47 protein-coding genes and 1 pseudogene (2 of these 48 running past the window's edge) are annotated in these 57,671 nt (G+C 68.0%); 17 read left to right on the forward strand and 31 right to left on the reverse strand.

Annotation, left to right across the window (positions count from 1 at the left end; genetic code table 11):
* Positions 1–508, reverse strand: partial view of an ATP-dependent chaperone ClpB gene (gene clpB, locus H5U26_RS08750; protein WP_366055922.1) — the 5' portion only. Its footprint begins 2,087 nt before the window's first position; only the first 508 of its 2,595 coding nucleotides appear in the window; its start codon is at positions 506–508; the stop codon falls past the left edge of the window.
* 249 nt (positions 509–757) lie between these two features.
* Here clpB and H5U26_RS08755 point away from each other — a divergent pair, with 249 nt between their 5' ends.
* Together H5U26_RS08755 and nadC are read left to right on the forward strand one after the other, a co-directional pair.
* A complete protein-coding gene (locus tag H5U26_RS08755) occupies positions 758–2,860 on the forward strand; it encodes a PhoX family phosphatase (RefSeq protein ID WP_290618726.1) in 2,103 nt (700 codons plus the stop codon).
* 172 nt (positions 2,861–3,032) lie between these two features.
* On the forward strand, positions 3,033–3,893 hold the full coding sequence (nadC, locus tag H5U26_RS08760) for a carboxylating nicotinate-nucleotide diphosphorylase (RefSeq protein ID WP_290618728.1): 861 nt from the start codon (positions 3,033–3,035) through the stop codon (positions 3,891–3,893).
* A 25-nt stretch (positions 3,894–3,918) separates the two neighbouring features.
* On the opposite strand, the gene H5U26_RS08765 is transcribed toward nadC, so the two are convergent.
* Positions 3,919–5,133 (reverse strand): aromatic ring-hydroxylating dioxygenase subunit alpha, encoded by a 1,215-nt coding sequence (locus H5U26_RS08765; RefSeq protein ID WP_290618730.1) that lies wholly within the window; start codon positions 5,131–5,133, stop codon positions 3,919–3,921.
* A 21-nt stretch (positions 5,134–5,154) separates the two neighbouring features.
* On the reverse strand, positions 5,155–5,478 hold the full coding sequence (locus H5U26_RS08770; protein ID WP_290618732.1) for a hypothetical protein: 324 nt from the start codon (positions 5,476–5,478) through the stop codon (positions 5,155–5,157).
* Positions 5,479–5,584: 106 nt separating this feature from the next.
* Between H5U26_RS08770 and abc-f the strand changes: the two genes are divergently transcribed.
* The 7 genes from abc-f (at position 5,585) to H5U26_RS08805 (ending at position 18,463) form a co-directional block, all read left to right on the forward strand.
* Positions 5,585–7,471, forward strand: a complete 1,887-nt coding sequence (abc-f, locus tag H5U26_RS08775) for a ribosomal protection-like ABC-F family protein (RefSeq protein ID WP_290618734.1) — start codon at positions 5,585–5,587, stop codon at positions 7,469–7,471.
* 207 nt (positions 7,472–7,678) lie between these two features.
* Positions 7,679–9,583: a thiamine pyrophosphate-binding protein gene (locus tag H5U26_RS08780; protein ID WP_290618736.1), complete on the forward strand. Its 1,905-nt coding sequence runs from the start codon at positions 7,679–7,681 to the stop codon at positions 9,581–9,583.
* Positions 9,580–10,386, forward strand: coding sequence for a citrate/2-methylcitrate synthase (locus H5U26_RS08785; protein ID WP_290618738.1), 807 nt, complete (start codon positions 9,580–9,582; stop codon positions 10,384–10,386). The genes H5U26_RS08780 and H5U26_RS08785 overlap by 4 nt, the downstream gene beginning before the upstream one ends.
* Before the next feature lie 75 nt (positions 10,387–10,461).
* On the forward strand, positions 10,462–11,199 hold the full coding sequence (locus H5U26_RS08790) for a hypothetical protein (protein WP_290618740.1): 738 nt from the start codon (positions 10,462–10,464) through the stop codon (positions 11,197–11,199).
* A 32-nt stretch (positions 11,200–11,231) separates the two neighbouring features.
* Positions 11,232–13,361 carry a TonB-dependent receptor gene (locus H5U26_RS08795; RefSeq protein WP_290618742.1) on the forward strand — a complete coding sequence of 710 codons (2,130 nt, stop codon included), beginning with the start codon at positions 11,232–11,234 and terminating at the stop codon, positions 13,359–13,361.
* Between the two features lie 152 nt (positions 13,362–13,513).
* Entirely contained in the window at positions 13,514–14,341 is an 828-nt protein-coding gene (locus H5U26_RS08800) for an ABC transporter substrate binding protein (protein WP_290618744.1), read from the forward strand.
* Between the two features lie 27 nt (positions 14,342–14,368).
* A complete protein-coding gene (locus tag H5U26_RS08805; RefSeq protein WP_290618746.1) occupies positions 14,369–18,463 on the forward strand; it encodes an EAL domain-containing protein in 4,095 nt (1,364 codons plus the stop codon).
* Between the two features lie 34 nt (positions 18,464–18,497).
* Here H5U26_RS08805 and H5U26_RS08810 read toward each other — a convergent pair whose 3' ends face one another.
* The 22 genes and pseudogenes from H5U26_RS08810 to H5U26_RS08915 form a co-directional block, all read right to left on the reverse strand.
* Entirely contained in the window at positions 18,498–18,830 is a 333-nt protein-coding gene (locus tag H5U26_RS08810; RefSeq protein WP_290618748.1) for a hypothetical protein, read from the reverse strand.
* Positions 18,827–20,023, reverse strand: a complete 1,197-nt coding sequence (locus H5U26_RS08815) for an aromatic ring-hydroxylating dioxygenase subunit alpha (protein ID WP_290618750.1) — start codon at positions 20,021–20,023, stop codon at positions 18,827–18,829. The genes H5U26_RS08810 and H5U26_RS08815 overlap by 4 nt, the downstream gene beginning before the upstream one ends.
* Before the next feature lie 70 nt (positions 20,024–20,093).
* A complete protein-coding gene (locus H5U26_RS08820; protein WP_290618752.1) occupies positions 20,094–20,759 on the reverse strand; it encodes an alpha-ketoglutarate-dependent dioxygenase AlkB in 666 nt (221 codons plus the stop codon).
* Between the two features lie 35 nt (positions 20,760–20,794).
* Positions 20,795–21,280, reverse strand: a complete 486-nt coding sequence (locus H5U26_RS08825) for a cell wall hydrolase (RefSeq protein ID WP_290618754.1) — start codon at positions 21,278–21,280, stop codon at positions 20,795–20,797.
* Positions 21,281–21,537: 257 nt separating this feature from the next.
* Positions 21,538–21,702, reverse strand: a pseudogene (locus H5U26_RS08830) (dehydrogenase); the annotation flags it as partial.
* 110 nt (positions 21,703–21,812) lie between these two features.
* Positions 21,813–23,204 carry an NAD-dependent malic enzyme gene (locus H5U26_RS08835; protein WP_290618758.1) on the reverse strand — a complete coding sequence of 464 codons (1,392 nt, stop codon included), beginning with the start codon at positions 23,202–23,204 and terminating at the stop codon, positions 21,813–21,815.
* A 24-nt stretch (positions 23,205–23,228) separates the two neighbouring features.
* The gene (locus H5U26_RS08840) at positions 23,229–24,206 is read right to left on the reverse strand and encodes a LysR substrate-binding domain-containing protein (RefSeq protein ID WP_290618760.1); all 978 of its coding nucleotides are present in this window, start codon (positions 24,204–24,206) and stop codon (positions 23,229–23,231) included.
* Between the two features lie 140 nt (positions 24,207–24,346).
* A complete protein-coding gene (gene glmS, locus H5U26_RS08845; RefSeq protein WP_290618762.1) occupies positions 24,347–26,179 on the reverse strand; it encodes a glutamine--fructose-6-phosphate transaminase (isomerizing) in 1,833 nt (610 codons plus the stop codon).
* 5 nt (positions 26,180–26,184) lie between these two features.
* Positions 26,185–27,576 carry a bifunctional UDP-N-acetylglucosamine diphosphorylase/glucosamine-1-phosphate N-acetyltransferase GlmU gene (gene glmU / locus H5U26_RS08850; protein WP_290618764.1) on the reverse strand — a complete coding sequence of 464 codons (1,392 nt, stop codon included), beginning with the start codon at positions 27,574–27,576 and terminating at the stop codon, positions 26,185–26,187.
* A gap of 40 nt (positions 27,577–27,616) precedes the next feature.
* Positions 27,617–28,051, reverse strand: coding sequence for a F0F1 ATP synthase subunit epsilon (locus H5U26_RS08855; RefSeq protein ID WP_290618766.1), 435 nt, complete (start codon positions 28,049–28,051; stop codon positions 27,617–27,619).
* 12 nt (positions 28,052–28,063) lie between these two features.
* Complete coding sequence (gene atpD, locus H5U26_RS08860; protein WP_290618768.1) at positions 28,064–29,464, reverse strand: F0F1 ATP synthase subunit beta; 1,401 nt, start codon at positions 29,462–29,464, stop codon at positions 28,064–28,066.
* Between the two features lie 26 nt (positions 29,465–29,490).
* Complete coding sequence (gene atpG / locus H5U26_RS08865; RefSeq protein ID WP_290618770.1) at positions 29,491–30,369, reverse strand: F0F1 ATP synthase subunit gamma; 879 nt, start codon at positions 30,367–30,369, stop codon at positions 29,491–29,493.
* A 26-nt stretch (positions 30,370–30,395) separates the two neighbouring features.
* Positions 30,396–31,949, reverse strand: a complete 1,554-nt coding sequence (gene atpA / locus H5U26_RS08870; RefSeq protein WP_290618772.1) for a F0F1 ATP synthase subunit alpha — start codon at positions 31,947–31,949, stop codon at positions 30,396–30,398.
* A gap of 61 nt (positions 31,950–32,010) precedes the next feature.
* A complete protein-coding gene (locus H5U26_RS08875) occupies positions 32,011–32,544 on the reverse strand; it encodes a F0F1 ATP synthase subunit delta (protein WP_290618774.1) in 534 nt (177 codons plus the stop codon).
* A gap of 3 nt (positions 32,545–32,547) precedes the next feature.
* Complete coding sequence (locus H5U26_RS08880; RefSeq protein WP_290618776.1) at positions 32,548–33,018, reverse strand: F0F1 ATP synthase subunit B; 471 nt, start codon at positions 33,016–33,018, stop codon at positions 32,548–32,550.
* A gap of 35 nt (positions 33,019–33,053) precedes the next feature.
* Complete coding sequence (atpE, locus tag H5U26_RS08885) at positions 33,054–33,302, reverse strand: F0F1 ATP synthase subunit C (RefSeq protein WP_290618778.1); 249 nt, start codon at positions 33,300–33,302, stop codon at positions 33,054–33,056.
* A gap of 50 nt (positions 33,303–33,352) precedes the next feature.
* Entirely contained in the window at positions 33,353–34,213 is an 861-nt protein-coding gene (gene atpB, locus H5U26_RS08890) for a F0F1 ATP synthase subunit A (RefSeq protein WP_290618780.1), read from the reverse strand.
* A 37-nt stretch (positions 34,214–34,250) separates the two neighbouring features.
* Positions 34,251–34,721, reverse strand: coding sequence for an ATP synthase subunit I (locus H5U26_RS08895; RefSeq protein ID WP_290618783.1), 471 nt, complete (start codon positions 34,719–34,721; stop codon positions 34,251–34,253).
* A gap of 235 nt (positions 34,722–34,956) precedes the next feature.
* Positions 34,957–36,081: a DUF4340 domain-containing protein gene (locus H5U26_RS08900; RefSeq protein WP_290618785.1), complete on the reverse strand. Its 1,125-nt coding sequence runs from the start codon at positions 36,079–36,081 to the stop codon at positions 34,957–34,959.
* Entirely contained in the window at positions 36,068–37,951 is a 1,884-nt protein-coding gene (locus tag H5U26_RS08905) for a Gldg family protein (protein WP_290618787.1), read from the reverse strand. The genes H5U26_RS08900 and H5U26_RS08905 overlap by 14 nt, the downstream gene beginning before the upstream one ends.
* A 21-nt stretch (positions 37,952–37,972) precedes the next feature.
* Positions 37,973–38,710 carry an ABC transporter permease subunit gene (locus H5U26_RS08910; RefSeq protein WP_290618789.1) on the reverse strand — a complete coding sequence of 246 codons (738 nt, stop codon included), beginning with the start codon at positions 38,708–38,710 and terminating at the stop codon, positions 37,973–37,975.
* On the reverse strand, positions 38,707–39,669 hold the full coding sequence (locus H5U26_RS08915) for an ABC transporter ATP-binding protein (RefSeq protein ID WP_290618791.1): 963 nt from the start codon (positions 39,667–39,669) through the stop codon (positions 38,707–38,709). Before H5U26_RS08915 ends, H5U26_RS08910 begins: the two co-directional genes overlap by 4 nt.
* 214 nt (positions 39,670–39,883) lie before the next feature.
* Here H5U26_RS08915 and H5U26_RS08920 point away from each other — a divergent pair, with 214 nt between their 5' ends.
* The 5 genes from H5U26_RS08920 to H5U26_RS08940 all read left to right on the forward strand — a co-directional run bounded on the left by H5U26_RS08920 (position 39,884) and on the right by H5U26_RS08940 (position 46,216).
* A complete protein-coding gene (locus tag H5U26_RS08920; protein WP_290618793.1) occupies positions 39,884–40,711 on the forward strand; it encodes a carbon-nitrogen hydrolase family protein in 828 nt (275 codons plus the stop codon).
* Positions 40,712–41,006: 295 nt separating this feature from the next.
* On the forward strand, positions 41,007–42,431 hold the full coding sequence (locus H5U26_RS08925; RefSeq protein WP_290618795.1) for a mannose-1-phosphate guanylyltransferase/mannose-6-phosphate isomerase: 1,425 nt from the start codon (positions 41,007–41,009) through the stop codon (positions 42,429–42,431).
* Complete coding sequence (locus H5U26_RS08930; RefSeq protein ID WP_290618839.1) at positions 42,431–43,549, forward strand: glycosyltransferase family 4 protein; 1,119 nt, start codon at positions 42,431–42,433, stop codon at positions 43,547–43,549. Before H5U26_RS08925 ends, H5U26_RS08930 begins: the two co-directional genes overlap by 1 nt.
* Entirely contained in the window at positions 43,546–44,784 is a 1,239-nt protein-coding gene (locus H5U26_RS08935; protein ID WP_290618796.1) for an O-antigen ligase family protein, read from the forward strand. The genes H5U26_RS08930 and H5U26_RS08935 overlap by 4 nt, the downstream gene beginning before the upstream one ends.
* A gap of 277 nt (positions 44,785–45,061) precedes the next feature.
* A complete protein-coding gene (locus H5U26_RS08940) occupies positions 45,062–46,216 on the forward strand; it encodes an inositol-3-phosphate synthase (protein ID WP_290618797.1) in 1,155 nt (384 codons plus the stop codon).
* Positions 46,217–46,403: 187 nt separating this feature from the next.
* Here the strand turns inward: H5U26_RS08940 and H5U26_RS08945 are convergent, their stop codons facing one another.
* The 5 genes from H5U26_RS08945 to H5U26_RS08965 all read right to left on the reverse strand — a co-directional run bounded on the left by H5U26_RS08945 (position 46,404) and on the right by H5U26_RS08965 (position 54,169).
* Complete coding sequence (locus H5U26_RS08945; RefSeq protein WP_290618799.1) at positions 46,404–46,796, reverse strand: RidA family protein; 393 nt, start codon at positions 46,794–46,796, stop codon at positions 46,404–46,406.
* 4 nt (positions 46,797–46,800) lie between these two features.
* Complete coding sequence (gene alr, locus H5U26_RS08950) at positions 46,801–47,919, reverse strand: alanine racemase (RefSeq protein ID WP_290618801.1); 1,119 nt, start codon at positions 47,917–47,919, stop codon at positions 46,801–46,803.
* Between the two features lie 203 nt (positions 47,920–48,122).
* Complete coding sequence (locus H5U26_RS08955; protein ID WP_290618803.1) at positions 48,123–48,542, reverse strand: VOC family protein; 420 nt, start codon at positions 48,540–48,542, stop codon at positions 48,123–48,125.
* A gap of 195 nt (positions 48,543–48,737) precedes the next feature.
* A complete protein-coding gene (locus H5U26_RS08960; protein WP_290618805.1) occupies positions 48,738–52,436 on the reverse strand; it encodes a translocation/assembly module TamB domain-containing protein in 3,699 nt (1,232 codons plus the stop codon).
* A complete protein-coding gene (locus H5U26_RS08965) occupies positions 52,433–54,169 on the reverse strand; it encodes an autotransporter assembly complex family protein (protein ID WP_290618807.1) in 1,737 nt (578 codons plus the stop codon). The genes H5U26_RS08960 and H5U26_RS08965 overlap by 4 nt, the downstream gene beginning before the upstream one ends.
* 231 nt (positions 54,170–54,400) lie before the next feature.
* Between H5U26_RS08965 and H5U26_RS08970 the strand changes: the two genes are divergently transcribed.
* Positions 54,401–55,489: a diguanylate cyclase gene (locus H5U26_RS08970; RefSeq protein ID WP_290618809.1), complete on the forward strand. Its 1,089-nt coding sequence runs from the start codon at positions 54,401–54,403 to the stop codon at positions 55,487–55,489.
* 31 nt (positions 55,490–55,520) lie between these two features.
* Here H5U26_RS08970 and H5U26_RS08975 read toward each other — a convergent pair whose 3' ends face one another.
* A complete protein-coding gene (locus H5U26_RS08975) occupies positions 55,521–56,312 on the reverse strand; it encodes a fumarylacetoacetate hydrolase family protein (RefSeq protein WP_290618811.1) in 792 nt (263 codons plus the stop codon).
* Positions 56,313–56,655: 343 nt separating this feature from the next.
* On the opposite strand from H5U26_RS08975, the gene H5U26_RS08980 reads away from it, so the two are divergent.
* Complete coding sequence (locus H5U26_RS08980; RefSeq protein ID WP_290618814.1) at positions 56,656–57,063, forward strand: MerR family DNA-binding protein; 408 nt, start codon at positions 56,656–56,658, stop codon at positions 57,061–57,063.
* A 138-nt stretch (positions 57,064–57,201) separates the two neighbouring features.
* On the forward strand, positions 57,202–57,671 hold the beginning of the coding sequence (locus H5U26_RS08985) for a copper resistance system multicopper oxidase (protein ID WP_290618816.1). It continues 1,375 nt past the right edge of the window; the window shows 470 of its 1,845 coding nt (coding positions 1–470); the start codon lies at positions 57,202–57,204; its stop codon lies off the right edge, out of view.

The following is a 57,671-nucleotide window of genomic DNA, read 5'->3' on the forward strand; positions in this document are numbered from 1 at the left end:
CGGTCAGGTCGATGGTGTATTTGTCGAGTGCGCCGCGGGCCTCCTCGGCGTTCTCGCTGGTGACTTTCTCGCCGCCGCGCACGGCATCGATGGCCTGCTCCAGCGCCGCGCGCCGGGCGCCGGCGTCCTTCAGGATGCGGCCGGTCTCGCCGCTGTCCTCGAGCGCCGCCAGCAGGAACATCTCGCTGGCGATGTACTCGTCGCCGCGCTGCTGGGCGTACTTGTCGGCCAGGTTCAGGGCCCGTATCAACGCCTGTGACGGCTGCACGTCGCCGCCGGTGCCCTCCACCCGCGGCAGACGGTCCAGCGCCTTGCCCAGATCGGCCCGCAAACGGTCCACCGCGACCCCGGCCCGCGCCAGCAGCGAGCCCACGCCGGCGCCGTCCTGCGCCAGCATGGCGCTGAGCAGGTGCAGCGGTTCGATGAATTGATGATCCCGGCCCAGGGCCAGGCTTTGTGCGTCCGCCAGCGCCTTCTGGAACTGGCTGGTGAGTTTGTCCATGCGCATTGTCCGAGTCTCCGTTACGGCGCGGGCAGCGCGCCACTTGTCGTGCAAGGTGGGGCAGCCGGCCGGGGCATTCAAGCGCTGCCGGCGCGTCGCCTGAGCGCAATCAAGCGCCCACGCCTGCAATGTGGCTGAAACATGGGGCGCATAACTTCGCCACCGTCAAAATCAAGGGGGCACGATCGCGCCCCGACTTGGTATCGCCCCGTTCCGGGCCGGATACGGACCGGAAATCCCATGGAGTACCCACGCGTGAGCAGCCAATTGCATCCCGATAGCGCACTTGAACCGTCCGATGAGTGCAGCAATCCGTCCACCAACCCAAGCTTCAACGATGTGCTCGAACAGCGCCAGTTGAGCCGCCGCGGCTTTCTGAAAAGCTCGGCCGCCGCCACCGCCGGCGTGACCGCCGTGACGGTGCTCGGCGGCACAATGGTCGACGCGCTGACCCGTTATGCGCAGGCGGCCCCGGCGCCGCTGGGCGGCATCGGCTTCGCGTCGGTGCCCGCCAACGTGGTGCCGATGACCGACGCGGTCACGGTGCCGGCCGGCTACAGCGCCCGCGTGCTGGTGGCGTGGGGCGATCGTCTGGGCCCGGGCGCGCAATGGAACCCGGCCGACCCGATGGACGAGGCGAACCAGCTGCAGGCCTATGGCGCCCACACCGACGGCATGCATTTCTTCCCGTTCCCGGGCGCCGCCGGCAATGTCCGTGGCCTGCTGGTCAGCAACAGCGAGTATGTCGACCCACCGCTGGTCCACGGCATCACGCCCGCGTCCGCCTACAGCTCGGCCACGATCACGCTGGACATGGTGCGCACGCAGCAGGCGGCGCACGGCGTCAACATCGTAGCCATCGGCAAGGACCTGATCGGCCGCAACCGCGGCGAGTGGAAGCTCATTCACCACTCGCCCTACAACCGCCGCATCACCGGCAACACGCCGTGCGAGGTGCGCGGCCCGGCGGCCGGCCACCCGCTGCTGCGCACGGCCGCCGACGCCAGCGGCAGGCGCGTGCTGGGCACGCTCAACAACTGCGCCAGCGGCCATACGCCCTGGGGCACCTACCTGACCTGCGAGGAGAATTTCAACGGCTACTTCGGCAGCGCGTCCGGTTTCTCGCCAACTGCGCACGAGGCCCGCTATGGCCTGAGCGCCGGCGGCTTCAACTACCGCTGGCACGAGGCTGACGAGCGCTTCGACCTGAACGCGCACCGCAACGAAGCGAACCGCTTCGGCTGGGTGGTGGAGATCGACCCCTGGAATCCGGCCAGCACCCCGGTCAAGCGCACCGCCCTTGGCCGCTTCAAGCACGAGAGCGCCGGCGTGGTGGTCGGCCCCGACAACACCGTGGCCGTCTACATGGGCGACGACGAGCGCAACGAGTACGTCTACAAATTCGTCTGCGCGCGCAAGTACAACCCCAAAAACCGCGCCGCCAACCGCCACCTGCTGGATGAGGGCACGCTGTACGTGGCGCGCTTCAACGCCGACGGCAGCGGCACCTGGCTGCCACTGGTCTGGGGCCAGAACGGCCTGACGCCCGACAACGGCTTTGCCGACCAGGGCGAGGTGCTGATCAAGTGCCGGCAGGCCGCCGACCGCGTCGGCGCGACCATGATGGATCGCCCCGAGTGGGTGGCCGTGCACCCGAGCACGCGCGAGGTCTACCTGACCCTGACCAACAACAGCCGCCGCGGCAACACGCCGGCATCCAGCAACAAGCCGGACGGCACCACCGCCGCCGCCAGCGCCAACCCGCCGGTCGATGCCGCCAATCCGCGCCCGGACAATGACTTCGGTCACATCATCCGCTGGCGCGAGAACATGGGCAGCACGGCGGCCACCGGCTTCGCCTGGGACATCTTCGTCAAATGCGGCGACAAGGAGACCACCAAGAAGCTGGGCGGCAGCTACACGCCGGACGGTCACGACGGCTACCTGGGCAACATCAACGGCGACGACTACGGCGCACCCGACGGCCTGTGGTTCGATCCGAGCGGCCGCCTGTGGATCCAGACCGACCAGGCCGGCGACGGCAAGGGTGACTGGGTCAACATCGGCGGCAACGTGATGATGTGCGCCGACCCGTCCACCGGCGAAACGCGGCGTTTCCTGACCGCGCCCCGCCACTGCGAGGTCACCGGCGTCACCGCCACACCGGACGGTAAGACGCTGTTCGTGGGCATCCAGCATCCGGGCGAGGACTGGAGTATCACCCCGACCGACAATTCCACCTGGCCGGACAGCGGCATCAACGGCCCGACCACGGCCAGCGGCCTGGGCACGGTCTACAAGCCGCGCTCCGGGGTGGTCGCCATCACGCGCGACGACGGCGGCATCGTCGGCACCTGACCGCCCGCGGGTCGAAGCCTCCTGCACCTGCCCGGGGCCAAGGGCGCCCCGGGCAGGCCTTCCATCTGCGCCCGCCGCTGCGTCGACGCCATCGGCGCCCGGCGGCTAGACGCCATGAGCGCACCGGGCCAGCCATAATGCGGCACCCATCCGACCCTGACCGGAAGCGCCCATGCACCCCGATGCCAACACCCTCGCGGCCATTCCCGGCCAGGTCCGCGCCGCGCTGGACGAAGACATCGGCACGGGCGATCTGACCGCTGCCCTGGTCCCCGAAAATGTCGCGGCCAGCGCCCGTGTCGTGTGTCGGGACCAAGCCGTGCTGTGCGGTCAGGCCTGGTTCGACGCGGTGTTTAAGGCGCTCGATCCGCGGGTCGAAATCACCTGGCAGACGCGCGACGGCTACGACCTGAGCGCCGGCCAGACCCTGTGCCAGGTGCGCGGTCCGGCGCGCGCCATCCTCACCGGCGAGCGCTGCGCGCTCAATTTCCTGCAGACGCTGTCGGGCACGGCCACCACCACGCGCGCCTACGTGGCGGCCATCGCCGGCATGCACACCAAGCTGCTCGATACCCGCAAGACCCTGCCCGGCCTGCGCCTGGCGCAGAAATACGCCGTCCACGTGGGCGGCGCACTGAATCACCGCAAGGGGCTTTACGACGCCATCCTGATCAAGGAAAACCACATCGCGCTGGCCGGTTCGATCAGCGCCGCCATCGAGGCCGCCCGTCGCCTCGCGCCGCCCAACACGCCGGTCGAAGTGGAGGTCGAGAACCTCGATCAGCTGCGTTCGGCGCTGGCCGCGGGCGTCAAGCAGATCCTGCTCGACAATTTCCCGCTCGAACTGATGCGCGAGGCGGTCAAGCTCGCCGCCGACAAGGCCACGGTCGAGGCCAGCGGCGGCGTCGGCATCGAGGGCCTGCGCGCCATTGCGGCCACGGGTGTGGATTTCATCTCGGTGGGTGCGCTCACCAAGCACGTGCACGCAGTCGACCTGTCCCTGCGCGTCGACGAGCTGGGCCCGGCGAGCTGAGCGCCGGCCGGGCAAACGGCATGGGTTAGCCGCGCCAGCGGCCGTTGACCATGTCGTCCACCACCTTGTACTGGTGGCGCACGGCCACTTCCTGATCGGACAGGATCACGTGCTCAATGGCGCCCGAGCTCAGGCCCGCCTGCGTGGTCTCCACGGTCGACAGATCCTCGCGCAGCAGGTCGCGCAGGTACAGCTTGGAGAACTCACGGCTGATGCGTTCGCCGGCATTCCTGGGCGGCAGCATGTAGAAGTTGTACTCCCAGGCCGTGCGGTCCACCGCCAGCGGCCAGAAGTGGTAGGTGAAGAACCAGCTGCTGGACACGTCCACAAAGAAATTCGGGAAACACACGTTGATGTCGAACAGCCAGTTCGGGTGGCCCTCCGGGTTTGTGCCCGGCACGCGCTGCGCACCGGCATTGCCTTCGTGCAGCCACAGCGACTGGGCGTACTTGAACGACAGCGCCTCGGCCGGGCTCGGCTGGTAGTCCGGATTGAACGGCACCGAGGCCGACCGGTGCGGGCCATACAGGCGCACCGAGGTCAGGTGCGCATAGGGATCATCTTGGGTGCAGCCGGCCGCGGTCGCGGTCAGCTTGTGCACGAAGCGGCCGTGGTAGGACTCCTGGAAGGCGTCCACGAACACCTTCCAGTTGCAGTTCACGTCGGCCCTGAGCGTGTGCATGCGCTGCATGGTGTGAAACGGAAAGTCCTTGATCTGCTCGCCGAAACCGCCCAGATACTGGGCCAGCGGTGCGGCGGCCGGATTGACGGTGACGAAAATGAAGCCGGCAAAGGTCTCGCAGCGCGCCGGCGGCAGACCCAACTGTGCACGGTCCAGATCGAAGAACACCTCCTCGTCCGGCACGAACACGCACTGCCCGGCCGTGTCGTAGGTCCAGCCGTGAAAGCCGCATGCAAAGCCCTTGGCATTGCCGCGGCCCTGGGCCACTTGGTTGCCGCGGTGGCGGCACACGTTGTGAAAAGCCCGCACCTCGCCGTCATCACCGCGCACCAGGATGATCGAGGCCTTCAGGACGGCGATGTCCTTGACCACGTAATCGCCCGGCTTCTGGATGTCCTCGACGCGCCCCAAGTTCAGCCAGACCTTCCTGAAGATGGCCTCGCGCTCGCGCTCGAAATACTCGGGCGACACCACCGGCGCCACCGGCACGGGTCCGGTGCCAAGATCGGGGCACTGGCGCAGGTATGGATGCAGCGTGTCGACAGCGGGCTGGTTCATGGGAAACCTCCTTGGCTTGAATCAGGCCGGCAGAATATGGAAACGGGCCGCGTCAAAACCCCACGGCACGTCGGGGTCCTTGTAAATCTCGACCGCCGGCGCCACCTCCATGAACATCAGAGCCAGATCGAGCAGCGCCTGATCCCCGGGCGCAAGCGCCGGCAGGGATTGCTGGTTCAAGTGCTGGATAATGGCGTCCATGCGCGGCAGCAGCGTGTTGTAGAACGCCTGCAGGTCGGCCATGGACGAGGTCCGGCGCCTGCGGTTGCGCGCCGCCTCATCGCCGATCGCCCAGCCGGCTGTAATCAGGTGTTCGATATCCGCGAACTGGCTTGGTAATGCCATCGTTTTTTCTCCTCCTTGCACGGTCCCGGGCTATCCGGCCCGTCAAACCCCATGCTGGCGCAGTCCGAAGGCCGGCGCAAGCCCGACCGAATGATCGTTTAAACCCATGCTGATCAACCTGCGCTCAGTGACCGTCCAGTACTCCCGCGAGCCCGTGCTGGAGCGGGCCAACCTGGTGGTGGAAGAAGGCGACCGGCTGTGCCTCATCGGCCGCAACGGCGCCGGCAAGTCCACGCTGCTGAAGGTGCTGGCCGGCGAGTTGAGCCCTGACGCGGGCGAGGTGGAACGCCGCGATGGCCTGCGCGTGGCCCAGTTGCCGCAGGACGTGCCGCGCGACATCAGCGGCTCGATTTATTCGGTGGTCAGCGCCGGCCTTGGCCCGCGCGGGCATTTGCTGGATGAGTACCAAGCGGCGCTCGAAGCCGGCGCCGATCAGGCGCGCCTGGAGGCACTGCAACACGACCTCGAAGCGGCCGGCGCCTGGACGGCGCGGGTGGAAGTGGATGCCCTGCTCACGCGCATGGGCCTGCCGGCCGGCAGCGAATTCACCCGGCTGTCCGGGGGCATGAAGCGGCGCGTGCTGCTGGCCCGCGCGCTGGTCAGCCAGCCCGACCTGCTGCTGCTGGACGAACCCACCAACCACCTCGATCTTGCAGGCGTCACCTGGCTGGAGGAATTCCTGCTCGGCACGCCCCTGACGCTGGTGTTCATCAGCCACGACCGGGCGTTTCTGGACCGCATCTCCACCCGCATCGTGGAAGTCGACCGCGGCGCGCTGCACAACTGGCCGGGTCGCTATGCCGACTACCGGCGGCGCAAGGCTGAGGCGCTGGCGGCCGAGAGCGCCTCCAACAAGGACTTCGACAAAAAACTGGCCCAGGAAGAAGCCTGGCTGCGCCAGGGCGTGAAGGCCCGCGGCACCCGCAACATGGGCCGCGTGCGGGCGCTGGATGATCTGCGCGAACAGGCCGCCAACCGGCGCAAATACCAGCAGCGGGCGCAAATCCGGGCGCAGTTTGGCGAACAGTCCAGCAAGCGCGTGCTCGAGGCGCTGCAGGTCAACGCGCGCATCGCGGACACCACCGTGCTGCGCGACTTTACCTTCAAGCTGCAGCGCGGCCAGGTGCTGGGCATCATCGGCCCCAACGGCTGCGGCAAGACCACGCTGCTGCAAGTCCTGCTCGGCCAGCGCGCGCCCGACAGCGGCACCGTGATCCACGGCGAGAACCTGCAGGTCGCCTACTTCGACCAGAACCGCGAACAGCTGGACCTGGACCGCGACGCCGTCTGGAACGTGGCCGACGGCGCCGAGCGCATCGATTTCGACGGCAGCACACTGCACGTGCTGGGCTATCTGAAGGCGTTTTTGTTCACGCCCGACCGGGCCCGCACGGCCGTCAGGCTGCTGTCCGGCGGCGAGCGCAACCGCCTGCTGCTGGCGCGCCTGTTCGCCAAACCATCCAACGTGCTGGTGCTGGACGAACCGACCAACGATCTCGACGTCGAGACCCTGGAACTGCTAGAGAACCTGATCCTGGACTACCCCGGCACCGTGCTGCTGGTATCCCACGACCGCGCCTTTCTGAACGAAGTGGTCGACGGCCTTCTGGTGCACGAGGGCGAGCGTGGCTTTCGCCACTACGTCGGCGACTACGACGACTGGCTGCGCCAGCGACACGTCGAAGCCGTACCCGCCCGCAAGACGGCCAGCACCCCTGCCCCACCGCGCGCCAAACCCGCCACACCCGGCCTCACCCCGGTCGAACAGCGGGAACTGAAACGCCTGCCGCAGGACATCGAAAAACTCGAAGCCCGCATCGCCGCGGCGCATCAGCGCATGGCCGCAGCAGACTTCTACCAGCAGCCGGTCGACGCCCAGCGCCAGGCCCAGCAGGCTCTTCTGGATATTGAGACAGCACTTCAACTCACCTATGCCCGCTGGGAAGAACTGGAATCGCGCCAATGCGCGCCATCAACCCCCAGCCTTGAGTGAGCCCGCGCCGCTGCAAGACGCCCAGACATCGAAAACACCGCTCGACGCCGACTGGCAACGTTCGGCCTACCCCGTGCCGTCTCACAGCAAGAAGCGCTCTGATCAACAAAAAAATCAGCAATCGACGGTAACTGTAAGACCTTATTAGTAAGTTTTAATGTAAGGTGTCTCAACGCCGTTGAGCGGCTGCCTATTTGGGAGGCCTAGATGAGTCTGAACGATCGGACAGGATTGACGACGACCGGCGATACTCTTCCGGCCGAGACCCCCTTCGAAGGGGGCGACCTGATCGTCCACTACCTGCAGCAGATCGGCGTCGAATACATATTCGGCGTACCGGGCGGCGCCATCGAACCGCTGGTCAACGCCATCGCGCGCGGCATGCGCCGCGGCGGCCCCAAGCTCGTCGTTGCCCGCCACGAATCGGGTGCCGCCTTCATGGCCGACGGCTATGCCCGGGAAACCGGCAAGCTCGGTGTGTGTTTTGCCACCACCGGGCCGGGGGCGACCAATATGATTACCGGGGTGGCGGGCGCTTATCACAATCGCAACCCGGTTCTCGCAATCACCGCTCAGACCCGACTGGAAACCTTCGGCCGCGGCGCCATGCAGGAGTGTAGCGACACAACAGTCAACACGGTGGGCATGTTCCAACACTGCACGCGTTACAACTCGTTGGTGTCGCATCCAAAACAGTTTGAACCGAAGCTTATCGCCGCAATCCTGAATGCCTTCCGCGAACCGCACGGGCCAAGCCATCTCGGCATACCACTCGACATTATGCGTACATCGATCGAGGTTGATCCAGCTGTCGATCTCATGATGATTCTGCGCACCCGCCATGGCATCGACGAGGCGGCCACAGCCGAGCTCGCGCGACAAATCCAACTGGCACGCAAGCCGGTATTTCTTATAGGCGAGGGCGTCAAGGATGGCGCGAGCAGAGTACTGGCTCTGGCGTTGGCGCTTGATGCACCGGTAATTGTTACTCCGCATGCAAAGGGCTTTGTAAGCTCCTTTCATCCATGCTTCAAAGGCGTCTACGGCCTTTCTGGGCATGACAGCGCCGAAAAGGTGTTAGCCGACCCCTTGGTCGATTGCGTAATTGCAGTTGGCTGCAGCTTGGGCGAGTGGGCAACTGCCGGCTGGGACCGACACACCCTCCTTAATCAACGCCTGATTCATGTCGATGCCAACGCGGAAAATTTTGTGAATTCCGCGATGGGGCGATTACATGTCTTGGGAGCGCCGGGAGAAGTCTTCGAGCGCGTCGGAGCCATCATCCAGAGTGGCGTTAAACCCAGCTCTATCGCCACACCTGTGCCCCGCGCCTCAGTCAAGAGTAGCCTTCGCATAGTTTCTGACCGCGCTGAGCGACCACTGCCGAATTGCGCGCTCGACGAACCGACGGAATGGGTTTCCAATGCCACGCCGCTGAAACCGCAGCGACTGATGCGCGACCTGCCCTATCTGCTGCCTCCGGGAACCCGATTTATCGCCGATGGGACAGCGGCGAAAGGTTGGGCAATTCACTACCTGCATATTCCAGACCGGCGCTTTGGCGAGCGCCGTTTACCGGCGACCATGCTTTCGGATAAACAAGCGGACTCCTCCTCCGCCACACCACGTCTGCAAGACCGCCGACAGGAATCTGCGGGGCTGTTTCGCACATCCATGGAGTTCAGCTGTATGGGCTGGGCAATCGGACACGCAGTGGGCGCGGCGTTCGCCCGTCCCGATCTGCCGGTCGCCTGCCTGACTGGAGACGGCAGCATATTAATGAATGGCCAGGAAATTACGGTTGCGGCCGAGAATCGGCTGCCAGTTTTTTTTATCGTGCTCAACGATTCGGCGCTTGGGACCATCCGACATGGACAAATGCTCGGCGGCGCTGAGCAGATAGGTTGGAAACTGCCGGAAATTGATTTTGCGTTGATGGCCAAGGCCATGGGTATCAAGGGCTTTGTCGTCCACACCGTCGAGGATCTCCAAGGCATTGACTGGGAAGGCCTGTGGAAAGCGCGGTCACCCGCTCTCGTTGACGTGCGGATCGACCGCAATGCAGTGCCACCCATCAAGCAGCGCATGAAATCTCTAGGTGTCGGCCATTGAGCAAGAGCAAGGAATTCATCCATTCACGTATCTGGAAGGAGAGCCCCGCCGCTGACAACCCATTTGCCGCCGAGGCTTGCTATTGCCGCGGCTACGACGTTTACGGCGAAGTTCTAAAGAAGGCGAGTTTCGTCGAGTACCTGTACCTGCTTTTCGTCGGCGAGCGCCCAACGCCGACACAGGCGGAGCTCCTTGAGCGACTGGCCATCGCGCTAGCCAATCCGGGCCCCAGGGAAGCAAGCGTGCATGCCGCCATGTGCGCCGGCGTAGGCGGCTCACCCGCCGCCGCGGCACTGATGGCGGCGCTTGGGGTGGGTGCCGGCAACCTTGGCGGCGGGCACGAGGTGCGGGTCGCGATGGAAGCCTGGGAGCGGCTGGGCTGCGATCTGGCAGCCTGGCAGGCGTTCCTGGCAAATCCGCCGCAAGCCGAGCGCGCCGACATCTGGACACCAATGGAACACGCACCCGGCTTCGATCCGCATGGCGTGCGCTGCGCCACGCCTGTTCTTCAGACTCTGGAGGCGCTGCGTGCGATCGGCGCCGGCCCGCATCTGCCCTGGCTCGCCATGCACCGCGAGGCACTCGAAGCCGCGGCCGGGGCACCACTTGCACTGTCGGGTGTGGCCGCCGCCGCCTGCCGGGATCTCGGCCTCGGTGCCGAGCAGGGCGAGATGCTGTACCTGCTGCTGCGCCTGCCGGGCGCAGCGGTGCATGCGCTGGAACAGAAGGAATACGGCTTTCGGCGCTTTCCGTTTTTCCACGGCGCGGTCAAGTATGTGGGCCCGGTTGCCGATAACGGTTGAATTTGTGGCGGGGCGGACATGAGTAATCAAATACTGTTTGAATACGAGGACCATTGGCCGACGGAACTGGGCGCCGTGTCGGTGGCGGACGGCACGGTCACCTTCCGCGGTCACGACCTGCTCAATGCCCTGGAAGACCTGAGCTGGATGGACCTGCTCATGTACGGCATCACTGGGCGACGCTTCAGCCCGGCCCAGCTCGAACTGTTCCAGGGCCTGTGGAAGATCTCGGCGAGTTATCCCGAGCCACGCATCTGGAACAACCGCGTCGCGGCCCTGGGCGGTAGCGCGCGCAGTACGCCGGGCCTGTCGCTGGGTGCGGCCATCGCCGTCACGGATGCCACCATCTACGGCCAGCGACCGATGATCGGCGTGTTCGATTTTCTGCGACGGGCGCGGGCAGCACGCGACAACGGCGAACCGCTGGAAGATTTCGTCGCCCACGAATTGAAGACTTACCGCGGCATTCCGGGATACGGCAGGCCCTTGCGCAGCGAGGATGAGCGGATTGCGCCGGCCGAACGCCTGGCGCGCCGCCTCGGGCTGTGGGGCGGGATACACAGCCTTTTGGCATTCGAGGTGGCAGATATTCTCAAAAATCATCGAATGGGGATGAATGTGGCTGCCATCGCAGGCGGACTGTGCGCAGACCAGGGACTGTCACCGCCAGAGTATTACCGGCTGACGCTACTTGCATTCACGGCGGGCCTGATTCATTGCGAATTCGACGCTACCCGTCATTCCGAAAGCGTCCTGTTTCCACTACGCTGTGACCGCTTGCAGTACCGCGGCCCGCAGCGTCGGGCCTGGTAAAGCGCAGCACAGCCACCGAGGGTGAGAGCGATATGGTGGGCATCGAAACACCGCGAATGTTGTGCTCATGTGGACTTGCACGGGCTGTGCTATCGGCGGCGCTCCTCGCAGGACCGCCGCTCGCCAGCGGGCAAACAGCCGACGAAGCGGCGCTGGCCGAGTTCTATGGCAGTCCCGAAATGGTCAGCATCGCCACCGGCACCGTACAACCATTGCGCGAGAGCCCTGCCATTGCCAGCGTGATCACGGCCTCAGACATCGCCGCCATTGGCGCTACCGAACTCAACGAAGTACTGGAAACTGTCCCAGGTCTACACGTCGGTGTATCCGGTGTCGGTTACAAGCCCATCTTTTCGATTCGTGGCATCCACACCCAGACCAATCCTCAGGTACTGGTGTTGATCAACGGACTACCGATAAAGAATGTTTTCGACGGTTCGCTCGGTGCCTCGTGGGGTCGCATGCCCGTGACCGGTATTGCGCGGATCGAAGTCATACGCGGACCCGGATCGGCGCTTTACGGAGCGGATGCGTTTTCCGGAGTCGTCAACATCATCACGAAGTCCAGCGTGGACGTGCAGGGACTGGAGTTGGGTGCCCGCGGCGGCTCTTTCGATCGCAACGACCAATATCTGCAATGGGGTGGCGATGTTGGCAAGTTCGACGCCTACTTTTATCTGGAACGCCACCACAGCGACGGTCCCCAGCGGCGCATTGGCGCCGATGCCCAGACAACGCTCGATGCGCTGTTCGGCAGCGCCGCCTCGCTTGCGCCTGGACCGGCAGAGTTGGACCGGGATAACGTGGAAGCGCGGGCGGACATCAGCCGCGGTTACTGGCGCCTGCGCGGTGGTTTCCAGGAAATCAACGATGGCGGCATTGGCGCCGGGGTGGCGCAGGCGCTGGATAGTGTCGGCCGCGGCGATGGCCGGCGGCTGAGTGCCGATCTGAGCTACGACAATCCCCGCTTCGGTAACAACCTTGGCCTGACGGGCACCCTGAGTTACTACAACGTGGAGAACCTGGCCCGGCTGCGGCTGTTTCCGCCCGGTGCCTTCGGCGGCATGTTTCCCGACGGCGTACTCGGCAACCCGGATGTTTACGAGCGCCATTATCGCGGCGAGCTGAGCGCGCTTTACACGGGAATCGCCCGGCATCGCCTGCGCCTGGGGGGTGGTTACCGCAAGGAAGACCTGTACCGGGTGGAAGAAAGCCGCAACTACACGCTCGTGGATCTGGGGGCACCGTTCGGCACGGTGCCTTTTCCGCTGGGGGGCCTGGTCGATGTGACGGACCTCGCGGCCTTCGTTCGTGAGGAAAACCGCACGGTCGGGTATGCCTTTGCCCAGGACGAATGGAACTTCCGGCGTGACTGGACGCTGACCACCGGTGTGCGGGTAGACGATTATTCCGACTTCGGTGCCACCGTGAACCCGCGTCTGGCGCTGGTCTGGCAGACTAGCTACAGCCTGACCACCAAGCTGCTCTACGGTCGGGCTTTTCGCGCGCCGTCGTTTGGAGAACTCTACAACGTCAACAATCCAGCCAATCTGGGGAATTCCTCGCTGGATCCCGAAACCATCAACACCTGGGAATTTGGCCTCGACTGGGACGCCGGTCGCGGTCTGCGCGCCGCGGTCAATATCTTCTATTACAAGATGGACGACATCATCCGCTTCGCTGCGGCTGGGGGAGGCGCCAGCTTCACCGCGCAGAACACCGGCCGCCAGACCGGCTACGGCCTGGAGACAGAACTCGCCTGGCAGGCCGCGCGGCGCCTGCGCCTGTCCGGCAATTACGCATACCAGAAATCCACCGACGAGGCCACCGACACCGACGTGGGATTCGCGCCTACGCACCTTGCCTATCTGCGCGCCGACTGGATGTTCACCCAGCAGTGGAGTGTGTCCGGCCAGACGACCGGCGTGTTCGACCGCAAGCGCCCACCGGGCGATACCCGGACCAAGATCGACGACTATGTGACCTTCGACCTGACCCTGCGCGGGCAGCGTCTGTTCGGCGACGACTGGGGTATGAGATTATCTGCACGTAATTTGTTCGATGCCGATGTGCGCGAGCCGAGCGCCTCCTCGCTCATCCCGAACGATCTGCCGATGGCCGGACGCAACGTGTTTGTGGAACTCAGCAAGGCATTTCACTGATCGGCCCGGTCTTCTTTGACCCTGAAACCAGGCATCCCATGCCAGCGCCTTGCCGCGACACACACTACAAGCCCCTGTTCCTCAGGCTGGCTGTTCCTTTATTTTTTTTTGGAGTTTTCTCAAGCCTGGCCTGCGATGCGGCGGCGGCAGACGTGCTGGCCGTGGTGCCGGATGTACGCGAGCCCTATCGATCAGTGCTGTATCAGATGGTGGACGGCATCCGCAAGACGGCCAGCGTTCGCCTGCTGGAGATCCCCGGTGCGCAAGGCAGCCCACCAGCGCAAGCACTTTCCGTGGCCGACGAGCGCGTCCTGATTGCACTGGGCAGCACCGCCCTGGACGCGACCAGCTCGCTGTCGACGCAGATCCCCATCGTGGTCGGGGCCGTTGTGGCGCCTGCCGGCCAGCCACCGCTGCCCGGCATCAGCCTGGAGTCCGACCCTGGCGCCCTGTTCGAGCAATTACTGCGCCTCAGACCCGGCATCCGCACCGTGCACTGGCTGTACCGCCCTGCCCGCAGCGGCTGGTTGCTGGAACGCGCGCAAGCCGCGGCCCGCAAGCTCAAACTGGAGCTGGCCGCGGTGGCCACCGACGACGCGCGAGCCGCGGCGCAGGGATATCAAGAAATCCTGAACAGCGCCGATAGCGCTACCGAAGCACTGTGGCTGAGCCAGGATCCGGCACTGGTAAACGACGACTCGACGTTGCCGGACATTCTCAACCGGGCATGGGCAAACAACATTGTCGTTTTCTCCGGTTCGGTCCAGCATGTGGCGCACGGCGTTTTGTTTGCGCTGTTTCCGGACAACGAAGCGATGGGGGCTGACTTGGCACGACTCGCACTTGCACACGCCAGTGGCAAAACGGTGCGGTTCGAGCCAAACCGCGGCCTGCGCCGGGCCATCAACCGGCGCACGGCGGAGCATCTTGGAATTCGTCTGGCGGTCGATGACTATGACCTTGTGCTCCCGGCCCGCTGATCGCGAACCTCCCTCACTACCGTTGCCATGAACCGTACCAATTTCATCGCCAGGCGCGTTGCCCAGCTGCGCAGCGACACCCTGATGATGCTGGTGTGCATCGTCGGAATCACGCTGCTGTCATTGACTGCGGCAACCGGTATTTCAGTGCTGTCGGTCAACAAGGCACGCGACGACCTGCTCAATCAGGGCCGGCTGCTGACGGAGCGCTACGCGGCGCAGGCCACGCTGGCACTGCTCTATGGCTCCCCGGACAACGCCAAGGCAGCCACCGACAACCTGCTGCGGTTTCCAAACGTGGTCGGCGTGGCGGTGTTCAATGCCGACGGCTCGATCCTGCTGCGGCATGGCGCGGTCGGCGCCCGGCAGGCGCCGGCAATCGACTCCTGGCGCGCCGACGAGAGCACGCGCGTGCTCGACGACAACGATTCCTACTGGCTGTTTGGGGCGCCGGTATTCGTCGGCAATGCCAGCCAGGATCTGACCGTTTTCGGCGAAACGGTCCCGCCGCCGCAATACCAGGGGCAGGTTGCGATTGCCATCAGCAAGGCGGCCCTGCGGGACGTCACCCGCGACATCGTGGTGTCCACCGCGACGATGACCGTGCTCACCGCCGCCGTACTGATGCCGCTGCTGCTGCTGATCCTGCGCCGCATATCGAACCCCATCCAGGCACTGGCCCGGGTCATGGCGCGCACCGAAGCGGGCGAGATATCGGCCCGCGCCGAGTTGTCCGGACCGGCCGACGTGCAGCAGATGGAGCACGCCTTCAACAGCATGATGGACCGGCTGCAGGACCGCGAGCAGGAACTGCGCAGCGCGCGCGACGCCGCCCTGAGCGCCGCGCGTGTGAAAGCGCAGTTCACCGCCAACGTGAGCCACGAGATCCGCACTCCGCTCAATGGCCTGCTTGGCATGCTGCAGTTGCTGCGGGAGTCGCCGCTGACGGACAAGCAGTTGGAACGGCTGACCATCGCCGAGGCCTCCGGCAATACCCTGCTCGCGCTGATCAACGACATCCTGGATTTTTCGCGGCTGGAATCCGGGCGTGTGGAAATCGAGCACATACCGTTCGATTTGCATGCCAAGGTGCGCGAAATTTCCACCCTGTTCGAGCTGCAGACACGCAACAAGGGCATCGCCCTGCAGGTCGATATCGGCGCCGACGTTCCGTCGGGCGTGGTCGGGGATCCGATTCGATTCGGTCAGGTACTGACCAATCTGATCGGCAACGCGATCAAATTCACCCCGGCCGGCGAAGTCAGGGTCCAGATCGACACCGTCGAGCGTGGCGATGCGGACACCCGGCTGATGTTCCGGGTCACCGATACCGGCATCGGCATCGCCAGCGAGGATCTGGAACGCATCTTCCAGTCCTTCACCCAGGCCGACAGTTCGACCACGCGGCAGTTCGGCGGCTCTGGCCTTGGCCTGACCATCACCCGCCAGCTGGTCGAACAGATGGGTGGCCAGATCGGCGTCGACAGCACGCCCGGTGTTGGCAGCAGCTTCTGGTTCTCGCTGCCGTTCGATGTGGCGCCCCAGATCGCCGAGCCAGCGGCGCCGGCGTTCCATGCCCCGCCGCGGCCGCTTGCAAACAACTCGCGCGTATTGGTGGCCGAGGACAACGCGACCAACCAGCTGGTCGCCAAGGGGCTGCTGGAAGCCTGTGGCTGCACGGTCGAGGTGGTCGGCGACGGCCAGGCCGCCGTGGACGAATGGGCGACCGGCGCGTACGCGATCATCTTCATGGACTGCAACATGCCGGGCGTCGACGGTCTTGAAGCCACGCGCCGCATCCGCGCCGGTGAACCGGCCGGGCAGCGGGTGCCGATCATTGCCATGACTGCCAATCTGGAGGCCGCGCTGCAGGAGCAGTGCCATGCCGCCGGCATGGATGACGCCCTGCCCAAACCGATGCAGCTTGCCGGCGTGCAGCAAATACTGGAGAAGTGGACCTCCACCCGCGCGATTGCACGGCCGCCCGAGCCTGCTGCCGCCCTCGGTGAGGCCCCAACCACCACAGCCGTCCTGAACACCGCCCTGCTGTCCGAACTGCACGATGCCATCGGCGACGCCCTGCCGACCGTCATTCGCACGTTCATCACGGATTCGGCGCGCTATTTCGTGGATTTGCGCGACGCCATCGGCCAACGCGACACGGTGCGTATTCGCGATCTGGCGCATACGCTGAAGGGCAGCGCCAGCAACCTGGGCGCCGAAATGCTGGCCGATCTGGCCCAGCGCGTGGAACGCATGGCCAGTGGCAGCAACCCGGACATCGCCGGTCTGGAGCGCCTCAGCGACGACTTCGACCGCCAGCACACGGCGGCGCGGGAAGCCCTCGCGCATTGGTCCTCCGGTCAGCTTGGCAGTAAACCGACCGAAATCGCGCAGTCGAATTTCACGATACTGCTGGTGGAAGATGACCACAGCACGCGCCTGGCACTGCGCGGCATTCTGAGCCTCGAAGGCTACCGCGTGATCGAGGCCGGCGACGGCGAGGAGGCCATGCAGCTGTACCCGCGGGTGCGCCCCGACCTGGTGCTGCTGGATGCCCGCCTGCCCCGTCAGGACGGCTTCACGACCTGCCGGCAAATGCTTGCCCTGCCGCAGGCGCACCGCACGCCGGTGCTGATGATCACCAGCCTTGCCGATGAGATTTCGGTGGAGCGAGCGTTTCGAGCCGGTGCCGCCGACTACATCACCAAGCCGATCAATTTCGGCGTGCTGCGACGGCGCGTCACACGGCTGCTTCAGGCCGGTGCATCGGAGCGAAACGCCCACCGTCTCGCCTATCACGACGTGCTGACGGGGCTACCGAATCGGGCCGGCTTCCGGGAACGGTTGCGTGAGCGACTGGAGCGTTCAGACGCCAGTACCAAGCTCGCCGTGGTCGCCCTCGACCTGGACCGCTTCAAGGTTTTGAACGAGAGCCTCGGCCACGACGTGGCCGACGAGGTGCTGGTGCAACTGGCCGACCGTATCCGGCGCCAGCTGCGGGCGGATGATTTGCTGGCACGGGTTGGCAGTGACGAGTTCGGCCTGGCGTTCGAAATCGAGGGCCCGGACACAGCCGTCGCCGTAGCCAACAAGATTCTGGGCAGCGTCGGCCTGCCGCTGCATGTCGCTGACCAGGAACTTGTGCTCGGCGCCAGCATCGGCATTGCGCTGTACCCGACCGACGACAGCGGCCTGGACGGACTGATTCGGCACGCCGAAACGGCCCTGAATCAGGCCAAGTCAGCCGGCGGCGGGCGGCACCATTTCTGGCAGACCCACATGAGCGTCGCCGTGCGGCGGCGCCTGGACATGGAAACCGACCTGCGCAAGGCCCTGGAACGGTCCGAACTGATGCTGTTCTACCAGCCGCAGATGAACCTGGGCAGCGGCATGGTCACCGGCGTCGAGGCCCTGATCCGCTGGCAGCATCCGCAACGCGGCCTGGTCTCGCCGGCGGACTTCATCCCGCTGGCCGAGGACACCGGCCTGATCGGTCCGATCGGCGAATGGGTGCTGCGCGAGGCCTGCCGGCAGAACCGCCTGTGGCAACAGCACGGCCTGCCGCCGCTGCGGATGGCCGTGAACGTGTCCGGACACCAGCTTGCAGCACCGGAATTCGTCGACACCGTAGCCCGCGCGCTGCAGGAAACCGACCACGCGCCGCAGCGCCTGGAGCTCGAAATCACCGAAACCACCCTGATGCGCGATCTGGACGCCTCGGCGAAGGTTCTGAGCCGCCTGCGCAGCCTCGGGGTGCGCCTGTCGATCGACGATTTCGGCACCGGTTATTCGTCACTGGGCTACCTGAAACACCTGCCCGTGCAGACGGTCAAGATCGACCGCTCATTCGTCGCCGAGTTGCCGGAGAACACCCACGACGCGGCCATCACCAACGGCATCATCGACATGGGTCACAACCTGGGCCTGGAGATCGTCGGCGAAGGCGTCGAGACCGCCGCCCAGCTGCGCTACCTGCGCGAACGCGGCTGCGACGTGATCCAGGGCTACCTGCTGCACGCCCCGACCACGCCCGGCAGCATCGAAACCTGGCTGAAGAACAATCAGCGCCCGAACGTCGCCGGGCTCGGCATCGTAAAAGGGCCGCGCGGACGCCGCTGATTTGTGATGCCCGCGCCGGCGGATCAACACCCTCTCAATAGGCGACCGAGAACTCCTGCCAGGGATAGGCGTCCTGCGGCCAGGGGTTGAAGAACAGCTCCACCGCCACCGAGATTTCCACCAGCGACAGGGCCAGATTCAGCAGGTTGCGCTCGCGCTGCGGCAAGGTATCCAGCGAAAAGCCGTTCAGGTACTGAATGGCCTCATCCAAGCGCGGCTTGACCGCCCTGTAGAACAGTTCCAGCTGCGCCTGCGTGCTGTGCATGCGCTGCTCGCGCCGGGCATGCTCGGTGGCCAGGCACCAGGTGGCGGCATACGGCTCCCAGTCGGCGAACTGGGCCGGCAGCATCGGCTCGGACGCCATCATGCCGCCAGCCACTGGTTGATGATGTGCATCTGGTGGCGCAGCGCGATTTCCAGCTCGCTGATCGTGATGTGCTTGAGTACGCCGGTTTCCATCATCTGCTGCGTCGCCTCCAGCGTGCTGAAGTCCTCCAGCACCGCGTCGCGCAGCAGGATCTTGGTGTGCTCCTGCGCCAGCAGCCCTCCGGCGTGCTCGGCCTTGAGCTGGTAGATGTCCATGGTCCAGCGGGTGCGGTTCTCGGAAATCGGCCAGAAGTTGTAGGTGAAATACCAGCCCGGCCCGGTGTCGCAGAAGAAGTTCGGAAACACCACATTGATGTCGAACCACCAGTTCTCGTCCCGGTTCGGGTTGATGCCCGGGAACTGATCCTTGGCGGTGGCAAAGGTTGGCCCGTACTTGCCGACGATCATGCCGACCTCCGGTGGCCGGTAGTCCGGATTCGCCCAGGCCGACAGGGATCGGTGCGGTCCGTGGAAGCGCACCGAGGTCAGCGCCGCGCTCGGATTCGGAGCCGCCGCCGCGGACTGTGGCAGCGAGGCGCGGTGCACCATGATGGCGTGAAAGGCCTCCTGGAATGCATCCAGCACCACCTTCCAGTTGGCGCGCGGCGTCGCCTCGTAGCGGGCAATGCGCGTGCAGCGGTCGAACGGGAACGGATCGAGCTGGTCGGCCATGCCACCCAGGAAGTCGCGCAGCCCCTGCGCCGGCTCGGTCTGCGGGTGAATGAACACGAAGCCATTCCAGGTATCCAGCGTCACCGGCTTCAGACCGAGCTTGCAGCGGTCGGTGCCGGGCGGAAAGTATTCCTCGCCGGCCATGTGCTTCAGCTCGCCGTCGTTGCCGAACACCCAGCCATGGAAGCCGCAGGTAAAGCCCCTGGCGTTGCCGGATTTGTGCTGCGCCACCTTGTTGCCGCGATGGGTACAGATGTTGTGAAACGCCCGTAGCTGGCCGTCCTCGCCACGGGTCAGGATCAGCGACCAGCCCAGCACCTCGATGTCGACCACCCGGTAGTCGCCCGGATTGGGAATGTCCTCGGCCCGCGCCACCTCCAGCCAGGCGCGCTTGAACACTTTCTCGCGCTCGCGCTCGAAAAACTCGCGGCTGATGTAGGGCGCTACCGGCAGTGGACCGTCGCCCATGACCGGCACGGCGGTCGGATATTTGGTGATGAACGGCTGTTCGGTGGCGCCCATGTCGGATCTCCTTGGCAGCGGGCCCGGCGCGCCAGTGGGGGCTGCCGGCAATGATCCGAATGATGGCTAGTTAACGATCGTTTGACAAGGTCGGCCGGCCCGGGCGGGCGGGTTCACGGGTCGATGAAGCGCCGCCGACTGGCGCACCTGCCGCCGCCCGCAAGCGACCGACGTAACGAAAGGTCAGATTGATACGCACGCCGACCGCCGCGCGGGTCTTGGGTACGGCATGTTGCCAATGGCGCTGCGTATCGCCGGCCATGATCAGCAGGGAGCCATGTTCCAACGTCAGAGCCACGGTCTGCAAATCGCGACGACGGCGATGGCGCAGCACAAAACGACGCGTCGCACCGAGGCTGAGCGAGGCGATGACCGGCCGCGGACCCAGGCTTGCCTCGTCGTCGCTGTGCCAGCCCATGCTGTCGGCGCCGTCACGGTACAGATTGGCCAGCATGCCGTTAAAGGGGCAGTCGAGCTCGGCTTCGAGCCGCTGGCGCAGTGCGACGAGCGGCGCTGTCCATGGCAGGGGTTCGAGCGTCTGGCCGCTGTAGCCGTAGCGGGCATCGGCGTCGCCGTACCAGGCGCACAGCCGCGGCGTCAGGCATTCGCGCCCGAACAGCTTGAGCCGGTGCTGCTGCCAGTCCAGCGAGGTGGTCAGTTGCCCCAGCAATACGCTGGCTGCGTCCGGCGCCAGGAACTGCGGCAGGTGGTAGAGCAGGCCGTCCGGCAGGGGCACGACCCGTGCCCCCGGTGGCGCAGAAAATAACGCCGTCAGCGGTAGAAGACGTGGCCGCCGATGCGGGCAATCTGCGTCAGGCGCTTTGTCCAGGCCGGCCGGGAAGCGCGGGCCTGGGCGAAGTACAGCGCGCCATCGGTGGGGTCATCCACCCGTCCGGCCAGCACCTCGCGCGCCACTTCCTGTGCCGACTGCCACATGCGGGACGAGGTTGGCTGGTCGCTGCGACCGTCGCAATACCAGCCGAACTGGCAGGGCCGCTGATCGCCGCCCTGCTGCACGACCCCGCACACGCCGCCCGGAAAGCCGGCATGCTGGGCGCGGTTCAGCACCACGTGGGCGACCGCTACCTTGCCGGTCTGCGGCTCGCTGCCGGCCTCGAAATAGACGGCCAGCGCCAGGCAGCGCAGCGCGTCCGGCGGCACCTCATGCCCGGCGGCGCGGACTGCAGGTGGTGCCAAAAGCCCGGCCAAAAGTCCGCCAAACAGCACCGTCGCGGCAAGAAATGTCTTGATTTTCATATTCATCCCGTTCCTCACGGGTGAAGCCCGGCAGCCTTTATAACCCGTATGGTGCGCCAGGCCAAGCCTGCCGAGCCCGATCGAAGGGCTTGTCGGCACCCGGCCGGACCCCCTTGAAGGGGGCAGATCCACGACCGTGGGAGGCCCGCCCCCGGGCCGAATGTCTGGCTGGAGGATTCGCGGCGGCGGCGCCGCTCCCATAGATGGGGCGCGGCCAGGTCGGGTGAAACTTGCCTGCCCTCCCCTTCCTGGCGCTTTCACGCGATCGGTCGCCGGCCGCCGCCGCGCGCCAAGTCCCGCAACGGCAGGTCGCGTGGCACCTGGCTTTCCTGCGGCAGGCCGAGCAGGCGCTCGGCGATGATGGTGTGCTGGGTCTCGTCGGTGCCGCCGGCGATGCGCATGCACGGGTTCTCCAGCAGCGCTGCCGGTCCCATCAGCCACAGACCGAGGCTTGTCGTCTCCTGTGACCGCCTCGCAGATGGCGAGCGGCAGTTCGTCGGCCCCAAGACCCCCGCCGGGGCCACCGCGGGCCTCAGTGCCGCGCCACGCCGTCCGCGCGCGCGGCCTGCTTGACCGCCTCGGCCACTGCCGGCGCCACCGCCGGGTCGAACACGCTCGGGATAATGTAGTCGGCGCTGAGCGCCTCGGCCGGGATGGTGTCGGCGATGGCGTGCGCGGCGGCCAGTTTCATGCCACCGGTGATGCGCCTTGCCTGGCAGTCCAGGGCGCCGCGAAACAGCCCCGGAAAGCACAGCACGTTGTTGATCTGGTTAGGGTAGTCGCTGCGCCCGGTGGCCATGATGGCGACCAGCGGCAGGGCGATCGCCGGATCGACTTCCGGGTCCGGGTTGGACATGGCGAACACCACCGGATCGCGCGCCATGGCCTTCAGGTCATCGGCGCCGATCAGGTTCGGCCCCGACAGGCCGATGAAAAAATCCGCCCCGCGCAGTACCTCGTGCAGGCTGCCGGTTTCGTCATCGGGGTTGGTCATTGCCAGGTACTCGCGCTTGGCGGCATTCAGGTCCGTGCGCGCCCGCGACAGGGCGCCGCCGCGATCGCAGCCGATGATGTTGCGTACGCCCAGTTCGAGCAGGATGTCTGTGCAGGCAGTGCCGGCCGCGCCGACGCCGGCGACGACCACTTTCAGGTCCGCGGCGCGCTTGCCGATCACCTTGAGCGCGTTCAGGAAGGCCGCCGCCAGGACCACCGCGGTGCCGTGCTGATCGTCGTGAAACACCGGGATGTCGAGCATGTCCTGCAGGCGCTGCTCGATCTCGAAGCAGCGTGGCGCGGCGATGTCCTCCAGGTTGATGCCGCCAAAGCCGGGGGCCAGCGCCGCCACGGCCGCAATCACGGCTTCGGTGTCCTGTGTGGCAAGACAGATCGGAAACGCGTCCACGCCGCCGAATTCCTTGAACAGCTGCGCCTTGCCTTCCATGACCGGCATGGCGGCGTAAGGGCCGATGTTGCCCAGGCCCAGCACCGCCGAGCCGTCGCTGACCACCGCCACCGTGTTGCGCTTGATGGTCAGGTTCCAGGCCGCAGCCGGATCGGCGGCAATGGCCAGGCATACGCGCGCCACGCCGGGCGTGTAGACCATCGACAACTGGTCGCGCGTGCGCACCGGCGTCTTGCTGACGACCTCGATCTTGCCGCCCAGGTGCAGCAGGAAGGTGCGATCCGACCAGCTTTGCACCTCGATGCCCGGCACCGTGCGCAGCGCCGCCACGATGCGCTCGGCGTGCTGTTCGTCGCGGGTATCGACGGTGACGTCGCGCACGGTGTGCTGGGCATCGGCGCGCACGATGTCGATGGCGCCCACATCGCCGCCCTGGTCGCCGACGGCTTTCAGGGCCTCGGCCAGCAGGCCGGGGCGGCTTTCCAGGCGCAGGCGTACGGTGATCGAATTGCTGGAACTCATGGCCGGTCTCTCTTGAATGGGGTGTCAGATCATGGCCGCCGGAGCGGTGGTGGCGAGCAGCGCGGCGATGGCCTGCGGCTCGCGCAGGTTGCGGGCTTCTTCCACAACGCTGCGGGTCAGGTGCGGCGCCAGCAGCGCGATGAAGTCGTACACATAGCCGCGCAGGAAGCGACCGGGCGCAAACGCCACGTGCACCGTGCCGCGCGGCAACAGGGTGCCCGTGTCGCGCCTGACCAGGCCAGCATCCTGCGCCGCATCGAAGGCATCCGCCGCCATCAGGCCGACGCCGAGTCCTTCCTTCACATAGCGCTTGAGCACCGACGTATCGACAGCCGTCAGGGCCAGCTGCGGCGTGAGCCCGGCGGTCTTGAAGCACTCTTCCAGCGCCGAGTGACCGTTGAAGGCAAAGCTGTAGGTCACCAGCGGGTGGGCGGCGATATCCGCCAGGCTCAGTGACGCGATCTGCGCCAGGGGATGCCCGGCCGGGCAGAACACGGCGTAGCGCCAGCCGGCGACCGGCAGCAGCACCAGGTGTGGGTAAAGGGCCGCCTCGTCGGTGGTGATGACCAGGTCCACGTCGTCCTGACCGGCCATGTCCGCCAGTTGCTGCGGCGTGCCCTGAAACAGGTTCAGCCGCACCCCCGGGTAGCGTCGGTGGAACTCGCGAAGCACCGGCGGCAACACGAAGCCGGCCTGCGTGTGGGTGGTGGCGATGCCTAGCTCGCCGTGGTCGGGACTGGCCAGATCGCGCGTCAGGCGGCGGATGTTCTCGCTGCGGCCGAGGATTTCCTGCGCCTCCCGCAGCACCGCCCGGCCGGCCGCAGTGAGGCTGACGAACTGCTTGCCGCGGCGCTGGAAAAGATCCACGCCCAGTTCCTGCTCCAGCAGGCGAATCTGCTTGCTCACGCCCGGCTGCGAGGTGAACAGGCGCGCCGCCGCCGCCGAGACGTTCAGGTCCCGACGCACGATCTCGACCAGGTAGCGCAGCTGCTGGAGTTTCACGGCCGGGGGCCTCGCGGGCTATGCGCTGCTGACTGACGGCGGCGCGCCCCGCCATTGTCGTGCACGCGGCAGGCCTGGCGATCGATCGACATTCCCAAAAATCGTTGGAGCCGGGCGATCATCGCGCAGCAAAGCTGCGCCTACTCGACGGTTACCGACTTGGCGAGGTTGCGCGGCTGGTCCACGTCGGTGCCGCGGATCAGCGCCACGTGGTAGGCCAGCAGTTGCAGCGGCACGGTGAACAGCACCGGCGCCAGATGGCCGATGGTGTCGGTCGGTACCTCGACCAGGGCAATGTCCGTGCCGTCGAAACCGGCCCTGGCGTCGGCGAACACCAGCAGCCGGCCACCGCGGGCGCGGACCTCTTCCATGTTGGACTTGATTTTCTCGAGCAGCGGGTCGCTGGGTGCCACCGCCACCACCGGCATGTCGGCATCCACCAGCGCCAGCGGGCCGTGCTTGAGCTCGCCGGCGGCGTAGGCCTCGGCGTGGATGTAGGAAATTTCCTTCAGCTTCAGGGCGCCTTCCTGGGCCACCGGGTAGTGCACGCCGCGGCCCAGGAACAGGGCGTGATGCTTGTCGGCAAAGTCCGGTGCCAGCGCGGCAATGGTGTCGTCGAGTGCCAGCACCGCCTGCACGGCGGCCGGGAGGCGGCGCAGTTCGTCGACCAGGGCCGCCTCGCTGGCCGCGTCCAGCCGATGGCGGCGGCCGAGCGCCAGCACCAGCAGCATCAGCGACACCAGCTGGGTGGTGAAGGCCTTGGTGGAGGCTACGCCGATTTCCGGCCCGGCGTGGGTCATGAGTTTCAGATCGGCCTCGCGGGTGAGCGAGCTCTCCGGCACGTTGCAGATGGCCAGCGTGTGGGCGTAACCGCGGCGGCGCCCTTCGCGTAGCGCCTCGAGCGTGTCGGCGGTCTCGCCGGACTGCGAGATCGCCACCAGCAGGGCATCGGCCGGCACCACGCTGTCGCGGTAGCGGAACTCGGACGCGATCTCCACCTGACACGGCACGCCGGCCAAGGCCTCGAACCAGTACCGCGCCACGCAGCCGGCGTGATAGCTGGTGCCGCAGGCGACGATGCGCAGCTCGCGCACGCGATCGAAAATGGCCGCCGCTTCGGTGCCGAAGGCCGCTTCCAGCACGCGTCTTTCGCCCAGGCGCCCGTCCAGCGTGTCGGCAATGGCCTGCGGCTGCTCGAAGATTTCCTTCTGCATGTAGTGGCGATACGCGCCGCGCTCGGTGGCGGCGGCGCTCAGGCTGCTGCGCTGCACCGGCCGCTGCACCGGCTGGCCGTTGGCGTCCACGATGCGCAGCGTGCCGATGCCGACCTCGGCCACGTCGCCGTCGTGCAGGAACACCATGTCCTGCGTGAACGGCACCAGGGCGGCGGCGTCCGACGCCAGATACACCGCGTCCACCGCCATGCCGACGACCAGTGGGCTGCCCCGGCGCGCCGCCAGCAGGCGATCCGGCTCGGCGCCCGACAGCACACCGATCGCAAACGCACCGTGCAGTTCCTTGGCCGCTGCGCGCACCGCATCGAACAGATCGAGACCGGCATCCAAATGCCGGCGAACCTGATGGCCGATGACTTCGGTGTCGGTCTGCGAGCTGAACTCGAAGCCGGCAGCGCGCTGGGCTTCGCGCAGCGCGGCGTGATTCTCGATGATGCCGTTGTGCACCACGGCCAGTTCGCCGCGCGAGATGTGGGGATGGGCGTTGGCCTCGCTGGGCGCGCCGTGGGTGGCCCAGCGGGTGTGGCCGATGCCGGCGTGGCTGCTGACCGGCTCCGCGGCCAGCCGGCGGGCGAGCTCCATGACCTTGCCCAGCGCCCGCACGCGGTGCAGGCGGCCGTCGTCCAGGCGTACGGCGATGCCGGCCGAGTCGTAGCCGCGGTACTCCAGCCGGCGCAGGCCCTCGATGAGGTCCGGCACGATGTCGTGCCGGCCGATGGCGCAAACGATGCCGCACATGCGTGTTACTGCCCGGTTTTCTTGCGCGGCCGTTGCCAGCCGGGTATGGATTTTTGCGGCGCCCGCGTGAGCGTGAGGCCACCAGCCGGCGCCTGGCGACTGATGACCGATCCGGCGCCGATGGTGGCGCCCGCGCCAATGCTGACCGGCGCCACCAGCGAGCTGTTGGAGCCGATGAAGGCATCGTCGCCGATCGTGGTGCGGTGCTTGTTGGCGCCGTCGTAGTTGCAGGTGATGGTACCGGCGCCGATGTTGACGCGTTCGCCGATGTCGGCATCACCCAGGTAACTCAAGTGGTTGGCCTTGGCGCCGGCGGCGAGGCGGCTGTTTTTCACCTCGACGAAGTTGCCGACGTGAACGTCGGCCGCCAGTTGCGTACCCGGCCGCAGGCGGGCGTAAGGGCCGACCACCGCGCCAGGTCCGACGCGCGCGCCGTCGACCAGGCTGAACGGTTCGATGCGCGCGCCGGCCTCGACGATGCTGTCACGCAAAATGCAGTGTGCGCCCACGCGAACGCCGTCGCCAAGCGCTACCCGGCCTTCCAGAATGACGTTGACGTCAATCTCGACGTCGCGCCCGACGCTGACGTCACCACGCACATCGAGCCGCTCGGGATCGCGCAGCGTGACGCCTTCCTGCAGCAGCCGCTGCGCCTGCCGGCACTGGAATTCCCGTTCGCAGCGGGCGAGCTGGGCGCGGTCATTGATACCCATGATCTCGATCTCATCGGCTGCCGGCACGCCTACCACGGACACACCGTCGGCCACCGCCATGGCCACGATGTCGGTCAGATACCTCTCGCCCTGGGCGTTGTCGGCCGTCAGCCGGCCAAGCCAGCCGGCCAGGCGACCGGCTGGGATCAGCAACGTGCCGGTGTTGACCTCGTGCAGCGCCAGTTGCTCGGCGGTCGCGTCGCGCTGTTCGACGATGGCCTGCACCGCGCCTTGCGCATCGCGCAGGATGCGGCCGTAACCGGTGGGGTCGTCCAGCATCGCGGTGAGGATGGCCAGCGCGTCCTGCGGCGCCTGCAGCAGCGTTCGCAGTGTCTCGACGCGCAGCAGCGGCACGTCACCGCACAGCACCAGCACGCGTCCGGCCGGCTCGATGTGGGGCAGCGCCGCAGCCACGGCATCGCCGGTGCCGCGCTGGCTGGTCTGGTGACTCCAGCGGCAGTCGGCATCGGCAAGGGCGGCTTTCAGTTGATCGCCACCGTGGCCGTAGACCAGCACCGGCCGGGCCGCACTGACGGTGTCCTCGAGCAGCGCCTGGGCGGTCACCAGCACGTGCCGGATCAGCGGCTGGCCGCCGAGCGGTTGCAGGACCTTGGGCAGGGACGAGCGCATGCGCTTGCCCTGGCCGGCGGCCAGGATGACGATCTGTAGCGGCGCGCTGCTCATGGTGTTGACCTTGGCGTCAGAGCACCTGGAGCGGGAAGTCTCAGCCGCCGGCGCGGCGGCGCAGGCGCTGGATGGTTTGCAGCTGTGCCATCGCCTCGGCCAGCTCGGCGCTGGCGGTGGCATATTCGAAATCGCCCTGACGGTTCTCCATCAGGGCCTCGGCGCGCTGTTTCGCTTCCAGCGCCGCGGCTTCGTCCAGATCGTGCGCGCGCACGGCGGTGTCGGCCAGCACGGTGACCGCGCCGGGCTGCACCTCCAGGATGCCGCCGGCCACGAACACCAGCTCCTCACTGCCGTCAGGCAGCTCGATGCGCACCGCGCCCGGCCGGATGCGGGTGATCAGCGGCGTGTGGCGGGGCAGGATGCCCAGTTCGCCCGCTTCGCCCGGCAGGGCGACGAATTTCGCCTCGCCGGAGTAGATCGAGGCCTCGGCCGACACGACGTCGACCTGAATTGTGGCGGCAGTGCTTGCCATCGGACGCCTCGCTTACTGGATCTTCTTGGCCTTCTCGAAGGCCTCGTCGATGGTGCCGACCATGTAGAAGGCCTGCTCGGGCAGGTGATCGCACTCGCCGGCGACGATCATCTTGAAGCCGCGGATGGTCTCCGACAGCGGCACATACTTGCCCGGCGAGCCGGTGAACACCTCGGCGACGTGGAACGGCTGGCTCAGGAAGCGCTGGATCTTGCGCGCCCGCGACACCGCCAGCTTGTCCTCCGGCGACAGCTCGTCCATGCCCAGGATGGCGATGATGTCGCGCAGCTCCTTGTAGCGCTGCAGCGTGGCCTGCACGGCGCGGGTGGTGTTGTAGTGCTCCTCGCCGACCACGTTGGGATCGACCTGGCGCGAGGTCGAATCCAGCGGGTCCACCGCCGGGTAGATACCCAGCGAGGCGATGTCGCGCGACAGCACCACCGTTGCATCCAAATGCGCGAAGGTGGTGGCCGGCGACGGATCGGTCAGGTCATCCGCCGGCACGTACACCGCCTGGATGGAGGTGATGGAACCGACCTTGGTGGAGGTGATGCGCTCCTGCAGGCGGCCCATTTCCTCGGCCAGCGTCGGCTGGTAGCCCACCGCCGACGGCATGCGGCCCAGCAGCGCCGACACCTCGGTGCCGGCCAGGGTGTAGCGGTAGATGTTGTCGACGAAGAACAACACGTCCTTGCCCTCGTCGCGGAACGATTCGGCGATGGTAAGGCCGGTCAACGCCACACGCAGGCGATTGCCCGGCGGCTCGTTCATCTGGCCGTACACCATCGACACCTTGGACTCGCCCAGGTGCTCCAGATTCACGACGCCCGATTCGGCCATCTCGTGGTAGAAGTCGTTGCCCTCGCGGGTGCGCTCGCCCACGCCGGCGAACACCGACAGGCCCGAGTGTGCCTTGGCGATGTTGTTGATCAGCTCCATCATGTTGACGGTCTTGCCCACGCCGGCGCCGCCGAACAGGCCGACCTTGCCACCCTTGGCGAACGGGCAGATCAGGTCGATCACCTTGATGCCGGTTTCCAGCAGCTCCTGCGACGGCGACAGCTCGTCGTAGGACGGCGCCTTGCGGTGAATCGGCGCCGTATGGGCCTGGTCCACCGGGCCACGCTCGTCGATCGGCCGGCCGAGCACGTCCATGATGCGGCCCAGGGTGGCCGCGCCCACCGGCACGGTGATCGGCTTGCCGGTGTCGGTCACCTTCATGCCGCGGCGCAGGCCGTCGGAGGAGCCCAGCGCGATGGTGCGCACGATGCCGTCGCCCAGCTGCTGCTGCACTTCCAGGGTCAGTTCCGAGCCTTCCATGACCAGCGCGTCATAGACCTTGGGCATCTGCCCGCGCGGGAACTCGACGTCCACCACGGCGCCGATGCACTGAACGATGTTGCCTTGCGTCATTGTCAGGTCCTTGAATTCCGTATCCGTCACACCGCGGCCGCGCCGCCGACGATTTCCGACAGCTCCTTGGTAATCGCGGCCTGCCGGGTCTTGTTGTAGATCAGCTTCAGTTCTTCGATCAGGTTGCCGGCGTTGTCGCTGGCCGCCTTCATGGCCACCATGCGCGCCGACTGCTCCGACGCCATGTTGTCGGCCACCGCCTGGAACACCAGCGCCTCGATGTAGCGCGTCAGCAGCTCGTCGATGACTTCCGGCGCGCTGGGCTCGTACAGGTAGTCCCAGTTGTAGGCCTGCTTCTCGGCCTCGGTCTGCGCCAGGCGCTCGTCCGACAGCGGCAGCAACTGGTCGACCAGCGGCTCCTGCTTCATGGTGTTGATGAAGCGCGTGTAGCACACATAGACGGCGTCCAGTTCGCCGGCCACGAAGGCATCCAGCATCACCTTGACCGGCCCGATCAGCATGTCGAGCTGCGGTGCATCGCCCAGTTGCACGGCCTGGCTGATGATGTGCGCCCCGGCGCGGGTCATGAAACTCTGGCCCTTGCCGCCGAGGGTGGTAACCCGAATCGCCTGGCCGGTCGCCTGCGCATCGCGCATGCGGATGCTCACCGCCCGCAGCAGGTTGGTGTTCATGCCACCGCACAGGCCCTTGTCGGTGGTCACCACGATGAATCCGACCGACCGCACCTGCTCGACCTGCCGCATGAACGGCGAGCGGTATTCGGGGTTGGCACGCGACAGGTTGGCGGTGATGTTGCGCACCTTGTCGCTGTACGGCCGGGCGGCGCGCATGCGCTCCTGCGCCTTGCGCATCTTGGACGCGGCCACCATTTCCATGGCCTTGGTGATCTTGCGCGTGTTCTCGATGCTCTTGATCTTGCCGCGGATTTCCTTGCCGACTGCCATCCGGGTGCTCCGTCAGTTCCGGTGGATCAGGCGAACGATTTCTGGAAGGCGGTGACGGCTGCCGTCAGCTCTTCCTCGGCCGCCTTGTCGAGTGCCTTGTCGGCTTCCATCTTCTGCAGCAGGGCCGCGTGGCTGGATTTGAGGTGCTGGTGCAGGCCGTGCTCGAAAGCCAGCACGCGGCTGACCTCGACGCCGTCCAGGAAGCCCTTGTTCACCGCGAACAGCGAGGCGGCCATCAGCGAGATCGGCAACGGCGAGTACTGCGCCTGCTTGAGCAGTTCCGTGACGCGGGCGCCGCGGTCGAGCTGCTTGCGCGTGGCCTCGTCCAGATCCGACGCGAACTGCGCAAACGCCGCCAGCTCGCGGTACTGCGCCAGGTCGGTACGGATGCCGCCGGACAGGCTCTTGATCAGCTTGGTCTGCGCCGCGCCGCCGACGCGCGACACCGAGATGCCGGCGTTGATGGCCGGCCGGATGCCGGCGTTGAACAGGTTGGTCTCCAGGAAGATCTGGCCGTCGGTGATGGAAATCACGTTGGTGGGCACGAAGGCCGACACGTCGCCTGCCTGCGTTTCGATGATCGGCAGCGCGGTCAGCGAGCCGGTCCGGCCCTTGACCTCGCCGTTGGTGAATTTCTCGACATAGTCGGCGTTCACGCGCGCGGCGCGCTCCAGCAGGCGGCTGTGCAGATAAAACACGTCGCCAGGGAACGCCTCTCGGCCCGGCGGACGGCGCAGCAGCAGCGACACTTGGCGGTAGGCGACGGCCTGCTTGGACAGGTCGTCGTAGATGATCAGCGCGTCTTGGCCGCGATCGCGGAAGTACTCGCCCATGGTGCAGCCGGAGTAGGCCGACACGTACTGCATGGCGGCCGACTCGGAGGCCGAGGCAGCCACCACGATGGTGTAATCCATGGCGCCGTGCTGTTCGAGCGCGCGCACGACGTTCTTGATCGACGACGCCTTCTGGCCGATGGCGACGTACACGCAGGTCATGTTCTGACCTTTCTGATTGATGATCGTGTCGATCGCCACCGCGGTCTTGCCGGTCTGGCGGTCGCCGATGATCAGCTCGCGCTGGCCGCGGCCGATAGGCACCATCGAGTCGATGGACTTCAAGCCCGTCTGCACCGGCTGGTCGACCGACTTGCGCGCAATAACGCCCGGCGCCACCTTCTCGATGACGTCGGTCATCTTGGCATTGATCGGGCCCTTGCCGTCGATCGGCTGCCCGAGCGCGTTGACGACGCGGCCGATCAGTTCCGGGCCGACCGGCACTTCCAGGATGCGGCCGGTGCACTTGACCGTGTCACCCTCGGTGATGTGCTCGTACTCGCCCAGGATCACCGCGCCGACGGAGTCGCGCTCCAGGTTCAGCGCCAGGCCATAGGTCGCCTGGCCCGAGGCGGTGGCGGGGAACTCCAGCATCTCGCCGGCCATGGCGTCCGACAGGCCGTGCACGCGCACGATGCCGTCGGTAACGGACACCACGGTGCCCTGGTTCTTGATGTCGGCCGCCGGCCCAAGGCCCTCGATGCGGCTCTTGATCAGTTCGGAAATTTCAGCAGGATTCAGTTGCATTGCATGCTCCAGGGATGCCGCGTGAGCGGCCGTGCCAGCGGGCGGGCGTCGCGGGGGACGCTCAGGCCGCCAGGGCAGTCCTCATCCGTTCAAGTCTCGCCCGCACCGAGGTATCCAGCACCTCGTCGCCGACCACCACGCGCACGCCACCGATCAGCTCCGGGTCGATCACCACCCGGGTGTCGAGCCTGCGGCCGAAACGCCGTTCCAGGGCCGCCGTGATGTCCGCCAATTGGTCCGCGGAAATCTCGAATGCGCTGTAGACGATGGCCTGCGACACGCCGGCACGGGCATCGACCAGCGCTTGGTACTGCGTGGCGATTTCGCCGAGCGCCGCCAGACGCCCGTTCTCGATCACCACCTGCAGCAGGTTCTGCAGCGCCGCGGGCAACGGTGCCGGCAGCACGCCCAGGATCAGCTCGCTGACCTGCCGGGCCGACACCTTGGGGTTGTCGGCGAACTCGCGCAGGCGAGGCTCGGAAGCAACCTGCGCCAGTTGCTGCAGCGGCGCGACCAGGGAAGGCGCAAGCTCCGGGGCCGTGGCCCGAAACAGCGCTTCCGCGTAAGGGCGGGCGATGGTGGCAAGCTCGGCCATGTCTTACAGCTCGGTCTGCAGGCGCGACAGCAGGTCGGCATGGACGCGACTGTCGACCTCGCGGCGCAGGATCTGCTCGGCACCGCGCACCGCAAGCTCGGCCACCTGGCCACGCAACACTTCACGCGCCTTGACCACCTCCTGCTGCGCCTCGGCCCGGGCCGCAGCCACGATCTTGGCGCCTTCCTCGGCGGCGCGCGCCTTGGCTTCCTCGATCATGGACTGCGCCAGGCGCTCGGCGTCGGCCAAACGCTTGGCCGCATCGTCGCGCGCCGCTGACAGCTGCTCTTCCACGCGCCGGTTGGCATTGGACAGCTCCAGGCGCGCCCGCTCGGCCGCCGACAGGCCGTCGGCGATCTTCTGGGTGCGCTCGTCGATGGCCTTGGTGATCGGCGGCCATACGAAACGCATGGTGAACCACACCAGGATGGCGAACACCACCATCTGGATGAACAGCGTTGCGTTGATGCTCACGACGGCACCTTCAGGTTGTTTACGACGGCCGACGCTTACTGCACGACGAACGGATTGGCGAAGGCGAACATCATGGCGATACCGACGCCGATCAGGAATGCCGCGTCGATCAGGCCAGCCAGCAGGAACATCTTGGTCTGCAGCTCGTTCATCAGCTCCGGCTGACGGGCGGCGGCTTCTAGGTACTTGCTACCCATGATGGCGATGCCGAGACAGGCGCCGATGGCACCCAGCCCGATAATCAGTCCGCAGGACAGGGCGACGAAACCGAGGACATGCTCCATTTGCTACTCCAGGTGGTTGAAAAACAGAAACGGCAACAGAAACGGCTGGATCAGTGCGCGTCGTGCGCCTGACCCACATAGACCAGCGTCAGCATCATGAAGATGAACGCCTGCAGGGTAATGATCAGGATGTGGAAGATGGCCCACATCGTGCCGGCGATGACATGCCCGAGGGGCAACAGCACGCCCGGCAGTGACAGCGCGGCGGCGCCGCCCATCAGCGCGATCAGCATGAAGACCAGCTCGCCGGCGTACATGTTGCCGAACAGCCGCATGCCATGGGACACGGTCTTGGCGGCGAACTCGATCATCTGCATCAGGAAATTGACCGGATACAGCAGCGGATGGCCGCCGAACGGCGCCGTGAACAGCTCGTGCACCCAGCCGCCGAGCCCCTTGATCTTGACGTTGTAGAACACGCAGACCAGCAGCACCGCGGTCGACAGCCCGAGCGTGGTGGAAAGATCAGCTGTCGGCACCACACGCAGGTAGGCATGGTGGGGGTCGTGGCCGGTGGCGCCGTACAGGTGCGTCCACAGCCACGGCAGCAAATCGACCGGCAGCAGGTCCATGGCGTTCATCAGGAAGATCCATACGAACACCGTCAGCGCCAGGGGTGCCACCAGCCGGCGGCTTTGGGCATTGTGGATCATGCCCCTGGCCTGACTGTCGACCATCTCCACCAGTATCTCGACCGCAGCCTGGAAACGGCCCGGCACGCCGGCCGTGGCGCTGCGCGCCGCCCGCCACAGCAGCCAGCAGGTGATCACGCCCAGCAGCGCCGACCAGACCACCGAGTCGAGGTTGACCACCGAGAAATCGATGATCGACGCCTGCTCGCCGGTGCGCAGGTGCTGCAGGTGGTGGACGATGTACTCGCCGGCGCTGGGCGCGTGGCCGTCGGCTGCCATGTGTCGGACGATCCCTGTTGATAAGGTGTAATAATCTTCAACGGCCGCGCCACATCAGCGCCAGCCAGTAAACCTTCAGGCACACCACCATGCCGATCAGCAGCGCCGGCCAGCTGAGCGGCACAACGATGCGCGGCGCCAGTGCCAGCAAGGCCAGCGCCAGCATCAACTTGACGACTTGCCACCCGAGCAGGCGAACCGCCCCCAGGGCCGGCACCGATGTCGGCACCGGTCGCGCCAGTCCGCGCGCCATCACCGCCGCTGGCAGCACCACCGCCGCCGCGCCGTAAAGCGCCGACCACATGACGCTGACACGGCCGTCCACGGCCCAGGCGAGCATCGCCGTCACGGCACCGGCCAGCACCTGCACCAGCATCCACGCGGGCGCCCGCATCGGTCGTCTGACTCGCAAGGACTGCGCCTCGGCGGCGCTGAGCGGCCGCCAAGGCTCGGCGTCCGGCGCGTCGGCATCCGCCCACGCCGCATTTCGATCGGTCATTCCGGACATGGCTTCACCGTAGGGCGACCTTCGCGAAGGCCAGATCAGAGCGCCGACATGTCCGTTTTCGGGCGGCGCCGGCGCAAGCCGACACCCACCCGCTTGGCGAGCTAAAAGCGGCGGGCATTATAGGTGCGGCGCCTGCAACGGGCAAGGCGCCGTGGACCCCAAGGGTGCCGCCGGCGGGCCGTGACAAGCGAGTGATCGCCCGGCAAAGCCGGGCTCCTACAGTTTTTTCGATGGCTTACATGCCCGACGGGCGGCGCATGCCGGACATCATCCCCGGCATGCCTGGCCCGGGCGGGCCGGGCGGCGCGGCGTCGGCAGGGGCTGGCAGGGGTGCCAGCAGGTCTTCCAGCCTCGGGGTGAAGGTCGCCACGGTATGCGGCGGCACCACGTAAACCCAGTCGCCGGCCTGCTGGTTGATGCGCTCGGCTTCGGCGCTGGCGGCCGGGCGCTGCTCGGCGCTGGCGTCGGCGGCCACCGCCGCCGAAATCCGGACATGCGGGACGCCGTTCAAGGACAGGACACGGGCGGTGACGGTCAGCCCATCGAAGGTATCGAACTCGACGCTGACCGCCTGCGCCCAGTCGCCGGCCACTTCGTCGACCTTGAACACGTTCTGCAGCGGCAGCCGCTGCAGGCCGTAGGCGACCGCGCCGATGGTCGATGGCTGGGGATCGCGCCCCTTGGGTACTGGCGTTTGCAGGCCGAAGCTCGCTTCCGGCGCCCCGCGCGAGATGACCAGCGGCGCCTGGCCCGGGTGCTGCACGCGGACCTCACGCACCTTGGCCTGCGGCAGGTCGAAAGCCTCGCCGCGCAGCCACAGTTGCGGCGTGCGCTGCGGGTCGACCGCGCCTTCGGCCAGCCAGGTCTGATCCTCGTTCGGCCGGCGCACGAACATCTGCCGGGGGCCCTGCCCGGCTGCGGCGCGTGGTTTGCCCAGCAGTACCGCCGCCAGTACGGCGTCGTTCTCGCCCAGCACGCGCACCAGCACGCCGCGCGCGCCGGCCGTGTCCGGGGCCTCCAGATTCAGCGCCGCGTGGCGCGCCGGATCGGCCGTGCGCGGCTCGATCAGCGTCAGTCCGGCCAGGCCCTCCAGCAGCGCGCGCACCTTGGCCGGATCGGCCGGAAAATCGTGCTTGTCGACCACCGTCCAGTCGCTGCCGCTGCCTTGCAGGGTGACCTGCTGACCGGCCGAGCGGATTTCGACTCGCCGCACAGCCGCCGCCTGCGCCGGCAGCTCGGGGAACAGCTTTTCGGCATGGGCGACGTAGCCGGTGCGCTGGCCGGTGTCCCGCACCGCCCACAGCGTGAGCAGCACCAGCGCCAGCGTGACGCTGGCCAAAATCCATTTAGCCCGTGACATGACGCTCTCCGGTGCTGCGCCGGCCGCGGCCGCGGGTCAGCGCCACCAATGCGGCGGCAAAGCCGATCAGCAGCGGCACAAGACCGATGTTGACGAACTTCAGGCGCGTTTCCAGGCGGTCGATGTCCTGACGCAGCTGGTGCTGCACCTCGCGCAGCTCGCGCCGCAGGCGCACCCGCTCGGCCTGGAAGCGCGCGATCTCCTGCTGCTGCTCGGCGCTCATCAGCGGCCCGGCCTGCTCGCCGCGACTGGATTGCAGTTGGGCAAGGTTCTGTTCGGTCTGTTGCAGTTCCGCCTGCAGGCGCTGCTCGGCGGCGCGGAACTGCTCCTGCGCGGCGCGGTTCATGGCCTGCACCACGGTGAACGGCCGCGCGTAGGTGCCCTGCGAACGCACGTTGATCAGGTCGCCGCTGCCGGTGAGGTTGTCCACCGCGTTGATGAAAAAGGCGCCATTGTCGGCAAACGGCTCCACGATGCGGCTGCCGCGAAACTCGCCGATCTGCGCCCAGAAGCGGTCGTAGATGAAATCGGCGTCGGCAACCAGGATCAGGTTGGCGGGCGTGGCCGATTCCTTGAGCACCTGTGCCGGCGCCTCGGCGCCTTCGGGCGGTCCGTCCGGGAAGGCGGTCTTGAGCGTGCCCTGCACGCGGGCCGCGAACGGGTAGCTCTGGTCGGTCGGCTTGAAGTCACGCAGCAGGCTGGCCGGGTCTGGCTTGTCCAGGCCCTGCGTGCTGACCAGCATGGCCTGTTTGCTGGACGAAATCAGCGGCGTGAACTGGATGCCGGCGTCGGCCTTCTTGGCGAGCGCGCCGACCGTGTTCATGTACATCTGGCTCAGGCGCGCCGTGACCACGTCCTTGCCGTCGAAGCGGTCGGACTTCAGATCCAGCCAGACCAGGTATTCCTGCGGCGGCGCATCCTCGCGGAACGACACCAGGCGTGCCGCCTCCCGGTCGCCAACCACGCCGTCCGGCATCTGCACGCCCCAGGCGCCCAGCAACGGCCCCAGGTCCGAGCCGGTCTTGGGCAGGGACATGGTCGGCATGATCGGGTCGCGCGGCGGGGCTTCCACGTCGCTGTAGGGGTCCAGCAGCGCCAGCACGCGGCCGCGGCGCAGCGCGTACTGGTCGATGGCGAACAGCGTCGCCGGCGACAGATCCTTCGGATGGATCAGGATCAGCAGGTCGGCTTCGTCGGGAATTTTCTTGTCGAAACTCGACAGCACGCGCACCTCGAACAGCTCGCGCAGTTGTTCGATCACCGCCCACGGCGGCGCCTGCTGCTGGGTCATCGGCACTATCGAGCCGTTCACCGGCAGCGAGCTCATCACCGCCACCACCGGCCGTTTGGTCTGGCTGAGCTTGTAGATCAGGCGCGTCAGGTCGTATTCGAGCGTGTCCTCGCTGCTGGGCGACAGGAACGGGATCACCTCCTCGCCGTCGGTGCTGTTGGTGGCGGCCAGCCCGAAATAGGCGTTCTCGCCGCCCGGACCGCCCAGCGGCATGCCGCGCAGGCCGAACTGCACCGCCCGGTCCTCGGCGTCCGAGAACGGCTCCGGGTCGATCACCTTCAGTTGCAGCTTGCCGTGCGACTGCTCGACGTATTCCTTCAGCAGCGCCTGCACGCGGGCGGCGTAGGCCTGGATCTGCGGTACGTCGCGCAGGGCCTTTTGGGAGAAGAACAGGTTCAGCGTGATCGGCTCGTCGAGCTTGCGCACCACCGCGCGTGAGCCCTCGCTGAGCGTGTACAGGCGGTTCTGGGTCATGTCCAGCCGCCAGCCGCCCAGCACCGTCGCGGCCAGGATGTTGACCGCCAGCAGCAACACCACGGCCAGCACCAGGCTGCCGGTGGAAAGCATTCCGCGTCGCATGCGATGACTCCTGCTACCGGCTCAGCCGGCGGCTTTCTTGGCTTCGACCAGCACCGTGTTGGCGTACAGCCACACCCCGATCATGCTGGCGAAATAGACGATGTCCGGCAGCTCGATGACACCGGTCTGGATGGCCTCGAAGTGCCGCAGGAAGCTGAGCGATGCCACCGCCTGCGTCAGCCAGGCCGGCGCCCAGGCACCGAAGAAATCGAGCACGATCGGCAGGCCGCTGACGATGAACAGAAAGCTCACCACCACCGACAGCACGAAGGCGATCACCTGGCTCTTGGTCAGCACCGAGATGCAGGCGCCGATGGCCAGGTACGCGCCGGCCATCAGCAGGCTGCCCAGATATCCGGCCACGATCGCGCCGTGGTCGGGATCACCGAGGTAGCTGACCGTGATCCAGATCGGGAAGGTCAGCGCCAGCGCCACCGCCGTGAACAGCCAGGCGGCCAGGAACTTGCCGACCACCGCCTGACCGGTGGTGATCGGCAGCGTCATCAGCAGCTCCAGCGTGCCGGTCTTGCGCTCCTCCGCCCACAGGCGCATCGCCACCGGCGGGATCAGCACCAGGTACAGGTACGGGTGGAACTGGAAGAACGGCAGCAGGTCAGCCTGCCCGCGGCTGAAGAACTGGCCCAGGTAGAACGTGAATATCCCGTTCAGGAACAGGAAGATCACGATGAACACATAGGCCAGCGGGGTGTAGAAATACGCGGCCAGTTCGCGCCGCAGCACCGTCAGCATGGCATTCATGAACGCGTCTCCCGGCCGGCCACCTGGTGCGTCAGCTGACGGAATACGTCATCCAGGCGCCCCTGCTCCACGTACAGCTCGTCGGCCTGCCAGCCGGCGCTGCGCAGCTTGTCGCCGACCGCCTCCAGAAGGCTGCGGCCGTGGCTGGCCAGCAGGCGCAGGCGGACCTGCCCGGCGGATTCCTCCAATACCTCCACCCGCTGCACGCCGGGCACGGCCGCCAGCTGCTCGCGCAGGTCGGCTGGCCCGCCGCTGAGCACAAGCACCACCGCGTTGTGGAACTGCGAGCGGCTGGCCAATTCCGCGGGCCGGCCATCGGCCAGCAGGCGCCCGCCGGCAATGATCACGGCGCGGCTGCAGATGGCCTCCACCTCTTCCAGGATGTGGGTGGAGATGATGATCACCTTGTCGGCGGCGATGTCGCGGATCAGCTCGCGCACTTCATGCTTTTGATTGGGGTCCAGGCCGTCGGTGGGTTCGTCCAGAATCAAAACCGGCGGGTCGTGCAGGATGGCCTGCGCCAGGCCAACGCGGCGCTTGAAGCCCTTGGACAGGGTGTCGATGGACTGGTCCAGCACGCCGCGCAGCGCCATGCGGTCCACCACCGCGTCGATGCGCCGGCGCCGCACGGCCGGCTCCATGCCGCGCACGCTGGCGACGAAATCCAGAAACCGCCGCGGCGTCATGTCGCCGTACAGCGGCGCGCCCTCCGGCAGATAACCGATGGCCGCCTTGATCGCCAGCGGCTGGCGGGCCAGGTCCATGCCGCACACCTCAACCTGGCCGCTTGAGGGCGCCAGGTAGCCGGTGATCATCTTCATGGTGGTGGATTTGCCGGCACCGTTTGGCCCCAGAAACCCCACCACCTCGCCGCCGCCGACGCTGAACGACAAATCGTCCACCGCCCGCAGGGCACCGAAATCCTTGGTCAGATGCCTGACCGCGACCCCTGGCTGCATGTTCCCCCTCGTGAAGCAATTCCCTGCCCGCCGCGTCGGCAGGGCAAAAGGCCCGGCATTCTAGCCACAAGCTCGAACTGGCGCCGCGGGTTCATGTGGCCCGAGGGCGCCGCCACGCATGACGAATGGTGGGAGCGGCGCCCTCGCCGCAAATCTTCCGGCACCTTTCCCTACCATAGGCGCGATTCGACCACGACAGACCGAGGCGAGTTTCATGAAGCAGGCATTCACGGCGGCAGTGGTACAGATGGTGTCCGGCAGCGACCTAGCGGCCAATCTGGCCAGTGCCGGCCGGCTGATCGGGCAGGCCGCGCAGGCCGGCGCCCGCCTGGTGGCGCTGCCGGAGAACTTCGCCCTGCTCGGCCGGCGCGAGCAGGACAAACTGGCCGTGGCCGAACCCGACGGCGCAGGCCCGATCCAGGATTTCCTGGCCGAGATGGCGCAGCGGCACGGCATTTATCTGGTCGGCGGCACCATCCCGCTGCACGGCGCGGACCCGCAGCGCGTGCGCGCCGCCTGCCTGCTGCACGGCCCCGACGGCCGGTGTCTGGCGCGCTACGACAAGATTCATCTGTTCGACGTGGAAGTCGGTGACCCGAGCAGCGGCGAGCGCTACCGCGAATCAGCCAGCATCGAGCCGGGCGACGCGGTAGTAACGGTGGACACCGAATTGGGCTGCATCGGCCTTGCCGTGTGTTACGACCTGCGTTTTCCGGAGCTGTTCCGCGCCCTGCTGGCCCGGGGCGCGCAAATCCTGGTCCTGCCGTCCGCCTTCACCGAAATCACCGGCGCCGCCCACTGGCATTTGCTGTGCCGCGCCCGTGCGGTCGAGAACCTTTGTTATCTCTTGGCGCCGGGCCAGGGCGGCCAGCACGACAACGGCCGGCGCACTTACGGCCACAGCCTGATTGCCGGTCCGTGGGGTGAGGTGCTGGCGGAATACGCCGACACGGGCGAGGGCGTTGCCTGCGCCCAGATCGACCTGGCCGCAATGGACCGCCTGCGGGCACGCTTTCCGGCGCTGCTGCATCGGCGGTTGTGAGCGCGCACCCGCCCAAGTCCCGGCCAGCCTGAAGGCCCGGGCGCAGGCCGGCGCGCGCACCGGGCCCTGACGCTGGCGAACGATTCGGCACGGACAGCGGCGGATCCGACTCCGCCCGCCTGGCGCGGGGTGTCTCCGGCGTCGTAATGTCAGTGCATGGAGCCTGGGCGACAATGGCTTCAGGCCGGAGGTGTGAGCGATCACATCCCCGGATTGACCAAGGCCTGTCAGGTTGATCAGGCTTGGGCTTTGCGATGTCGTCCTGTGTGCAACTGAAACCCGGAAATAAGCCCCCATGATCATCCCCGTCATCCTGTCCGGCGGCGCCGGTACGCGCCTGTGGCCGCTGTCGCGCGAGCTGTACCCGAAACAGTTTTTGCCGCTCACCGGCGAGCGCAGCCTGCTGCAGCAGACCGTGCTGCGCCTGCAGGGTCTGCCCGAGCTGGCGCCGCCGCTGGTGGTGTGCAACGAGGAGCATCGCTTCCTGGTGGCCGAGCAGTTGCGCGCGGTGGGTGAGGCGGGCGGCGAGATTCTGCTCGAGCCGGCCGGGCGCAATACCGCGCCGGCAGTGGCACTGGCGGCGCTGCGGGTAAAGGCGCGCGGCGACGATAACGCGCTGCTGCTGGTGTTGCCGTCGGACCACGTGATTGCCGATGCCGCGGCCTTGCAGCGCGCGGTGAGCGCCGGCGTGCCCGCGGCGCGGGACGGCGGGCTGGTGACCTTCGGTGTGTTGCCGACACGGCCGGAGACCGGTTTCGGTTATATCCGCACCGGCGCCGTGCCCGCCGGCGGGCTGTCGGCGCAGCCGGTATTGGCCTTTGTCGAAAAGCCGGATGCCGAGCGTGCCGCGGCCTATGTGGCCAGCGGCGAGTACCTGTGGAACGGCGGCATGTTCCTGTTCGGCGCCGATGCCTATCTTGCCGAGCTGGAACGCCATGCGCCGGCCATCCTGGCGGCCTGTCGAGCAGCCAGCGAGGGTGCGCGGGTGGATATGGACTTCGTGCGCGTGCAGCGCGAGCCGTTCCTGGCGGCGCCGAGCGACTCCATCGACTACGCCGTCATGGAACGCACCGACCGCGCCATGGTGGTGCCGCTGGATGCCGGCTGGAGCGACGTCGGCTCCTGGGACGCCTTGCTCGAGGCGCAGCCGGCCGACGCCCACGGCAACGTGATTTCCGGCGACGTGCTGACCGAGGATGTGTCCGGCAGCCTGATCCGCAGCGAGGGCCGGCTGGTGGCGGCGCTGGGGGTGAGCAATCACATCATCGTCGAGACCGCCGATGCCGTGCTGGTGGCCGACCGCTCGCGCGCCCAGGACGTCAAGCGCCTGGTCGAGCGGCTCAAGGCCGAGCAGCGCGACGAACCGCTGGTGCATCGGCAGGTGTTTCGACCCTGGGGCTCGTACGAGGGGCTGGTGCAGACCGAGCGCTTTCAGGTCAAGCGCATCATCGTCAAACCCGGCGCCAGCCTGTCGCTGCAGATGCACCACCACCGCGCCGAGCACTGGGTGGTGGTCAAGGGCACCGCCAGCGTGACCTGCGGCGACGAGGTGCGCTTGCTGACCGAGGATCAGTCCACGTACATCCCGCTGGGCACCGCCCACCGCCTGCAGAACCCGGGCCGCATCGACCTGGAGATCATCGAGGTGCAATCCGGCAGCTACCTCGGCGAGGACGACATCGTCCGTTTCGAGGACCACTACGGGCGCAGCGGTACGTGATGGTGGCGGTCGAGCGGCCGCTGCGGGTGCTGCATCTGTGCCCGGATACCCGTTATCTGACCGAGCTGTTCACGCTGTATCGGAACGCGCTGGACCAGCCGCCGTTCCAGAGCACGCTGGTTTTTCTGCGCGGCAAACCGGACGCCGCACTGGCGCAGCACATGGGCGAACGGGTGCAGTTTCTGGACCTGCCGCGTCGGGCGCTGGAAGGCCTGCGCCTGCCGGCCCTATGGCGACTGTGGCGGTCCTGCCGGGGCCAGCGCTTCGATCTGGTGGTGGCGCATCGCTTCAAGGCGCTCACGCTGGGACTGGCCTTGTGCCGCTTGCGCGTGGCGCGGCATGTGCTGGGCGTGGTGCACGAGATCGGGCAGTTCGACGGCCGCCGCCGCCGCGTGATCGAGCGCGCCCGCACGGCGCCGCTGACCCTGCTCGGTGTGTCCGAGGCGGCGCGGGTCGATCTTGTTGTGCGTTTTCCGACCTTTCCGGCCGCGCGCATCAAGGCGCTGCCCAACGCGGTAGAGGACCACCCCTTGCTGTCGCGCGCGCAGGCGCTTGCAGTGCTCCGGCTGGCACCGGATCGCTTCTGGTTCGGGTCCATCGGCCGGCTGGTGTCGATCAAGGGCTACGATCTACTGCTGCGCGCCTTCGCGCCACTGGCGCATGAAATCCCCGGGCTGGGGCTGGCCCTGGTCGGCACGGGACGGGAGGAAGCGGCTTTGCGTGCGCTCAGCCACGACCTGGGCACCGAAGAACAGGTCGCGTTCTGCGGTTGGCGGGCGGATGTGCGCAGCCTACTCAGTGCCTTCGAGGTGTGTGTGTTTCCCTCCCGGGATGAGGGTTTCGGACTGGCGATCGCCGAGGCCATGGTGGCTGAGCGCCCGGTGATTGCGTCCGCGGTTGGCGGCGTGCCCGAGTTGCTGGGCGATGAGGCCTTGCTGGTGCCACCCAATGAACCGGCGGCGCTGACGGCCGCCCTGCGCCGGCTGTACGACGACCCCGCACTGCGCGCGGCGATGGGGGCTGCGCTGCGCGCGCGCTGGCAGGCTAGATTCTCGCCGGCACAGTTTGCGACGCGCTTGCAGGCAGCTGCGCGTGAGGCGGCCGGAGCGGCGAGGTGAGCGTCGCCCGCCGCTGGACCGTCTGGCGCGCGCGCGGGCCGGAGCGGCTCGCCTTGACGCTCGGCATATTCCTGGCCGGCTTTTTTCTGCTGCCGTCCGGCAAGGCGCTGAACAATGTCTACTACGCGCTGGTGCTGGCGCCGGCGCTGTTTCTGCTGCGCGGCGCCGACTGGCGCTGGCTGGCCGGCAGCAACATGTGGCGTCTGGCCATGCTGCTGCTGGCGTATCTGACCCTGAGCGGGCTGTGGTCGGCCGGCTTTACATTCGATGACTGGCTGCACGAGGCCAAGGCCCTGCCGTACCTGGCCGTGTATCTGGCGGTGCTGGCATGCGTTTGCGTGCGAAGGCCCGCGGCGTGGGAACGCCTGCTGCGCGGCGTCGCAGTGGCCGCCGTGGTCGGCACGCTGCTGTCGGTAGCGCTCTACTATCGGGCCGTGCCATGGCCGGCGCGCCTGGAGTTTCAGGCCGCCGTCTACAACGCCAACGAAGGGGCAACGCTGCTTGCCGGCTGTCTGATGCTGGTGCTGTTTCACATTCTGCCGGCGGCGCGCGGGCGTTGGCGGCAGGCCGGCTGGCTGCTAGCAGCCCTGGTGCTGGCCACTGGCATCGTGCTGACCGGCAGTCGCATGCCACTGGCGGCTGCCGTGGCGTGTACCGCACTGGGATTTGCGTTGCGCCGGCAGTGGCGGCTGCTCGGGCTACTTGCGGCCGCAGGCGCGCTGGCCCTGGGCCTGTTGCTGGTCGAGGGTGGCCACGCCCGGCCGGCGCTGGAAAGGGGCGACTCCTACCGGCTGGCCATCTGGCAGCAGTTTGCCGCCAGGGTGGCCCACAGACCCTGGCTAGGCGAAGGTGTCCTTACCGACGATACGACGCAGATTGCCGCCCCGGATCCAGGCGCGCCACCGCTGACCATGAATCACCCGCACAGCGTGTACCTGGCAACCGCACTCTACGGCGGGCTGCCGGCGCTGGGCCTGCTGGCGGCCGTGGTCGCCTCCGCCCTTTGGCAGGGAATGCTCGCGGCCCGGCGCGGTCAGCCGGCCTGGCTGCTTGTGCTGCTGGTCGGGCTGCTGTGCATGCTCACCGACGGCGACCGTTTGCTGCACGCGCCGCGTGGCATCTGGTTCTATTTCTGGCTGCCGGTGGGCGTGCTGCTGGCGACGCAGGCACAGGCCGGCGGCACCCACGCCAGTCTCACAGCCACACGCTGCCGCCGACCGTCGGGGAAGCGCTGAGCGTGATGATCGCCCGGCAAAGCCGGGCTCCCCACGGCGCGATAGTCGCCCGGCGCGGCCGGGTTCCTGCACAGCGCGTGACGGCACTGCGGGAAAGGCTGAATGCTTCAGGGTCTCCTCAGGTGGCCGCCGGCAGCCGGATCGCTCAAAATGATTGGACAATCGCCGTTTGCGACCCGCGTTCGCACGGGCCGCGGGCCCGATTCGCGCCGTTGCCGGGCGGCAATCGGCGCTTCAGGGTTTCACGATTGAAAGACAATCACATGACGGGGCACAGATGCACGACAAGACGATAAGGATCGCGATCATCGGCGTGGGCAATTGCGCCAGCTCCCTGGTGCAGGGCATCCATTACTACCGCGGGCGCGATCCGCAGGACGCCATCGGTCTCATGCACTGGGACATCGGCGGTTATGCGCCGGGCGACATCGAGGTCGTGGCCGCCTTCGACATCGACCGGCGCAAGCTGGGCCGCGACGTGGCCGAGGCGATCTTCGCGCCACCGAACTGCACCACCGTGTTCTGCGCCGAGGTGCCGCCAAGCGGCACGCTGGTTCGCATGGGCCGCGCGCTGGACGGCTACTCCGAGCACATGGCCGACTATCCCGACGCGCGCACCTTCCTGGTGGCCGACGCGCCGCAGCCGGACCAGGCCGAGGTGGTGCGCGTGCTGCGCGAGGCGCGCGCCGACATGGTGCTCAACTATCTGCCGGTGGGCTCCGAGGAGGCCACGCGCTTTTATGCCGAGTGCGCGCTGCAGGCCGGCTGCGGCTTCGTGAACAACATGCCGGTGTTCATCGCCAGCGACCCGACCTGGGCCAAGCGCTTCGAGGCCGCCGGCCTGCCGATCATCGGTGATGACATCAAGGCGCAGCTGGGCGCCACCATCACCCACCGGGCGCTGACCGACCTGTGCCGCAAGCGCGGCGTGACCATCGATCGCACCTATCAGCTGAACACCGGCGGCAACACCGATTTTCTGAACATGCTCAACCTGAGCCGGCTGAAGTCGAAAAAGCGCTCCAAGACCGAGGCCGTGCAGTCGGTGGCGGCCATTCGCTTCGACGACGAGAACATCCACGTCGGCCCGTCCGACTACGTGGCCTGGCAGAACGACAACAAGGTCTGCTTCCTGCGCCTGGAGGGACGCATGTTCGGCGATGTGCCGTTCAACCTGGAATTGCGCCTGTCGGTGGAGGACTCGCCCAACTCGGCCGGCGTGGCCATCGACATGATCCGCTGCTGCAAGCTGGCGCTGGATCGCGGCGAGGGTGGCGTGCTTTATCCGCCGTCGGCGTTCTTCTGCAAGCACCCGCCGGTGCAGTACACCGACGACGACGCCTACCGCCTGACCGAGGCTTTCATCGACGGCACCTGGAAGGAAAAACTGGCCGAAGTGGCGGCGCAGCGGGCAGCGGCCGGCGGCACCTGACGGCCAGGCCGGGCATCGTTCGGCCCGGGGGCGGGCCTCCAACGGTCGATGTCTCGTGGGAGCGGCCCCCCCCGCCGCGAATCTTCCAACCAAGCATTCGGCCCGGGGGCGGGCCTCCCACATTGCTTGCCCGTGGGAGCGGCGCCCGCGCCGCGAATGGCCTTGTCCGGGTCGTGGCCGCAGCCCTTTATGGCCCGTCGGCGATGATCGCATCGGCCTCGATCTCGACCAGAACGTCCGGCTCGAACAAGGCATTGACGCCGATCAGGCTGCTGGCCGGCGGGTGCTCGGCAAAGGCCTCGCAGTGGGCGCGGGCAACCGCTTCCCATTCCGTGATGTCGACGATGAACACGCGCGTGCGGATCACATCCGCCAGGCTGCCGCCGACCGCTGCCAGCGCTGTTTGCAGGTTCTCGATTGCCTGGCGGGCCTGGGCGTACGCGCCGCCGGGCACGATGTGGCCGTCGATGTCGCGCCCGGTGCTGCCGGACACCGCCACGTGCGGGCCGCGGCGCACCGCCTGGCAAAAACCGAAGGCCTCTTCGCCAAAGCTGCCGACGGCATAACGACTCAGTTGCATGGCCTCACTCCGGCGGGTTGGCTTGCGCCGGATGATAGCGCCGCCGACACAAGCGGCCCAGGTGGGTCAGCAGCTCGTAGCCGATGGTGCCGGCGGCAGCGGCCAGCGCGTCGACGTCGTAGTCCGTGCCCAGCAGTTCCACCTCGTCACCGGGACGCGGCGTGCCGGGCGGCAAGGCACTGACGTCCAGCATCAGCAGGTCCATCGACAGGCGGCCGATCAGCGGCATGCGCCGGCCGTCGACCAGAGCCAGACTGCGGCTGCTGGCGGCGCGCGGGTAGCCGTCCGCATAGCCACAGGCGACCGTGGCGATGCGGCCCGGGGCCCGCATGCGGTAACTGGCGCCGTAGCCAACGCTGGTGTCCTCGCGCACCTCGCGCACCTGCAGCACCGGCGCGTGCAGGCGCACCACCGGGCGCAGCGGATTGGGCTGATCCGGCTGCGGGTTCAGGCCATACAGGCCGGCACCCGGCCGCACCAGGTCGAAGTGCCAGTCCGAACCGAGCAGCACGCCGGAGGAGTTGGCGAGACTCGCCCGCGGCCGGCCAAGCGCCTGCCAGGCGGCGGTGAAGCGCTCCAGTTGCTGGCGGTTGAGCGGATGGTCCGGCTGTTCGGCGCAGGCCAGGTGCGACAGCAGCATCCCGATCGCGCCCGGCTGTCGCCAGCGCGGGCCAAGCGCCGGCAAGTCGCCGACATCCAGGCCCAGGCGCGTCATGCCGCTGTCGATCTGCAGCGCCGCCGGCGTGCCGACCGGGAAATCCGCCTCGAAGGCCGCCACCTGCGTGGGGTCGTTCAGTACCGGCAGCAGGCGGGCAGCGCGCAGGGTCGGCAATTCCGCCGGCAGGTAGCCGTTCAGGACATAGATCAGCGCGTCCGGCAGCAGCGCGCGCAGGGCCGCGCCCTCCCCCACGCTGGCCACGAAAAACTCGCGGCAGCCTGCCTGCCACAGCGTGCGCGCCACCGCCCGCAGGCCCAGGCCATAGGCATCGGCCTTGACGCAGGCGGCGCAGGCGGCGGTCCCGGCGCGCTGCGCGAACCAGCGGTAATTGTCGGCGATGGCCGTCAGATCGACGTCGAGCGCGGCGGCTCGCAGGCATGGCTCGGCGGGCGGGCTGGAGTTCATGCGCACAGGGGCTCGAACACTGGAGGTGCCGTCCCGGCCCCCGTCCGGGCAAGAACCGTGCGGACAGGCGGCGGAGCGGAGCGGATCGGCCCGTGGGCCTTGCCCGGCCGCCTGTGTTCAGGGTCCGGCCGGGGCGAGTACGCGAGCGAAATTATACGCACCCGGCTGTCTGCGCCCGGGCACGCCGCGCTGGTCGAGCGGCGTCAGACACCCTCTGCGCTGGCCTGGAAATTCAGCTCCGCGATCACGCCGTTCGGATCGACCGCGAACACCTGATGCAGGTCCGCGGCGCGCATCGACAGTTCGCGGTACGGAATGCCGAGGCGGTTCAGGCGCTCGCGCAGCGCCGGCAGGCCGCTGACCCGAAACGCCACATGGTCGACGCCCGGGCCTTCCGGGCCGCGCAGGTCGTGCATGGGGTTGTCGAACACGTCGGCGCTGTAGTGCTCGCCGATCTGCATCAGGTGCACGATCGGCCGCCCGCCGGCATACAGCCAGTAGCCGGGCAGGGCGAGCGGCGGCCTGGGGCCGACCTCCAGACCCAGTGCCTCGACGTAGAAGCGGCGGGTTTCTTCCAGGCGCGCGGTGCGGATGGCGCAGTGGTCGAGGGATTCGAGTGCCATGGCGGATTTCTCCTCAAGAGCGCGGCGTTGCTGCGCGACGATCGCCCGGCGCAGCCGGGCTCGCACAGCCCTGCGATGGCTCACAAATTCAGTGGCGGCAAGCCACTGAATTTTGACAGCAATCGGCAGCATGTTTCCCTGCCCGAAACGCCGGGCCGGTGAACGCAAAAACGCGCCCCGCTCGAGCGCAGGACATCAACGCTCCAACTGATAAAGCAAATCCGCCGTCTGCGTAAGGCCGGACACCACCTCCAGCAGCCAGCGCTCGGTCAGCGTGTAGCGCAGCGTGACGGCATTGGTCTGCTCGGCCAGCGCCAGACCGTAGCCCACGAACAGGCGCGGCGTGAGGTAGCGGCCCAGCGCCAGGTTGGCGCCGCCGCTGCCGTCGCCGCCCAGCTTGGCCTCGTCGAAACCGAGGCTCTGACCCAGGCGCCTGACCAGCGCGCCGCCGCCGCGCATGCCGACCGAAGCGGCGGCCTGCATCAGCAGATCGCTCTCGCTGCCCTTGGCCTGCTGCATCGGGCGGCCCAGCACCAGGTAGGACAGGATGTCCGCCTGCGGCATGGCCGGGGTCGAGTACAGCTGCGTGGTCGGCGCCCTGGCGGTGCCGCGCAGGCGCACGCCGGCGGTCACCTCGCCTACCGTTCGCGCGGCGGTGATGCGCAACGCCGGGTTGTCCGGCGGACCGCCGGCGTAACGCAGCTCGCCCTCGGTCACCGGCAGGCGCTGGCCATAGAAGCTGTACTGGCCCTCGGTCACCGTCACCTGGCCGTTGACCGCCGCGGTGCCGTCCGGGCGCTGCTGCAGGCGCACGGCGCCGCCGAGCTGACCCTGAAAGCCATAGGCATCCACCCGCACGTCGTCACCCAGCACAACGCGCACGTCGGCCCGCGCCGCCAGCGGCGGCCTGTCGGCAGCCTCACGGCCCTGCACCACCACGTCCGGCGATGCCTGCACCGCCGCTGGCCGGTCCTGGGCGTGGATGCGCGCCTGCGGCACCTTGACTTCACCGCTCACCGTCAGGCGCCCATCGGCGAACGCGATGTCGATGTCCGGATCGACCTTCGCCTGCAGCTGCGCGGTGTCGAACACCTGCACCTGCTGGCCGCTGACTGCCAGCTGCCCGCGCACACCGCCGGGCACGCGGCTGCCCTCGCCCTGCAGGCGCAGCGTGCCGTCGCCGGAACGCAGGCTGCCGGTCAGCCGCAGCGTGTCGCCGCCGGTGGCGATCAGGCGTGCCTGCGCCTCGCGCAGCTCGATGCCGAGCGCCGGCACGGCGGCGCGGCCGTCGAGCAGTTTGGCCTCGCCCGTCAGCCGCGGCGCGCCGAGCGTGCCTTCGATCTGCAAACCCGCCTCGATGCGCCCGGCCAGCCCCGCCAGCTGCGGCAGCCACGGCTCGAACAGGCCGATGTCCGGCAATTGCGCCGCCAATGTGCCGCGCAGCGGCGCCTCGGCAGCCGCCGGCAGCGGCGGCAGGCGCAATGTGGCGGAGAGCAGGTCCACCTCGCCCGCAGCCGCCGGCGCCAGATGCAGCGAGAACGCCCCGCCGCTGGCTTGCAGCTGGCCGTCCACACGCGCGCCGCCGTGGGCGAAGCGGCGGCGGCCGCCGTCGGGCGTCGGCAGGTGCAGCGCGCCGGCCGGCACGCTCAGGTGCACGTCCCCCAGCAGCGGCCCGGCGTCGCGATGCAGGCGCAGCCGGCCGTCGAGTTGCCCGTCCACGGCCACGTCGGCATCGGCCAGCGCGACCAGCGGCGCCAGCGGCAGGGCTTCGAGCTGCGCGGCCAGATCGACGACACCAGCGGCGCGCCGGCCGTCGGCGCACAGCCGCGCCGCACCGGCCTGCCAGCAGTGGCGGCCGACCGACTGCTGCGTCCGGCGCAGCTCCAGTTCCAGCGGCCCGACCAGCGTCCATGCCTGGGGCGGCAGGCCGCCCACCGTGCCATCGCTCATGCGCCCGCGCCAGCCGTCGTCCAGCAGCCCACCGCGGCCGTCCAGCGTGAGCCGTTGACCGTCGCGCGCAAGGCTCAGGTGCACGGCGTGATCGGACGCGGCGCCATCGGCGGCAAGCCGCAGCGCCAGGCGTTGCTCACCCAGCCGCACCCCGGCCGCGTCGAGCTGCAGCGACAGGCGGTCCCGCGGACGGTCGAGGTCCAGCTGCGCGCGCAGCGTGTCTGTGGCCTGATCGCCATAGGCCAGGCCGGCGGCCTGCAGCTGCACGCTGGCCTTCGCCCAACCGGGTCCGCTGATGTTTGCGTGCGCCTGCAACTGGCCGCGCGCGCCGGGCAGCAGCTCCTCCGCTGCCGGCACGTTGAGTGTGCCGACCAGCGGCGGGCCGGCCCCCAGCACGGTGCCGGAGGCGCGCAGCCGCGCCCGCCCGAGGCGCAGATCGACGTCCGACAACTGCAGCGCCTGCGGCTGCCAGGCCAGTGCGCCATGGCCGCCAAGCGGCTGGCCGCGCAGGCGGCCGCCAAGGCTGGCGATGTGCAAGTCGAGCGCGGCAGCATCCCCGCCGGCGCTGATGTCGGCATCCACCCGCCCCGGCCACTGCGGCCACAGCAGGCCCGGATCGAAGCCCCTGGCGCGGGCCGTGACGGCGTAGCGCAGTGCCGGCGCCAAGTGCAGCTCACCCTGGCCTTCCAGACTGCCCCCCAGCAGCTTTGCGGCGAAGCTTTCCAGCCATGCCTGCCTGGTGTCGCCGCGCGCCTGCGCCGTGAGTTCACCGGTCTGGCCCTGCGCCGCCAACGCCGCCTGCAGCGTCAGTGCCCAGTCGTCGAGTCGGCCGCTGAACCGGGCGCTGCCGCTCGGTGAGGTCAGCTGCGGCGCCTGGGCATCCAGCGGCCACTGCAGGGCCCGCCAGTCGAGCTGTCCCTGAGCGGTGGCCGCGTCCAGATCCAGCCGGCCGGTGAGGTCCATGCGCGCCGGCCCGGCCTGTGCATCCGCGGTCACTTCCCACGCCACACCGTCACCCTGCGCGAGCAGCCGGCCCTGCACCACGCCGGCCGGCGTCTGCTCCAGCCGGTAGCCGACTGTGAACGCGAGATCCGCGCCACGGCCCCGGGCACGGCCATCCAAGGCCAGCAGCCAGGGCGGCAGTCCCGCCCGCCAGGCCGCCAGCGGCCCGCGCTCCAGCCACAGATGCGCCTGCCAGGGGCCGCCCGCCAGCGGCGTATCCAGACTGGCCACCAGCCGCGCGGCAGCCGGCGCACGGCTGTGCAGCGCCATTTGCACGCCATGCGCAAGGCTGCCACCGACGCTGCCGGCCAGTTGCAGCGGCGGACCGTCCGGCTGGCGCAGCGTGCCCTGCACTACCCCGTCCAGGGCGCCCGCGTCGGCAAAATCCAGACGCAGCGCGGCGTCCAGCGCGCCCTGCTCGGCGCCCACCGACAGTTGATCAAGCTGCAAGCGGCTGCCGTCCAGACTGCCGGCCAGATGCAGGCTTTCCAGCCGCAGCGGTGCGCCGCCGGCCGACGTTAGCGTCAGGCCCCGCACGTCCAGCGCCTGCAGCGTGATCCGGGTCGGCACGGTCAGCAACGGCAGCTGTGGCGGTTCGGTCGACGGCGCGCCGTCGCCGGCCAGTGTCACGCGCAGGTCGTCGAACGTGATGCGGCCAAGCGCCACCTGGCGGCGCCACAGCCTGCCGTCGCCGGGCCGCCAGTCGATGGCCGCCGCCTGCGCCCGCACGCCGTCCAGACGCAGCTCGACCTGCTGCAGTTGCAGTCCCTGGCGCAGGTTGCCATGCACCGCGCCAATGCTGAGTCGCTCCCCGGCCAGCGCCACGGCACCCCGCAGCAAGGCCCCCATCGCGCCGTCGCTGCCGAGGGCCACGTAGCCGGCCAGGCCGACCAGCAACACGGTCAGCAGCAAGCCGCGCAGCACTGCGGCCAGGCGCCTCACAGGTCCGGCCCAACGGTGATGTGCAGGCGCAGCGGCGAACCGGGTTCGGAAATGGCGCTGGCCAGGTCCAGGCGCACGGCGCCGACCGGCGAGCGCCAGCGAAAACCCACGCCCACGCTACGCTCCAGATTCAGCCGCGTACCGCTGAAGGCGTTGCCGGCGTCGAAGAACAGCGCACCGCCGAAGTTGCCGGCGAACATCCACTCGTATTCCACGCTGGCCACCAGCAGGTGCCGGCCGCCGACCACGTCACCGCCGCTGTCGCGCGGCCCGAGCTTTTCGTAGTCGTAGCCGCGCACGCTCTGGTCGCCACCGGCGAAAAAACGCAGCGAGGCCGGCAGCTCGCCGAAGCCGTCGACCCAGGTGGAGCCCACATCCAGCCGGCTGAGCAGGCGCTGATCGCGACCGACACCGAACACGTACTTGCCGGCCGCCCGCGCCTGCACGAAGGAAAGGTCCGATAGCAGGCCGGCCAGGGCGCCGCGCAGGGTCAGGTCCAGGCGCCAGCCGTGGCGCGGCCACAGCGGATCGTCGCTGTGGCCGCCCTGCCAGTTCAGCGACGGCGTCAGCAGCGCGGTGGTGGCCTCGTCGCCACCGGTGTCGAAACGCTCGACCAGATAGTCCAGGCCGACGGTGCGCCGGCCGATACCCCAGCGGCGCGTCACTGCGGTCTGCAGGGTCAGGCTGTCGGAACGGGCGCTGGTGGTGTCCTCGCGGTCAGCGACAGCGCCGAAGCTCAGCTGCTCAGTGCGCGGATCGGCCAGCGGTATGCGGTACTGGGTGCCGAGCTGACTGTCGCGCGGCGACAGCAGCAGCGTGCTGTCCAGGCTGTGCCCGCGCTGGTTCACGTAGCGGCGCTGGTGGCCGGCGCGCAGGCGCGGCCCGCTGTCGGTGGCAAAACCGACGCCGGCGTTGTAGGCGCTGCGTGGGCGCGGTGTCAGGGTGACGACGACCGGCACGGTGTGCGCTGTGCGATCGCGGCTGCCCGGCTGCACGTCGACGCCGCTGAAGTAGCCGCTGTCGGCGAGCGCGCTCTGGTATTCCAGCAGGCGCGCCATGCGATACGGCTCGCCCGGCTGCGGGGCGCCGTAGCGGCGCAGCAATGACTTGCGCACGACGGTGTCCTGCAGCGACACCTCGCCGAAGCGATACCGGGCACCGCTGTCGAGCACCAGCGTCACCTGCGCGGTATAGGCGTCGAGGTTCACCAGCACCTGGTGCGTGGTGAACGCCGCGTCCAGATAGCCATACTCGCGCAGGGCATCCAGCAGCGCCCGCTTGCCGTCCTCGTAGAGGGCGTGGCGCAGGCGGCTGCCGATCTTGAGCGGGAACGGCGGCAGCGCCGCCTGCAGCGCCGGGTCGCTGCCGGCCGGGCCGGTGATGGTCAAATCCAGGGCGGTCACGCGCAGCGGCTCGCCGCGCTCGACCCGGTAGTGCGCCTGCCAGCCGACCTGGCCCTCGCGCAGGCTGGATTCGACCGTCGCCCGGTAATAGCCGCTGGCCTCCAGGGCGGTGCGGATCTGTTGCGGGGCGACCTTGTGGGCACGGCGGATGCGCGCCGGCGACACACGCTCGCGCCGTGCCTCGGCACCGATGTCCAGCGTGGCCAGCACGCTTTCGGTCAGGGCCGGCGGCAGGCCGTCGAGCGCCACCTGCACGGTGGCGGCGCGCGCGGCCGGCAGCAGCAGAACGAACCACAGGCACAGGGCCAGCCGGCAAAGGGCACGCCTCATGAAGTGGACACGCCCCGGCTCACGGCGGCGCGGTCCAGCGGCAGGTTGTCGAGCCGTGCTTTGGGGCCGACATTCAGACTCGGCGCCTCAATAGAAGCGCCGGGTTTCTTCCACACGCGAGGTGCGGTTGGCGCAGTGGCCAAGGGATTCGAGTGTCATGGTGGATTTCTTCTCAAGCCAAGCCGCTGGCCAGCCGAGAACACCGTATCACCGGTCCATGCCCGAATCACCATGCAGACAGCCTTGCCCGAAGCCGCGCTGGAAACCCTGGCAGCCGTGTTTCGCACCATGCCGCATTACCCCTTGCTGACGGAATCGTCGGCCGCGGCGCTGTACGGCGACTACGAGGCTTGGGCCCTGCATCTGCTGACCGGCACCCCGCCGCCCGGACTGCCGCCGGCGCCGACGCCGCAGCGGCAGTGGGGTCAGGCGCAGCTTTTCTTCCGTGAACATCGGGTTGCCGAGCAGGTGCGCGTGCGCCATCGCGAACGCGAATACAGCGCGCTGGCGCAGGATCTGCTGGGTGCCTTGCGCGATGCCAGTGCCGCCTCGGGCGAGCTGGAGGGGACGCTCGACGCCAGCCTGCAGCGTGTTCAGGCGCTGCTGGCCAGCAGCAACGTGGACCGGCTGCGGGCCGAATTCGCGTGCATGGCGGGCCAGTTGCGCGAGACGCTGGCCAGCCAGCGGGTCAGGTTGGACAGGCAGATCAGCGACCTGCGCGCGCGCCTGCAAGCCGCCGAACAGGCCAGGGCCGAGTCCGAAAGCCGCGCCCGTGAACTGGGAAGCACGGTGGCCGAGCTGCGTCAGGCGCTCGACGATGCCCGCCAGCAGATGCAGATCGACCCGCTGACGCAGGTCTACAATCGCGGCGCCTTCGACGCCGCCCTGCGCCGCTACGTCGAGCTCGGCCAGGCCAGCGGGCAGACGCTGGCACTGGTGTTGCTGGACCTGGATCACTTCAAGGCGATCAACGATCGCTATGGCCATCCGGCCGGGGACGCGGCGCTGACGGCGTTCGCGGACCTGCTCAGTCGCTCGTTCCTGCGCGCCGATGATTTCGTCGCCCGCTGCGGCGGGGAGGAATTCGCGGTGCTGCTGTTGGTGAACGATGCCGCGCAGGTGGTGCGCCTGGTCGAGGCGCTGTTCGAGCGGCTGCGCGGTCTGCGCCTGCCGATGCTGGAGGACGGCGTGCTCACCTGCTCGGGCGGCTACGCCCTGCTGGGGCCGAATGACGATGGCGGGGCGCTGGCACACCGCGCCGACCGGGCGCTGTATCAGGCCAAACGCGACGGGCGCGACCGGCTGCAGGCCGCGCAATGAACATCTGGCATCGGGTGGTTCCGGCGCGAATTCAGGCAGGCTGCGAACCGTGGTGCAGCAGCACACTGCCCAGTCCGGCGCCAAACTCGGCGCAGGCGGTCTGCCCGGGAAGCAGGGCGTAGGCGCGCGTCAGGCCGCCGGTCAGGACGATCTCGCCGGCCCGCAAACCCTCACCCCGGGTCGCCAGATGCCGGGCCAGCCAGGCCACCGCGGCCAGCGGGGAGCCAAGCGCGGCGGCGCCCAGGCCCTGATCCACGGCAACACCGTCGATGCTCAGCAGAACCCCGACCAGCCGCAGGTCGCCGACGTCGGACAGCGCCCGTGGCGCGCCCAGCAGGTAACGCGCCGCCGAACTGTTGTCGGCGATGTTGTCGACCGATTTGAACCGGTAGTCGCGGTAGCGGCTGTCGACGACCTCGATGGCCGGCAGCACGGCGGCCGTCGCGGCCGCCACCTGTTCCGGCGTGAGCTGCGCGCCGCGCAGGTCCCGTCCGAGCAGGATGGCGATTTCCGGCTCCACGCGCGGCTGGATCAGCGCCCCTGCCGCCAGCCGCGGTTCGGGCAGGCGCATGTCCGCCAGCAGCACGCCGCTGTTGGGGTGATCCACGCCCATCTGCTCGCGCATGGCGGCGCTGGTGAAGCCGAGTTTGTAGCCGGCGCGCGGGCCGCCGTGCAGGCGCAGCAGCTCGGCCTGGATGGCGTAGGCATCGGCCTCGGTCAGCTCCGGGTAAGCGTCGCTGAGCGGCGCTGCGGCCTGCGTCCGGCTTGCAGCCTGCTGTAAACGGGCGGCGAGCGTGGCAACCGTGTCGCTGGCGAGTGTCATGACATTCTCCCGGAAGCGCCGAATCAATCCATCCTGGATGTCCCGGCGCGCGCCACCGGGAAAACATGGCAAGCGCAGCTGCGCTGCGCGATGATCGCCCGGCGAAACCGGGCTCCTGCGATCAATTTTCCGATGGCTCAGATAATCAGCAGCTTACAGCCACGGACGCGCGTCGGGCCGGGTGACTTCCGCAGTGCCGTGCGTGGCCCGCCCCCCGGCACTGCGGCTCGAAATGGGCGTGCTGAGGGCGCCGCTGTTGTCCCTGTTCATGATCCCGGCTGCTGCGCCATCGTGATCCCCGCCCCTCAACCTCACCTGGACTGTCCGCCGTGGAGGAATCGCCATGACCGTGAACGAACTGGCCCGCGCCGCCGGTGTGGACCCCGGCAAGGTGCGCTACTACGCCCGGCGCGGACTGCTGCCGGCCCGGCGCGAGCCGGGCAACGGCTACCGCAGCTTCGAAACCACAGCCCTGGCAAGGCTGCGTTTCATCACCGGCGGGCGGGCGCTCGGCTTTTCGCTCAAGGAGCTCGGCCGGTCCCTGGCGCAGGCTGACGCCGGCCGCTCGCCCTGCCCGCAGGTGCGCGCCTTGCTGCACGAACGCATCGCCGCCGTGGCCGCGCAGCGCCGGGCACTGGAGCGCGAGGAGGCGCGCCTGAACGCGATCGTCGCGCAGTGGGCGGCGGTGCCCGACGGGGTGCCGGACGAGCAGCGGCTGTGCCCGCTGATCGAGGTCGCCCGCAACGCTTGACCTGTGATCGGGTCACAGCTTCCAGACTGTGCAATGTGAAGGGGGCATGAGGCGGTCCTGCCAGCTTCTTGCTGGCGGTGACGGGAGGCGGACACGCCACGCACGACCACCACGCACATCGATCGAAGGCCAACCCGCATGCGATACAAGCACCCCGATGAAACACGCCGCCGCCTGATGGGCGGGGCCGCCGCGGCCGGCTTGCTGGCCGGCCTGGATGCACTGCTGCCGGCCTGGGCGCGCTCGCCGACCGGCGTGGCCGGCGCCGTCCGTCCGCCCGCCGCGGGGGCGGTGCAGTTCGACCTGACTGTGGCGCGCCAGCGCATCGACATCGCCGGTGCGACGGCCTGGGCACACACGCTGAACGGCACCGTGCCCGGGCCGCTGATCGAACTGCACGAAGGCCGGGAAGCGCTGCTGCGCATCCACAACCGGCTCGACGAGGACGCCTCCATCCACTGGCACGGCATCCTGCTGCCGTTCGAGCTGGACGGCGTGCCGGGCGTGACCTTTCCCGGCATAAGGCCCGGCGAGACCTTCGAGGCGCGCTTCCCGGTACGCCAGGCCGGCACGTACTGGTACCACAGTCATTCCGGGCTGCAGGAACA

Source organism: Immundisolibacter sp. (assembly GCF_014359565.1).
In the GTDB taxonomy this organism is placed as follows: Bacteria; Pseudomonadota; Gammaproteobacteria; order Immundisolibacterales; family Immundisolibacteraceae; genus Immundisolibacter.

Coding starts and splice junctions, on each gene's coding strand:
- H5U26_RS08940 (WP_290618797.1), top strand. CDS start 45,062: ATGCACGACAAGACGATAAGGATCGCGATCATCGGCGTGGGCAATTGC.
- atpA (WP_290618772.1), bottom strand. CDS start 31,949: ATGCAACTGAATCCTGCTGAAATTTCCGAACTGATCAAGAGCCGCATC.
- H5U26_RS08920 (WP_290618793.1), top strand. CDS start 39,884: ATGAAGCAGGCATTCACGGCGGCAGTGGTACAGATGGTGTCCGGCAGC.
- atpD (WP_290618768.1), bottom strand. CDS start 29,464: ATGACGCAAGGCAACATCGTTCAGTGCATCGGCGCCGTGGTGGACGTC.
- glmS (WP_290618762.1), bottom strand. CDS start 26,179: ATGTGCGGCATCGTTTGCGCCATCGGCCGGCACGACATCGTGCCGGAC.
- H5U26_RS08975 (WP_290618811.1), bottom strand. CDS start 56,312: ATGACACTCGCCAGCGACACGGTTGCCACGCTCGCCGCCCGTTTACAG.
- H5U26_RS08835 (WP_290618758.1), bottom strand. CDS start 23,204: ATGAGTTCCAGCAATTCGATCACCGTACGCCTGCGCCTGGAAAGCCGC.
- H5U26_RS08930 (WP_290618839.1), top strand. CDS start 42,431: ATGGTGGCGGTCGAGCGGCCGCTGCGGGTGCTGCATCTGTGCCCGGAT.
- H5U26_RS08895 (WP_290618783.1), bottom strand. CDS start 34,721: ATGTCCGGAATGACCGATCGAAATGCGGCGTGGGCGGATGCCGACGCG.
- H5U26_RS08925 (WP_290618795.1), top strand. CDS start 41,007: ATGATCATCCCCGTCATCCTGTCCGGCGGCGCCGGTACGCGCCTGTGG.
- H5U26_RS08765 (WP_290618730.1), bottom strand. CDS start 5,133: ATGAACCAGCCCGCTGTCGACACGCTGCATCCATACCTGCGCCAGTGC.
- H5U26_RS08980 (WP_290618814.1), top strand. CDS start 56,656: ATGACCGTGAACGAACTGGCCCGCGCCGCCGGTGTGGACCCCGGCAAG.
- H5U26_RS08955 (WP_290618803.1), bottom strand. CDS start 48,542: ATGGCACTCGAATCCCTCGACCACTGCGCCATCCGCACCGCGCGCCTG.
- atpE (WP_290618778.1), bottom strand. CDS start 33,302: ATGGAGCATGTCCTCGGTTTCGTCGCCCTGTCCTGCGGACTGATTATC.
- nadC (WP_290618728.1), top strand. CDS start 3,033: ATGCACCCCGATGCCAACACCCTCGCGGCCATTCCCGGCCAGGTCCGC.
- H5U26_RS08900 (WP_290618785.1), bottom strand. CDS start 36,081: ATGTCACGGGCTAAATGGATTTTGGCCAGCGTCACGCTGGCGCTGGTG.
- H5U26_RS08965 (WP_290618807.1), bottom strand. CDS start 54,169: ATGAGGCGTGCCCTTTGCCGGCTGGCCCTGTGCCTGTGGTTCGTTCTG.
- H5U26_RS08810 (WP_290618748.1), bottom strand. CDS start 18,830: ATGATGGCGTCCGAGCCGATGCTGCCGGCCCAGTTCGCCGACTGGGAG.
- H5U26_RS08905 (WP_290618787.1), bottom strand. CDS start 37,951: ATGCGACGCGGAATGCTTTCCACCGGCAGCCTGGTGCTGGCCGTGGTG.
- H5U26_RS08875 (WP_290618774.1), bottom strand. CDS start 32,544: ATGGCCGAGCTTGCCACCATCGCCCGCCCTTACGCGGAAGCGCTGTTT.
- H5U26_RS08825 (WP_290618754.1), bottom strand. CDS start 21,280: ATGAAAATCAAGACATTTCTTGCCGCGACGGTGCTGTTTGGCGGACTT.
- H5U26_RS08770 (WP_290618732.1), bottom strand. CDS start 5,478: ATGGCATTACCAAGCCAGTTCGCGGATATCGAACACCTGATTACAGCC.
- abc-f (WP_290618734.1), top strand. CDS start 5,585: ATGCTGATCAACCTGCGCTCAGTGACCGTCCAGTACTCCCGCGAGCCC.
- H5U26_RS08910 (WP_290618789.1), bottom strand. CDS start 38,710: ATGAATGCCATGCTGACGGTGCTGCGGCGCGAACTGGCCGCGTATTTC.
- H5U26_RS08915 (WP_290618791.1), bottom strand. CDS start 39,669: ATGCAGCCAGGGGTCGCGGTCAGGCATCTGACCAAGGATTTCGGTGCC.
- alr (WP_290618801.1), bottom strand. CDS start 47,919: ATGAACTCCAGCCCGCCCGCCGAGCCATGCCTGCGAGCCGCCGCGCTC.
- glmU (WP_290618764.1), bottom strand. CDS start 27,576: ATGAGCAGCGCGCCGCTACAGATCGTCATCCTGGCCGCCGGCCAGGGC.
- H5U26_RS08795 (WP_290618742.1), top strand. CDS start 11,232: ATGGTGGGCATCGAAACACCGCGAATGTTGTGCTCATGTGGACTTGCA.
- H5U26_RS08970 (WP_290618809.1), top strand. CDS start 54,401: ATGCAGACAGCCTTGCCCGAAGCCGCGCTGGAAACCCTGGCAGCCGTG.
- atpG (WP_290618770.1), bottom strand. CDS start 30,369: ATGGCAGTCGGCAAGGAAATCCGCGGCAAGATCAAGAGCATCGAGAAC.
- H5U26_RS08855 (WP_290618766.1), bottom strand. CDS start 28,051: ATGGCAAGCACTGCCGCCACAATTCAGGTCGACGTCGTGTCGGCCGAG.
- H5U26_RS08805 (WP_290618746.1), top strand. CDS start 14,369: ATGAACCGTACCAATTTCATCGCCAGGCGCGTTGCCCAGCTGCGCAGC.
- H5U26_RS08945 (WP_290618799.1), bottom strand. CDS start 46,796: ATGCAACTGAGTCGTTATGCCGTCGGCAGCTTTGGCGAAGAGGCCTTC.
- atpB (WP_290618780.1), bottom strand. CDS start 34,213: ATGGCAGCCGACGGCCACGCGCCCAGCGCCGGCGAGTACATCGTCCAC.
- H5U26_RS08780 (WP_290618736.1), top strand. CDS start 7,679: ATGAGTCTGAACGATCGGACAGGATTGACGACGACCGGCGATACTCTT.
- H5U26_RS08815 (WP_290618750.1), bottom strand. CDS start 20,023: ATGGGCGCCACCGAACAGCCGTTCATCACCAAATATCCGACCGCCGTG.